Origin of the sequence: Comamonas sp. Z1, from assembly GCF_008121555.1 — a bacterium.
Lineage (GTDB): Bacteria > Pseudomonadota > Gammaproteobacteria > Burkholderiales > Burkholderiaceae_C > Comamonas > Comamonas thiooxydans.
In genome coordinates, this window is sequence record NZ_VOQT01000009.1 from 1 (window position 1) to 56,701 (window position 56,701).

54 protein-coding genes (1 of these 54 cut by a window edge) are annotated in these 56,701 nt (G+C 61.4%); 38 read left to right on the top strand and 16 right to left on the bottom strand.

Features of this window, described 5'->3' with window-relative positions; all coding sequences use genetic code 11:
* The first annotated feature begins 143 nt into the window (after positions 1–143).
* The 20 genes from ltrA to FSY45_RS16445 all read left to right on the top strand — a co-directional run bounded on the left by ltrA (position 144) and on the right by FSY45_RS16445 (position 22,128).
* Entirely contained in the window at positions 144–1,847 is a 1,704-nt protein-coding gene (gene ltrA / locus FSY45_RS16350) for a group II intron reverse transcriptase/maturase (RefSeq protein WP_003053311.1), read from the top strand.
* A gap of 244 nt (positions 1,848–2,091) precedes the next feature.
* A complete protein-coding gene (gene scpB, locus FSY45_RS16355) occupies positions 2,092–3,261 on the top strand; it encodes an SMC-Scp complex subunit ScpB (RefSeq protein ID WP_046460367.1) in 1,170 nt (389 codons plus the stop codon).
* Complete coding sequence (locus FSY45_RS16360) at positions 3,258–4,847, top strand: pseudouridine synthase (protein WP_003063829.1); 1,590 nt, start codon at positions 3,258–3,260, stop codon at positions 4,845–4,847. The genes scpB and FSY45_RS16360 overlap by 4 nt, the downstream gene beginning before the upstream one ends.
* 122 nt (positions 4,848–4,969) lie before the next feature.
* Positions 4,970–5,395, top strand: coding sequence for a nucleoside-diphosphate kinase (ndk, locus tag FSY45_RS16365; protein ID WP_003053316.1), 426 nt, complete (start codon positions 4,970–4,972; stop codon positions 5,393–5,395).
* A gap of 132 nt (positions 5,396–5,527) precedes the next feature.
* Entirely contained in the window at positions 5,528–6,649 is a 1,122-nt protein-coding gene (rlmN, locus tag FSY45_RS16370; RefSeq protein ID WP_034376389.1) for a 23S rRNA (adenine(2503)-C(2))-methyltransferase RlmN, read from the top strand.
* Positions 6,650–6,674: 25 nt separating this feature from the next.
* Positions 6,675–7,526, top strand: a complete 852-nt coding sequence (gene pilW, locus FSY45_RS16375) for a type IV pilus biogenesis/stability protein PilW (protein WP_223305607.1) — start codon at positions 6,675–6,677, stop codon at positions 7,524–7,526.
* On the top strand, positions 7,519–8,505 hold the full coding sequence (locus FSY45_RS16380) for a helix-turn-helix domain-containing protein (RefSeq protein ID WP_046460366.1): 987 nt from the start codon (positions 7,519–7,521) through the stop codon (positions 8,503–8,505). Before pilW ends, FSY45_RS16380 begins: the two co-directional genes overlap by 8 nt.
* Positions 8,506–8,524: 19 nt before the next feature.
* The gene (ispG, locus tag FSY45_RS16385; RefSeq protein WP_046460365.1) at positions 8,525–9,805 is read left to right on the top strand and encodes a flavodoxin-dependent (E)-4-hydroxy-3-methylbut-2-enyl-diphosphate synthase; all 1,281 of its coding nucleotides are present in this window, start codon (positions 8,525–8,527) and stop codon (positions 9,803–9,805) included.
* A gap of 199 nt (positions 9,806–10,004) precedes the next feature.
* Positions 10,005–11,321 (top strand): histidine--tRNA ligase, encoded by a 1,317-nt coding sequence (gene hisS, locus FSY45_RS16390; protein ID WP_003063815.1) that lies wholly within the window; start codon positions 10,005–10,007, stop codon positions 11,319–11,321.
* 49 nt (positions 11,322–11,370) lie between these two features.
* On the top strand, positions 11,371–12,048 hold the full coding sequence (locus FSY45_RS16395) for a tetratricopeptide repeat protein (protein WP_046460364.1): 678 nt from the start codon (positions 11,371–11,373) through the stop codon (positions 12,046–12,048).
* Between the two features lie 2 nt (positions 12,049–12,050).
* On the top strand, positions 12,051–13,226 hold the full coding sequence (bamB, locus tag FSY45_RS16400; protein WP_012839172.1) for an outer membrane protein assembly factor BamB: 1,176 nt from the start codon (positions 12,051–12,053) through the stop codon (positions 13,224–13,226).
* A gap of 15 nt (positions 13,227–13,241) precedes the next feature.
* Positions 13,242–14,582, top strand: coding sequence for a ribosome biogenesis GTPase Der (gene der / locus FSY45_RS16405; RefSeq protein WP_003063809.1), 1,341 nt, complete (start codon positions 13,242–13,244; stop codon positions 14,580–14,582).
* Positions 14,583–14,686: 104 nt separating this feature from the next.
* Positions 14,687–14,941, top strand: a complete 255-nt coding sequence (gene hfq / locus FSY45_RS16410; protein ID WP_012839170.1) for an RNA chaperone Hfq — start codon at positions 14,687–14,689, stop codon at positions 14,939–14,941.
* Between the two features lie 101 nt (positions 14,942–15,042).
* Complete coding sequence (hflX, locus tag FSY45_RS16415) at positions 15,043–16,206, top strand: GTPase HflX (RefSeq protein ID WP_003063804.1); 1,164 nt, start codon at positions 15,043–15,045, stop codon at positions 16,204–16,206.
* Between the two features lie 71 nt (positions 16,207–16,277).
* Complete coding sequence (gene hflK, locus FSY45_RS16420) at positions 16,278–17,669, top strand: FtsH protease activity modulator HflK (RefSeq protein WP_003063802.1); 1,392 nt, start codon at positions 16,278–16,280, stop codon at positions 17,667–17,669.
* Between the two features lie 11 nt (positions 17,670–17,680).
* Positions 17,681–18,571 (top strand): protease modulator HflC, encoded by an 891-nt coding sequence (gene hflC, locus FSY45_RS16425; RefSeq protein WP_003063801.1) that lies wholly within the window; start codon positions 17,681–17,683, stop codon positions 18,569–18,571.
* Positions 18,572–18,718: 147 nt separating this feature from the next.
* Complete coding sequence (locus FSY45_RS16430; protein WP_046460363.1) at positions 18,719–18,907, top strand: DUF2065 family protein; 189 nt, start codon at positions 18,719–18,721, stop codon at positions 18,905–18,907.
* A gap of 93 nt (positions 18,908–19,000) precedes the next feature.
* Entirely contained in the window at positions 19,001–20,149 is a 1,149-nt protein-coding gene (locus FSY45_RS16435) for an ATP phosphoribosyltransferase regulatory subunit (RefSeq protein WP_003063798.1), read from the top strand.
* A gap of 37 nt (positions 20,150–20,186) precedes the next feature.
* Positions 20,187–21,563 (top strand): adenylosuccinate synthase, encoded by a 1,377-nt coding sequence (locus FSY45_RS16440; protein ID WP_003063796.1) that lies wholly within the window; start codon positions 20,187–20,189, stop codon positions 21,561–21,563.
* A 40-nt stretch (positions 21,564–21,603) separates the two neighbouring features.
* Positions 21,604–22,128 (top strand): phosphoribosyltransferase, encoded by a 525-nt coding sequence (locus FSY45_RS16445; RefSeq protein WP_003063794.1) that lies wholly within the window; start codon positions 21,604–21,606, stop codon positions 22,126–22,128.
* Between the two features lie 116 nt (positions 22,129–22,244).
* On the opposite strand, the gene FSY45_RS27850 is transcribed toward FSY45_RS16445, so the two are convergent.
* Entirely contained in the window at positions 22,245–22,391 is a 147-nt protein-coding gene (locus FSY45_RS27850) for a hypothetical protein (RefSeq protein WP_187427564.1), read from the bottom strand.
* Between the two features lie 17 nt (positions 22,392–22,408).
* Between FSY45_RS27850 and FSY45_RS16450 the strand changes: the two genes are divergently transcribed.
* From FSY45_RS16450 to FSY45_RS16490, 9 genes are all read left to right on the top strand, one after another.
* Positions 22,409–23,575 carry a YncE family protein gene (locus FSY45_RS16450; protein ID WP_046460362.1) on the top strand — a complete coding sequence of 389 codons (1,167 nt, stop codon included), beginning with the start codon at positions 22,409–22,411 and terminating at the stop codon, positions 23,573–23,575.
* 72 nt (positions 23,576–23,647) lie between these two features.
* Positions 23,648–24,475, top strand: a complete 828-nt coding sequence (locus tag FSY45_RS16455; protein ID WP_080944375.1) for a polysaccharide deacetylase family protein — start codon at positions 23,648–23,650, stop codon at positions 24,473–24,475.
* 21 nt (positions 24,476–24,496) lie between these two features.
* Entirely contained in the window at positions 24,497–25,477 is a 981-nt protein-coding gene (locus FSY45_RS16460; RefSeq protein ID WP_046460361.1) for a sterol desaturase family protein, read from the top strand.
* Positions 25,478–25,491: 14 nt separating this feature from the next.
* A complete protein-coding gene (locus FSY45_RS16465) occupies positions 25,492–26,379 on the top strand; it encodes an EI24 domain-containing protein (RefSeq protein ID WP_046460360.1) in 888 nt (295 codons plus the stop codon).
* A 322-nt stretch (positions 26,380–26,701) separates the two neighbouring features.
* Positions 26,702–28,117: a type I glutamate--ammonia ligase gene (glnA, locus tag FSY45_RS16470; RefSeq protein WP_003063782.1), complete on the top strand. Its 1,416-nt coding sequence runs from the start codon at positions 26,702–26,704 to the stop codon at positions 28,115–28,117.
* A gap of 179 nt (positions 28,118–28,296) precedes the next feature.
* Positions 28,297–28,809: a hypothetical protein gene (locus FSY45_RS16475; RefSeq protein WP_003063780.1), complete on the top strand. Its 513-nt coding sequence runs from the start codon at positions 28,297–28,299 to the stop codon at positions 28,807–28,809.
* Between the two features lie 36 nt (positions 28,810–28,845).
* Positions 28,846–29,955: a nitrogen regulation protein NR(II) gene (gene glnL, locus FSY45_RS16480; RefSeq protein WP_003063778.1), complete on the top strand. Its 1,110-nt coding sequence runs from the start codon at positions 28,846–28,848 to the stop codon at positions 29,953–29,955.
* Between the two features lie 46 nt (positions 29,956–30,001).
* Positions 30,002–31,555 (top strand): nitrogen regulation protein NR(I), encoded by a 1,554-nt coding sequence (gene ntrC, locus FSY45_RS16485; protein ID WP_046460359.1) that lies wholly within the window; start codon positions 30,002–30,004, stop codon positions 31,553–31,555.
* A gap of 200 nt (positions 31,556–31,755) precedes the next feature.
* Complete coding sequence (locus FSY45_RS16490; protein ID WP_223305606.1) at positions 31,756–32,523, top strand: hypothetical protein; 768 nt, start codon at positions 31,756–31,758, stop codon at positions 32,521–32,523.
* Positions 32,524–32,536: 13 nt separating this feature from the next.
* Here the strand turns inward: FSY45_RS16490 and xth are convergent, their stop codons facing one another.
* From xth to FSY45_RS16510, 4 genes are all read right to left on the bottom strand, one after another.
* Positions 32,537–33,313, bottom strand: a complete 777-nt coding sequence (gene xth, locus FSY45_RS16495) for an exodeoxyribonuclease III (RefSeq protein ID WP_046460358.1) — start codon at positions 33,311–33,313, stop codon at positions 32,537–32,539.
* 407 nt (positions 33,314–33,720) lie between these two features.
* Positions 33,721–34,815 (bottom strand): porin, encoded by a 1,095-nt coding sequence (locus tag FSY45_RS16500; RefSeq protein WP_046460357.1) that lies wholly within the window; start codon positions 34,813–34,815, stop codon positions 33,721–33,723.
* A gap of 42 nt (positions 34,816–34,857) precedes the next feature.
* Positions 34,858–36,459, bottom strand: coding sequence for a sulfatase (locus FSY45_RS16505; RefSeq protein ID WP_003063768.1), 1,602 nt, complete (start codon positions 36,457–36,459; stop codon positions 34,858–34,860).
* 10 nt (positions 36,460–36,469) lie between these two features.
* Positions 36,470–37,375 carry a tripartite tricarboxylate transporter substrate binding protein gene (locus FSY45_RS16510; RefSeq protein WP_223305605.1) on the bottom strand — a complete coding sequence of 302 codons (906 nt, stop codon included), beginning with the start codon at positions 37,373–37,375 and terminating at the stop codon, positions 36,470–36,472.
* 191 nt (positions 37,376–37,566) lie between these two features.
* Between FSY45_RS16510 and FSY45_RS16515 the strand changes: the two genes are divergently transcribed.
* The gene (locus FSY45_RS16515) at positions 37,567–38,469 is read left to right on the top strand and encodes a LysR family transcriptional regulator (RefSeq protein WP_046460355.1); all 903 of its coding nucleotides are present in this window, start codon (positions 37,567–37,569) and stop codon (positions 38,467–38,469) included.
* Positions 38,470–38,513: 44 nt separating this feature from the next.
* Entirely contained in the window at positions 38,514–39,095 is a 582-nt protein-coding gene (locus FSY45_RS28270) for a DUF333 domain-containing protein (protein ID WP_223305603.1), read from the top strand.
* A 95-nt stretch (positions 39,096–39,190) separates the two neighbouring features.
* On the opposite strand, the gene FSY45_RS16525 is transcribed toward FSY45_RS28270, so the two are convergent.
* From FSY45_RS16525 to FSY45_RS16535, 3 genes are all read right to left on the bottom strand, one after another.
* A complete protein-coding gene (locus FSY45_RS16525) occupies positions 39,191–40,273 on the bottom strand; it encodes a metallophosphoesterase (RefSeq protein WP_003063763.1) in 1,083 nt (360 codons plus the stop codon).
* Positions 40,274–40,466: 193 nt separating this feature from the next.
* Complete coding sequence (locus tag FSY45_RS16530) at positions 40,467–40,970, bottom strand: dihydrofolate reductase (protein ID WP_034359311.1); 504 nt, start codon at positions 40,968–40,970, stop codon at positions 40,467–40,469.
* 123 nt (positions 40,971–41,093) lie between these two features.
* Positions 41,094–41,924: a thymidylate synthase gene (locus FSY45_RS16535; protein ID WP_046460353.1), complete on the bottom strand. Its 831-nt coding sequence runs from the start codon at positions 41,922–41,924 to the stop codon at positions 41,094–41,096.
* A 241-nt stretch (positions 41,925–42,165) separates the two neighbouring features.
* Between FSY45_RS16535 and FSY45_RS16540 the strand changes: the two genes are divergently transcribed.
* Positions 42,166–42,792 carry a hypothetical protein gene (locus FSY45_RS16540; protein ID WP_003063760.1) on the top strand — a complete coding sequence of 209 codons (627 nt, stop codon included), beginning with the start codon at positions 42,166–42,168 and terminating at the stop codon, positions 42,790–42,792.
* A 64-nt stretch (positions 42,793–42,856) separates the two neighbouring features.
* Here the strand turns inward: FSY45_RS16540 and FSY45_RS16545 are convergent, their stop codons facing one another.
* On the bottom strand, positions 42,857–44,287 hold the full coding sequence (locus FSY45_RS16545) for an FAD-binding oxidoreductase (protein ID WP_046460352.1): 1,431 nt from the start codon (positions 44,285–44,287) through the stop codon (positions 42,857–42,859).
* 143 nt (positions 44,288–44,430) lie between these two features.
* Between FSY45_RS16545 and FSY45_RS16550 the strand changes: the two genes are divergently transcribed.
* A complete protein-coding gene (locus tag FSY45_RS16550) occupies positions 44,431–45,384 on the top strand; it encodes a LysR family transcriptional regulator (RefSeq protein ID WP_003063758.1) in 954 nt (317 codons plus the stop codon).
* On the opposite strand, the gene FSY45_RS16555 is transcribed toward FSY45_RS16550, so the two are convergent.
* Complete coding sequence (locus tag FSY45_RS16555) at positions 45,371–45,886, bottom strand: DUF2069 domain-containing protein (protein ID WP_003063757.1); 516 nt, start codon at positions 45,884–45,886, stop codon at positions 45,371–45,373. The two genes, FSY45_RS16550 and FSY45_RS16555, sit on opposite strands and share 14 nt — an antisense overlap.
* Before the next feature lie 542 nt (positions 45,887–46,428).
* Between FSY45_RS16555 and FSY45_RS16560 the strand changes: the two genes are divergently transcribed.
* Positions 46,429–47,712, top strand: coding sequence for a YhjD/YihY/BrkB family envelope integrity protein (locus FSY45_RS16560; RefSeq protein WP_223305608.1), 1,284 nt, complete (start codon positions 46,429–46,431; stop codon positions 47,710–47,712).
* 123 nt (positions 47,713–47,835) lie between these two features.
* Here the strand turns inward: FSY45_RS16560 and FSY45_RS16565 are convergent, their stop codons facing one another.
* On the bottom strand, positions 47,836–48,192 hold the full coding sequence (locus FSY45_RS16565; RefSeq protein ID WP_046460350.1) for a DUF962 domain-containing protein: 357 nt from the start codon (positions 48,190–48,192) through the stop codon (positions 47,836–47,838).
* A gap of 251 nt (positions 48,193–48,443) precedes the next feature.
* Between FSY45_RS16565 and FSY45_RS16570 the strand changes: the two genes are divergently transcribed.
* Positions 48,444–49,256, top strand: coding sequence for an alpha/beta fold hydrolase (locus FSY45_RS16570; protein ID WP_046460349.1), 813 nt, complete (start codon positions 48,444–48,446; stop codon positions 49,254–49,256).
* Here FSY45_RS16570 and FSY45_RS16575 read toward each other — a convergent pair.
* Genes FSY45_RS16575 through FSY45_RS16590 form a run of 4 tightly spaced genes read right to left on the bottom strand, consistent with a single transcriptional unit; the run spans position 49,242 to position 53,798 of the window.
* Positions 49,242–50,129: a PoNe immunity protein domain-containing protein gene (locus tag FSY45_RS16575; protein WP_046460348.1), complete on the bottom strand. Its 888-nt coding sequence runs from the start codon at positions 50,127–50,129 to the stop codon at positions 49,242–49,244. The genes FSY45_RS16570 and FSY45_RS16575 overlap by 15 nt on opposite strands.
* A gap of 17 nt (positions 50,130–50,146) precedes the next feature.
* Entirely contained in the window at positions 50,147–50,956 is an 810-nt protein-coding gene (locus FSY45_RS16580; RefSeq protein WP_046460347.1) for an alpha/beta fold hydrolase, read from the bottom strand.
* A gap of 28 nt (positions 50,957–50,984) precedes the next feature.
* Positions 50,985–52,484, bottom strand: a complete 1,500-nt coding sequence (locus tag FSY45_RS16585; RefSeq protein ID WP_046460346.1) for a DUF4303 domain-containing protein — start codon at positions 52,482–52,484, stop codon at positions 50,985–50,987.
* A gap of 15 nt (positions 52,485–52,499) precedes the next feature.
* Positions 52,500–53,798, bottom strand: a complete 1,299-nt coding sequence (locus tag FSY45_RS16590) for an O-acetylhomoserine aminocarboxypropyltransferase (protein ID WP_003076227.1) — start codon at positions 53,796–53,798, stop codon at positions 52,500–52,502.
* Between the two features lie 253 nt (positions 53,799–54,051).
* On the opposite strand from FSY45_RS16590, the gene FSY45_RS16595 reads away from it, so the two are divergent.
* On the top strand, positions 54,052–54,504 hold the full coding sequence (locus tag FSY45_RS16595; RefSeq protein ID WP_003053381.1) for a CBS domain-containing protein: 453 nt from the start codon (positions 54,052–54,054) through the stop codon (positions 54,502–54,504).
* An 81-nt stretch (positions 54,505–54,585) separates the two neighbouring features.
* Here FSY45_RS16595 and FSY45_RS16600 read toward each other — a convergent pair whose 3' ends face one another.
* Complete coding sequence (locus FSY45_RS16600; RefSeq protein ID WP_046460345.1) at positions 54,586–54,852, bottom strand: hypothetical protein; 267 nt, start codon at positions 54,850–54,852, stop codon at positions 54,586–54,588.
* A gap of 67 nt (positions 54,853–54,919) precedes the next feature.
* On the opposite strand from FSY45_RS16600, the gene aroC reads away from it, so the two are divergent.
* Positions 54,920–56,017: a chorismate synthase gene (gene aroC, locus FSY45_RS16605; RefSeq protein WP_003063745.1), complete on the top strand. Its 1,098-nt coding sequence runs from the start codon at positions 54,920–54,922 to the stop codon at positions 56,015–56,017.
* A 50-nt stretch (positions 56,018–56,067) separates the two neighbouring features.
* Positions 56,068–56,701: the 5' portion of a bifunctional UDP-sugar hydrolase/5'-nucleotidase gene (locus tag FSY45_RS16610; RefSeq protein WP_046460344.1), read on the top strand. 1,202 nt of this gene lie beyond the right edge of the window; 634 of the gene's 1,836 nt are visible here — the first part of the coding sequence; the start codon lies at positions 56,068–56,070; its stop codon lies beyond the right edge, outside the window.

The window sequence follows — 56,701 nt, forward strand, 5'->3', positions numbered from 1 at the left end:
CCCTGACGCGAAAGCGTGCCCACTTCCACTTGGTGCAACCGTCGCTCGCGACTGCATTTGTTTAAACCTAGCCCGAAGGGATTGTGCGTATCCCTTCGGGGAGACGTGCGTCCTCTGAGGGTTCAACTCGGTAGGAGGAAAGCATGAGAAAACTCACCGGCGACGGCGAATCTGCGTCCTCACGCGAACCGCAAGACTGGCATGCCATCGATTGGCATCGTGTCGAGCAGTTTGTGAGAACGACGCAGCAACGCATAGCGAAGGCAACGCTGGACAAGGACTGGCGCAGGGTGAAAGCTCTGCAACGGTCTTTATTCCACTCGTTTTCCGCCAGGGCTTTGGCGGTAAGACGTGTAACTGAAAACCAAGGCAAACGAACGGCGGGAGTCGATCGTCAGCTTTGGGATTCTCCTGCCTTGAAACGGGCGGCGATTGGAAGGTTGAAACAGCAGAGGGGATACAGACCCAAGCCATTGCGGCGGGTCTACATCCCCAAAGCCAACGGGAAGGAGCGTCCTCTGGGCATTCCAACCATGTTGGATCGGGCCATGCAGGCGCTACACCTGCTTGGACTGGAACCGGTGGCGGAAACCACGAGCGATCCGAATAGCTACGGCTTCAGGAGGAATCGTTCAACGGCAGACGCTATGGGTCAGATATTCGTTTGTACATCCAAAAAGGCTTCGGCTCAATGGGTGCTGGAGGCGGATATTCGAGGCTGTTTCGACCATATCAACCACGAGTGGCTGGCGCGTCATGTTCCCATGAACAAGGCAATCCTGCGCAAATGGTTGAAAGCCGGGGTGGTCCACCAGGGACGCCTCTCGCCGACTGAGGAAGGGACGCCGCAAGGCGGCATCATCTCGCCAACTTTGGCGAACATGTGTTTGAACGGGCTGGAAACAGGTCTGATCGCGCACCTTCGGGGGCATGTCGGAGCTAGGAAAGCTCAGAAGCTGAAAGTGAATGTGATCCGGTACGCCGACGATTTCGTAATCACTGGCAACTCGCGAGAGTTGTTGGAAACCGAAATCAGGCCGTGGATAGAGGCATTTCTCGCACAACGAGGTCTGCAACTGTCGCCGGAAAAGACCAAGGTCGTTCACATAGACGAGGGTTTCGATTTTCTGGGGTGGAACTTCCGCAAGTACAAAGGGAAGTTGCTCATCAAGCCGAGCAAGAAGAACGTGCAAGCGTTCTATCGCAAGGTCAGTGAAACCGTGAAAACACACCTGTCGATGAAGCAGGAGGATCTCATTGCCAAACTAAACCCAATCCTTCGGGGTTGGGCAAGGTACCACCAGCCGGTGGTGGCGAAAGAAACCTTCAGTCGGATGGACAACCTGATCTACTGGCGCATAGTGCGCTGGACGAGAAGGCGACATCCGAATAAATCCCGACCCTGGTGCAAAAGCCGTTACTGGCAGCGCATCAAGGATAGGGAGGAATTTGCTGCAACCGTGAAAACGGCAGATGGTCCGCTTACGACCAGACTGTTGAAGCTTGCGGATACAGAGATCGTGAGGCACGAAAAGATCAAGGGGGACTACAACCCCTTTGACCCGGCCTGGGAAGTGTATGGCGAGACATTGCGAACGAAACGCATGTTGAAAAACATGGCGTACCAGTACGAAACGTCGATGCTTTACATCAATCAGAATGGGCGTTGCGCTCTTTGCGCAGAACCATTGGAAGAGGGCGAGCGCTGGCACGACCACCACATTGTTCACAAGGTGGCGGGCGGGTCGGACAAGCTCTCCAATCGGGTGCTATTGCATCCGGTCTGTCATAGACGACTGCACGCTCTTGGTTTGCAGGTAGCGAAACCGGCCTCTCAAAGGCTTTGAGTTCAGTTCAAAAGGTTTTCCGTCTTAAAATGGAAACCTAGCGAAACTGAACGTGTTGTGCTTGAGCCGGATGCGGTGAAAGTCGCAAGTCCGGTTCTTAGGGGGGGATGGTTCAGCAATGAACTGTTCCTACCCTACCCTCTGACCATCACTCGCATGGCATCTTTGGGGCGCTTCCCTCTCTTCTTAGAATCAGGCGTCCCACCGCAGTCGGTGCGACAGCCGCTCCCGAAACGCTGCGCCCATGAATACGGTAGATGCCAAGCGGGTTCTTGAAACAGCATTGATTTGTGCCCCGCAGCCTGTAACGCTGCGGGAATTGCGCTCACTTTTTGATGATGTGCTGGGCTCGGACACGGTTAAGGATTTGCTGCTGGACCTGCAAAAGGACTGGGCCCTCAAGGGCGTGGAACTGGTGCAGGTGGCTTCTGGCTGGCGTTTCCAGAGCCGGCCCGAGATGCGCGTCTACCTGGACAAGCTTCACCCCGAGAAGCCGCCCAAGTACACGCGGGCGACGCTGGAGACGCTGGCCATCATTGCCTACCGTCAGCCGGTCACGCGGGGTGATATCGAGGATATTCGCGGCGTGACCGTGAACAGCCTGATCATCAAGCAGCTGGAAGACCGAGGCTGGATCGAGGTCATCGGCCACCGTGAAACCGTGGGGCGGCCTGCGCTGTTTGCCACCACGCGCCAGTTTCTCGATGATCTGGGTCTGCAGTCGCTGGATCAGCTGCCCATGCTGGAGGAAACCCAGGCCCAGCAAAGTCTGTTCAAGGCGCTGGATGGGGAGGAGGGCGACCAGACCGCCCCGCAGGCCGATGCGGAGGATGCCCAGCCCCAGGAGGGTGTGGAAGTCTCAGAGCCGGTCGAAGTCGCAGAGGGTGCGGATGTCGCTACAGAGTCCGATGCTGCCGAGAGTGAAATCCTGGGTGCCCCGGACGAGGAAGATGGCGCCGAGGAGCTGCTGGATACCGATGTTGACCCAGTGGCGCAAGCGCCTGCAGAGCTTGTGTCGGAGCTTCAGTCCGAGGTGGATGCGCCAGAGTTGGAGTCATATCCGGACCAGGCGCAGAGTGATATTGAGCAAGATGCTACTGAAGAGATAGTGATTGAGCTACCGGATTCGGAGCCAGGGCCGACTGAGGAGCCGCCATCCGTGAGCAAGCCCAAAGCGGCCAGGCCCGCCAGGACTGCCAAGGCGGCAGAGCCGGAGCCCAAACCGGCGGCCAAGAAAGCCGGACGTACCGAGTGGGTGGGCCTGAAGGCGTTTCTCGAGGATGACTACGGCAGCGACGACGACGAGGCCGAGGACGCAAAGACGAAAGCGCGGGCCGACGATGCCGTCGGGTCAGCAGAACAAGGAATTGTGGAGGGTGACGATGGCGTCATCCCCGAAGGAAAACTGGAATGAACAACGAGACATCGAACCCGATGCCCGAGTCCGCAGCCGCTTCGCCCGAAGCCGAACCGGTCAAGAAGACTCGCAAGCCCCGCGCAGCCAAGGCCGATGGGGCCAAGGATGCCGCCGAGGCCAAAAAGCCTGCCGCACCGCGCAAGCGCGCCGGCGTCAAGAAGGACGCTGCTGGCGAGGTCAAGCCTGCGCGCAAGCGCGTGACCAAGCCGCGTACCGAAGAAGCTGTGGCCGTCGAGGAGCCGGTTCAGCCCGTGGCCGAGCAGGAGCTGCAGTCCCAGGACCAAGACCAGGGTCATGATGCAGTGGATGCCGTCGTTGCCGAAGTGCCTGTGCAGAGCGTTGCTGCTCCTCATGGGCCCAAGGGACGCAAGGGTCAGAACATCGACTTTGCCGATGTGATCTCGGGCGACTTCGACGACGAGGAAGAGAACGGCAGCGCCATGCCCGCCAAGCGCGTGCTTGCGCCCCAGGTCGATTCTCCCAAGCTGCACAAGGTGCTGGCCCAGGCCGGCATGGGCTCGCGCCTGGAGATGGAGCAGCTGATACTGGAAGGGCGCATCTCGGTCAACAACGAGCCTGCCCACGTCGGCCAGCGCATTCAGTTCGGCGATATCGTCAAGGTCAACGGCCAGCCCATCCGCTTCCGTATCGACCCCCCTCCTGCACGCGTGATTGCCTATCACAAGCCCGTGGGCGAAGTGGTGACGCATGACGATCCGCAAAACCGCCCCACGGTGTTCCGCAAGCTGCCCAAGCTGCAGCATGGCAAGTGGCAGTCGGTGGGTCGTCTGGACTTGAATACCGAAGGTCTGCTGCTGTTCACCAGTTCGGGCGAGCTGGCGAACTCGCTGATGCACCCCCGCTTCGGCCTGGAGCGTGAATACGCGGCCCGCGTGCTGGGCGCGCTGAGCAAGGAAGAAAAGCAGCGTCTGCTGGACGGCGTGCAGCTCGAAGACGGCGAAGCCAGCTTCGGTGCCGTGGAAGATGGCGGTGGCGAAGGTGCCAACTGCTGGTACCGCGTGACCATCTCCGAAGGCCGCAACCGCGAAGTGCGACGCATGTTCGAGGCCGTGGGCCATGCCGTCAGCCGTCTGATCCGTATCCGCTACGGCGCCATGATGCTGCCGCGTGGCCTCAAGCGCGGCGCCTGGGTGGAGCTTGATCAGGCCGATATCCAGGCGCTGATGTCGGCAGCCGGTGTCAAGGAGCGCGCTCCCGTCGAGCGCAGCAGCGGCGGTGCCCGTGGCGCCAACAACCGTGGCGGTCGCAACAACCGCAGCGGCGGCCGTGGCAATGGCATGAATGCCGATCGCGCACCCCAGGGGCGTCGTGAAGGCGGCGGCCAGCGCCGTGGCGAGTGGGACGGCAATCGTCCGGCACCCAGCGGCATGCTGGGTGACAACCCGCGCAACAAGTCCGGCGGCCGCTCCGGTGGCTCGGGCCGCTCGCAGGGAGGCGGTCAGCCCGATCCCATGCGCACCTCGGTGGGCTATATCGGCAGCGACAGCCTCTCGCGTGCCCGTCAGAACGCCAAGCGTCGCCCTGGTGGCGGCGGTGGTGGCGGTCGCCGCGGCGGTCGCTAAAAAGGCATCCGTAAGGATTTGAGTGCTGCCCGGACTTCAAGGTCTATGGCGGCACCGCTAAAATCAACTGTTTTGCTTTTTCGGCAAAAACCCATAGTAACCCTGATTAGGAAATAATCATCATGGCTATCGAACGTACCCTCTCCATCATCAAGCCCGACGCAGTTGCCAAGAACGTGATCGGCCAAATCTACGCCCGCTTCGAAGCTGCTGGCCTGAAGATCGTGGCTGCCAAGCTGGTGCACCTGTCGCGCGGCGAAGCCGAGCAGTTCTACGCTGTGCACGCTGCCCGTCCTTTCTTCAAGGATCTGGTGGACTTCATGGTCTCCGGCCCCGTGATGATTCAAGCTCTGGAAGGCGAGAACGCCATCCTGAAGAACCGTGAACTGATGGGTGCCACCGACCCCAAGAAGGCCGAAAAGGGCACCATCCGCGCCGACTTCGCCGACAGCATCGATGCCAACGCCGTGCACGGCTCCGACGCTGCTGAAACTGCTGCTGTGGAAGTTGCCTTCTTCTTCCCCGGCATGAACGTGTACTCGCGTTAATCCACGCTAGCTTTACAGCATGCTCTCGCTGACGCCAGCGCTTTGCATTCGTGCAAGGCGGGTGTCAGCACTTGAAGATGCTGGCCACGGCGTGGCAAACACCGTTCGCAAGACGCCTCGCCACATGCCGATATGACTACTAATTTGCTTGATTTTGACCTCGAAGGACTGACCGCTTATTGCGAGCAGCTCGGGGAGAAGCGTTTCCGTGCGACGCAGCTGTTCCGCTGGATTCACCAGCGTGGCGCATCCGATTTCGACCAGATGACAGATCTGGCCAAGTCTTTGCGCGAAAAGCTCAAAAGCCGGGCCCACATTACCGCTTTGCCTGTGGTGACGGAGCATGTCTCTGCCGATGGCACCGTGAAGTGGCTGTTCGATGTGGGCGACGGCAATGCCGTTGAATCCGTTTTCATTCCAGAGGACGACCGCGGCACGCTGTGTGTATCGTCCCAGGCCGGTTGCGCCGTGGGCTGCCGCTTTTGCTCGACGGGGCATCAGGGCTTCAGCCGCAACCTCAATACCGGCGAAATCCTTGCCCAGCTCTGGTATGCCGAGCATTCGCTGCGCAAGCGCTTCGGCACCGAAGATCGCATCATCTCCAACGTGGTGATGATGGGCATGGGCGAGCCTTTGCAGAACTACAGTGCGCTGGTGCCTGCCTTGCGCGTGATGCTGGACGACCATGGCTATGGCCTGTCGCGTCGTCGCGTGACGGTATCCACCTCGGGCGTGGTGCCCATGATGGATCGACTGTCGCAGGACTGCGCCGTGGCGCTTGCGGTGTCGCTGCACGCGCCCAATGATCCGCTGCGTGACAACCTGGTGCCGCTGAACAAGAAGTACCCGATTGCCGAGCTGCTGGACGCCTGCGAGCGCTATCTGGAGTTCGCGCCGCGTGACTTCATCACCTTTGAATATTGCATGCTCGACGGCGTTAACGATCAGCCTGAGCATGCGCGCCAGCTGATAGAGTTGGTGCGCGCGCGCGGCGATGGCAAGAGCTGGTGCAAGTTCAATCTGATCCCGTTCAATCCCTTCCCCGCTTCGGGTCTGCTGCGCTCGCCTTCGGCCCGTGTGACCGAGTTCGCTACGTTGCTGAGCAATGCCGGCATCGTGACCACAGTGCGCAAGACCCGCGGTGACGATATCGATGCGGCCTGTGGTCAGCTCGCGGGCGACGTGAAGGACAGAACTCGCGCTGCCGAGCGTATGGCCAAGCAGCGTACTATCCCGCTCAAGCAGGTGTCTTGACGGAGTTTTGAATAAAGGACAATCAATGAGGGCAGTGGTACAGCGACCGGTTTGGCAACATTGGGGCTTGTTGGCCCGGTGGGGGGTACCGGTTGCGGTCGCGGCACTTGTGGGTTGTACTTCGACAACGACCACCACCACTTCCTCTACGTCGGTACCCCAGGCTTCCGTGGTTGGCACGGGCGGGGCCCAGATCGCCGATGCCAATCGCCGTGCCCAGATTCGCCTGGAATTGGCTGCCAATTACTTTCAGGCCGGGCGCCTGGATGTGGCCATGGACGAGGTAGGGCAGGCCTTGGCTGCCAAGCCCGATTACGCCGATGCATACGGCCTGCTGGGCCTGATCCTCATGCAGAACCAGGACTGGACGCAGGCCGAGATCGCCATGCGCAAGGCCGTGGATCTCAATCCGCGCGACGGCAACCAGATTCACAATTACGGCTGGATGCAATGCCAGCAAAAGCATTTCGACGTAGCCCAGCAGTGGTTTGATAGAGCCTTGCAGGCTCCGGGCTACCGTGAACAGCCCAGGACCCTGCTGGCCAAGGGCATGTGCTACCAGCAGGCAGGACAGTTGGAGCAGGCCTACCAGAACATGTTTCGTGCCTACGAGATGGATGTGGGCAACCCCGCTGCAGGCTACAACCTGGCAAATGTGCTTTGGCTCAAAGGTGATCTGAAGAAGGCGCAGTTCTACATCCGGCGCTTGAATAACAATAGCAATCAGGCCAGTGCGGAAAGCCTCTGGCTGGGGATCAAAATAGACAGGGCACTGCACGACGATATTGGAGTGCGTCAACAGGCCGATCAACTGCGCGAGCGTTTTCCTCAATCGCGTCAGTGGCTGGCCTATGAACGTGGAGCTTTCAATGAATGAGGCTGCGGTGGAAGAGGAAACTATGCAAAGCGAAGAGCAGGTGCCAACTCAGGGTCAGGCCACGGCCGGAGTCTTGTTGCGTCAGGCACGGGAAGCAGCCCGGATGCAGTTGCCCGTGATGGCTGCGACATTGAAGGTGCCGCAGCACAAGCTGGAGGCGCTGGAGGCCGATGACTATGCGGCCTTTCCCGATCATGTGTTCATGCGTGCTCTGGCCATGGGAATGTGCCGGACCTTGCATATCGATGCCGAATCGGTGCTGGCCAAGCTGCCACGCAGCGAGATTAAAAGCCTTGCCAATGCGGGTCCAGGCATCAACGAGACCGTCAAGGTGCGCAGCAGCTTCAAGGTCACGGGTACACCGCTGGACTCTGGCAACAGCAGCTCTCGCAAGATTGCGGCAGGCGTGCTGATTCTGCTGGCAGCTGCCGCTGCCGTGTACTTTGTGCCATTCCATCAGATGGTTGACGGCGCCGATGGGGCAGGCGCGCCAGCGCCGGCTCAGGCCCAGTCTGACCAGACGGCTGCGGTGAGCGCTTCGGTTGCAGAACCGCTTGCCCAGGCCGAGGGCGGTGCACAGGGCAGTTCTGCCACACCCGCGGCGCCGGTGACAGAGTCTGTGTCGGTTGCTGCTGCGGCCGGCATGCCTGGCGATGGTGCTGCAGCAAGCGCTCCCGCACCTGTGGCGGCTGCCCAAACCGCAGCCCCGGCAACCGAGGCGGCTGTGCCCGTGACCGGCGCTGCCGGCCTGCTGGTGCTGAAGGTGAATACCGGCCAGTCCTGGGTCAAGGTCAGGGATGGAGCCGGCAAGGTGGTGCTGGAGAAGACCCTGTCCAAGGATGAAACTGCGACTGCCGAAGGCCAGTTGCCCCTGTCGGTGATTGTGGGCAATGCCAAGGGCACGCAGGTGACGGTACGTGGTGAACCCTTCGATATCTCGAGCACACGCGACAATGTGGCTCGCTTCGAGGTGAAGTAACCGTTCGAGGTAAACAAGAGTGCAAGATTCTCAAAGCTCGCAGCAGCTCAGCCAGGCGATAGCCATCGCCAGCCCGCTGCCGCGCAAATCGCGCCAGGCCCGGGTGGTGTGGCGCAACAACGTGGTCACCGTGGGGGGCGATGCGCCCGTGCGCGTGCAGTCCATGACCAATACCGACACCGTGGATGCGGTTGAAACCGCCATCCAGGTGCGCCAGCTGGCCCAGGCTGGCTCGGAGATGGTGCGCATCACGGTGAACACGCCCGAGGCGGCGGCGGCCGTGCCCTATATCCGTGAGCAACTCGACCGCATGGGCGAGTACGTGCCGCTGGTGGGCGACTTCCACTACAACGGCCATCGCCTGCTGACCGACTATCCCGATTGCGCCCAGGCGCTGTCCAAGTACCGCATCAACCCCGGCAACGTGGGCAAGGGCGACAAGAAGGACAAGCAGTTCGGCCAGATGATCGAGATCGCCGCCAAGTACGACAAGGCCGTGCGCATCGGCGTGAACTGGGGCTCGCTCGACCAGGAAATCATGGCCGAGCTGATGGACCAGAACAGCAAGCGTGCCCAGCCCTGGGAAACGCGCCAGGTCATGTACGAGGCGCTGATCACTTCGGCCATCACCTCGGCCGAGCTGGCCAGGAACATGGGGCTGAATCCCGACAACATCATCCTGTCCTGCAAGGTCAGCGGTGTACAGGACCTGATTTCGGTCTATCGAGAGCTGGCGCGCCGCTGCGACTATGCACTGCATCTGGGCCTGACCGAGGCCGGCATGGGCACCAAGGGCACGGTGGCATCCACTGCTGCGCTGTCGGTGCTGCTGCAAGAGGGCATTGGTGACACGATTCGCGTCTCGCTCACGCCCCAGCCGGGTGAAGCGCGCACGCAGGAGGTCGTGGTGGCCTCCGAGATTCTGCAGGCCCTGGGTCTGCGCGTGTTCGTGCCCAGCGTCACCGCCTGCCCGGGCTGCGGCCGCACCACCAGCACCACTTTCCAGGAACTGGCCAAGAAGATTGACGATTTCCTGCGCGGTGAAATGCCGGTCTGGCGTACCCAGTTCCCTGGCGTGGAAGCCATGAAGGTGGCCGTGATGGGTTGCATCGTCAACGGCCCCGGCGAGAGCAAGCATGCCGATATCGGTATCAGTCTGCCCGGCAATGGCGAAGCGCCAGCGGCGCCCGTTTTCATTGATGGCGAGAAGGCCTTGACGCTACGCGGCGAGCATATCGCCGAGGAGTTCCAGACCCTGGTGCTGGAATATGTGCAGAGCCGCTACGGCCAGAAGGCCTGAGCGAGTCGAGCGCTTGCAGCGGCCCGGCATGCGGGTGGTGATTGCGCTTGCTGGCACAATGCCAGCGAGCCAAGACTTTGGAATTGATAGCTGCTTGTGCACTATCTGTATGGATTTGAATTAGGTTTCTAGTTGAAGGACATGGTTGCCGTGCGCAATATGCTCTTGTTTTGCTAGTAGCCCAAGTGTGAGACTTCACGTGGCCAAGAACGAAAAACTGACCGCCGTCAAAGGCATGAACGACATTCTCCCACCCGATTCGGCGCGTTGGGAGTGGTTTGAAGCCAAGGTGCGCGATCTGATGGGCCGCTTTGCCTATCGCAATATGCGCACCCCCATCGTCGAGCCCACGGCCCTGTTTGTGCGCGGCCTGGGCGAGGTGACCGATATCGTCGAAAAGGAGATGTACTCCTTTGAGGACCGGGCGGATAAGCATGGCCAGGCCGAGCATCTGACCCTGCGTCCTGAAGGTACGGCCGGCGTGGTGCGTTCGGTGGTGGAAAACAATCTGCTGTATGAAGGCGGCAAGCGTCTGTTCTACATCGGTCAGATGTTTCGGCGCGAAAAGCCCCAGCGCGGTCGCTATCGCCAGTTCCACCAGGTCGGTGTGGAAGCCCTGGGTTTTGCCGGTCCCGAGCTGGATGCAGAAGTGATTCTGCTGGCCGCTCAACTTTGGAAAGAACTAGGCATTGAAGGCGTGCGTCTGGAGCTCAACAGCCTGGGTCAGCCCGAGGAGCGCAAGACCCACCGCGAGGCGTTGATTGCCTACTTCGAGCAGCACACCGAGGTGATGGACGAGGAAGCCAAGCGCCGCATGTACAGCAATCCGCTGCGCGTTCTGGACACCAAGAATCCTGCCATGCAGGAAATGGTCAACGCAGCTCCCAGGCTGATGGACTATCTGGGCGATGCATCCAAGGCGCATCTGAAGGCTGTGCAGGACATTCTGGATGCCAACGACGTGGCGTGGAGCCTGAACCCGCGTCTGGTGCGCGGCATGGATTACTACAACCTCACGGTGTTCGAGTTCATTACCGACAAGCTGGGTTCGCAGAGCACGATCTGCGGCGGCGGTCGTTACGACTATCTGATCGAGGAAATCGGCGGCAAGCCCGCTCCGGCAGTGGGCTGGGGCATGGGCGTGGAGCGCGTGCTCGAAGTGCTCAAGGAGGTGGGGGTGGAGATTCCCCAGCCCGCAGCCGATGTCTACGCCATCATTCCCGACGCCTCGGTGCTGCCTCAGGTCTTCAAGACCGTGCAGCAGTTGCGTACAGCCGGTGTGGCGGTTCAGATGCATGCCGCGGCCGGCGGCTCGGCCGAGGGCATGGGCTCGATGAAGTCCCAGTTCAAGAAGGCCGATGGCTCGGGTGCACGCTTTGCCCTGATCTTCGGCTCCGACGAGCTGGCCCAGGGCAAGGTGACTGTGAAGTCGCTGCGCGACGGCGAAGGCCAGCAGGTGCAGCAAGCTCTGGCGGACGTGGCCCTGTGGGCCGGCAGCCTAAAATCGGCGGTTTGATTTTCCGCACCTCGTTTTCCGACCAGCGTTCCATCCAATCTAAGTAGCCATGGCAAATCATCTCGATCTTGAAGAACAAGAGCAAATTGAGCAGCTCAAGCATTTCTGGAATTCCTGGGGAACTCTGATCACCAGCGTGCTGGTCGTGGTCTTTCTCGGACTGGCCGGCTGGAACGGCTGGCAGTACTGGCAAAAGCGTCAGGCCACCCAGGCCTCGGCCCTGGAGTTCGCCGTGGACGAAGCGCTGACGGCCAAGGATGCGGCGCGCGCCGACCAGGCTTTCAGCGAGTTGCGGGACAAGTACGCGGGCACGGCACAGGCCGCTCAGACGGCTTTGCTGATGGCCAAGGCCTCGGTGGATGCCGGCAAGCTCGATGATGCCAAGGCTCAACTGAGCTGGGTGGCCGAAAAGGGCGATGAAAGCTTCAAGGCCCTCGCTCGCATTCGTCTGTCTTCCGTGCTGGAGCAGCAAAAAAGCTATGACGAAGGTCTGAAGGTGCTTGAGGCGGCCATGCCCGAGTCCTATGCCGGTCTGCAGGCTGATCGCCGTGGCGATCTGTATGTGGCGCTGGGCAAGCAGACTGAGGCGGTTGCCCAGTACCAGGCTGCCTACAAGGCGCTGGACAAGGATCTGGACTACCGCCATCTGGTGGAATTCAAGCTGAATGCGCTGGGCGTGGCTCCTGAAGCCGCGACCCTGGTCAAGACAACGCCGTCGGAGAAATAATCTTGAAGACTTTTGCCCATCAAGTGAAGTTCGCTGCCCCCGCAGCGCAATCCGCAGCCCGTGTGCTGGTGCTGACTGCTGTGGCCGCGTCGCTGGCTGCTTGTTCCATGTTTGGCGGCAAGGACAAGCCCAAGCCCCTGGACCTGGGGCCCAATCCAGGCAAGATCGCGGTGCATCAGGCTTGGTCGGCCAAGCTGGGCAGCGAAGTGCCTCTGGCCATGCCTGCGCTGGTGCAGGGCAATACCGTCACCGTGGTCACCAAGGATGGCAGCGTTACGACGCTTGATGGCAATACCGGCAGCCAGTTGGGCAAGTTCAGTGCGGGCGAGCCGCTGACCACCGGCGTGGGCAGCGACGGACAGCGTACAGCGGTGGTTACACGCAGCAACCAGCTCATGGTGTTTGCCGAAGGCAAGCAGCTGTGGAAGAACAATCTGACTGCCGCAGTCTATACGCCGCCTCTGGTGGCTGGCGGCCGCGTGTTCGTGATGGCGGCTGACCGTTCTCTGGCAGCCTTCGATGCCAATACGGGTCGTGAGCTGTGGTCGGTTGAAGGCCCCAGCAATGAACCGCTTATTTTGCGCCAGCCAGGCGTTTTGCAGGCCGTTGGTAATAATCTGGTGGTAGGCGTGTCCGGACGTCTGGCAGGTGTTGATCCTGACAATGGCTCGGTGCGCTGGATGGCTCCTCTGGCCGCACCGCGCGGGACCAACGATGTGGAGCGACTGGTGGATCTGGTTGGTCCCGTCAGCCGTGTGGGCAGCAGTGTCTGCGCACGTGCGTTCCAGGCCTCGGTGGGGTGCGTGGATGTGAGCACGGCCAATGTGCGCTGGACGCAGACCTCCAAGGGTAGCGATGGCGTGGCGGGCGACGAGCAGGCCGTGTTTGGCGCCGAAAGCAACGGCACGGTACAGGCCTGGAATCGTGCAGACGGTCAGCGTCTGTGGTCCATCGACAAGCTGCAGTACCGCAAGCTAACGGCACCTCTGGTGCTGGGCCGCTCCGTGGTGCTGGCCGATGATTTGGGGACAGTGCACATGCTCTCGCGTGAAGACGGCTCTGCACTGGCCCGTTTGGAAACTGACAAGGCAGGAGTTGCCACTTCCCCGGTTGTCGCCGCCAATACTCTGGTGATCGTCAGCCGAAGCGGAACTGTGTATGGCTTCAAGCCGGATTGATAGGTTGTTTTTGGAATGAAGCCAGTTATTGCCCTGGTAGGGCGCCCCAATGTGGGCAAGTCGACGCTGTTCAATCGACTCACGAAGTCGAGGGATGCCATCGTCGCCGACTTTGCAGGGCTGACGCGTGACCGCCATTACGGCCAGGGCCGTCAGGGGAAGCATGAGTACATCGTCATCGATACGGGCGGCTTCGAGCCGGACGCATCGCGCGGCATCTTCAAGGAGATGGCCAAGCAGACGCAGCAAGCCGTGGCGGAAGCCGATGTCGTGATCTTCGTGCTGGATGCGCGTGCCGGTCTGTCCGGTCAGGATCACGAGATCGGCAACTACCTGCGCCGTCTGGGCAAGCCCACCATTCTGGTGGCCAACAAGGCCGAAGGCATGAAGGATGGCGTGCAGCTGTCCGAGTTCTATGAGCTGGGTCTTGGCGAGGTCGTGCCCGTGTCTGCCGCCCACGGTCAGGGTGTGCGCAGCCTGGTCGATGCAGCCCTGGGTCTGTTGAATCTGCCCGAGCCTGAAGAAGAGGTTTTTGGCGAGGAAGATCAGAAGCCCGTACGTCTGGCGGTGGCAGGTCGTCCCAATGCCGGCAAGTCCACGCTGATCAATACCTGGCTGGGTGAAGAGCGTCTGGTGGCTTTTGACATGCCCGGCACCACGCGCGATGCGATCACCGTGCCTTTCGAGCGCAATGGTCAGAAGTTCGAGCTGATCGATACAGCCGGTCTGCGCCGCAAGGGCAAGGTGTTCGAAGCCATCGAGAAATTCTCGGTGGTCAAGACGCTGCAGGCCATCGAAGGCGCCAACGTCGTGTTGCTGCTGATCGATGCCACGCAAGGCGTGACCGACCAGGACGCTCATATTGCGGGCTATATCCTGGAAAGCGGCCGCTCGGTCGTGCTGGGCATCAACAAATGGGATGCCGTGGATGACTACCAGCGTCAGATGCTGGAGCGCTCCATCGAGACGCGCCTGTCCTTCCTGAAGTTTGCGCCGCTGCACTTCATCTCGGCACAAAAGCGTCAGGGTCTCGAGCCGCTGTGGAAATCCATCATCCAGGCCCATCGTGCAGCCACCTGCAAGATGCCTACTCCTGTGCTGACGCGCATCCTGATGGAGTCGATCCAGTTCCAGACGCCCAAGAAGGTGGGAGCCTATCGTCCCAAGATGCGCTATGCCCACCAGGGCGGCATGAACCCGCCCATCATCGTGATCCATGGCAACTCGCTGGAACTGGTCACCGATGCGTACAAGCGCTTTCTGGAAGGTCGTTTCCGCAAGGAGTTCAATCTTGTCGGCACCCCGTTGCGCATCGACTTGAAAACCTCCCATAATCCTTACGCCGACAAGGATTAATAGCTATCTGCTGGTGCCTACGGGAAAACCCTTTTTGCTGTTTTTCCCGGGCCCTGTGGTAATGTGTCGGTTTACAACAACACTCTTCGAACACGGAGAATATCGTGAGCAATAAAGGTCAACTCCTCCAAGATCCGTTCCTGAACGCACTGCGTCGTGAACATGTGCCGGTCTCCATCTATCTGGTCAACGGCATCAAGCTGCAGGGCCAAATCGAGTCGTTCGACCAATATGTGGTGCTTCTGCGCAACACTGTGACCCAGATGGTATACAAGCACGCCATCTCCACCATCGTTCCCGGTCGCGCCGTGAACTTCTCGGCCGCTACTCCGGCTGACAACGACGCCGCTGCTGCCTAAGCTTTCTTGCGTCAACGCCCGCCGGCTAGTCCGGCGCGGCTCTTACCCTACGGGACAGGTATTTGAGTTCTGAATCCTTTGAACGTTCCGCGTCTGCGCCAGTGCTGCTGGTGGGCGTGGATTTTGGTGTTCCCCATTTCGATGACGAGCTGGAAGAGCTGGGCCTGCTGGCACAGACCGCTGGCTTGCAACCCGTGGCGCGCTTGACCTGCAAGCGCAAAGCTCCCGATCCCGCGTTGTTCGTGGGCAGTGGCAAGGCGGATGAGATCCGCATGCTGGCCCAGATGCACGGGGCCAAGGAAGTCTGGTTCGACCAGGCTCTGAGCCCGGCGCAGCAGCGCAATCTGGAGCGCCATATCCAGATGCCGGTCAACGACCGGACCATGCTGATTCTGGAAATCTTCGCCCAGCGTGCACGCAGCCATGAAGGCAAGCTGCAGGTGGAGCTGGCTCGCCTGCAATACATCAGCACGCGCCTGGTGCGCCGCTGGAGTCACCTGGAGCGTCAGGCTGGCGGTATCGGCGGCCGTGGCGGCCCCGGTGAAAAGCAGATCGAGCTTGACCGCCGCATGATTGACGATGCCATCAAGCGCACCAAGGAGCGCCTGAAAAAGGTCAAGAAGCAGCGTTCCACGCAGAGGCGTCAGCGCTCGCGTCGCGAAGTTTTCAATATTTCCCTGGTTGGCTATACCAATGCCGGCAAATCCACGCTGTTCAATGCCATGGTGAAGGCTCGCGCCTATGCCGCAGATCAGCTGTTTGCCACGCTGGATACCACCACCCGGCAGATGTATCTGGCGGAGGCCGAGGAGTCGGTTTCCCTTTCGGATACCGTCGGTTTTATTCGTGACTTGCCGCACGGTCTGGTGGATGCTTTCCAGGCCACCTTGCAGGAGGCGATTGACGCCGATCTGCTGCTGCATGTCGTGGATGCATCGAACCCCGGATTCCCCGAACAAATACAACAAGTCCAAAAAGTTCTGGGTGAAATCGGGGCCGATGATGTGCCCCAGATTCTGGTTTTCAACAAGCTGGATGCCATTGAGCCCGAGCGTCAGCCTGCCCTGCTGCAGGATATGTATGAGCTCGATGGCACGCCGGTGCCGCGTGTGTTTGTCAGTGCTCGCTCGGGGCAGGGGCTGGCGCAGCTGCGGCAGATGTTGGCTGACCGGGTTTTGCAGGTACGTGAAGAGGCGGCACGCGAAGAAGTCGAGGGGCAGGACGATACGTACTGGATGTCCCCTGATGACGACGCGCAATACTAGGGGCTTGCGTTCCTATTGGGCACAATGCTTGCCATGGTCCATGTCTTTTTGAAAACACAGAGACGTCTCGCATGAATTTTTCACAACGCGTCCATCGCCTGGCGGTGCTGCCGCAACGCATTCGCGGGATGTTCAATTTGAACGATCCGCGCTGGGGTCGTGGCGACAACAATAACGAAGATGGCTCCAAGCCAGACAGCTCGGCACCCGAAGGGGAGCGTCCTCCGATGCCGCCCGCACCCGAGCAGCGACCCCGTCCTTCCTCTCCTCAGCAAGGCCAGCCGCCTGATCTGGAGGAGGTGTGGCGTGATCTCAATCGCAAGCTTTCCGGTCTGTTCGGTGGTGGCTCCGGCAACGGCCGTGGTGTGCCACCCAGCCGCAGCGGCGGTCAGCCTGGCGAGCCTTTCAACCCCGGCAAAGGAATTTTCCTGATTGCCGGCGTGGCCGTGCTGATCTGGCTGGGTACGGGCTTTTTCATCGTGCAGGAAGGCCAGCAGGCCGTCATCACGCAGTTTGGCAAGTACAAGAGCACCGTGGGAGCGGGCTTCAACTGGCGCCTGCCTTATCCCGTTCAAAAGCATGAGCTGGTCTATGTTTCGCAGATCCGCTCTGCGGAGGTGGGGAGCGACAACATCGTGCGCAGCACGGGGCTGCGTGAATCGGCAATGCTGACCGAGGACGAGAACATCGTCGAGATCAAGTTTGCCGTGCAGTACCGTTTGAGCGATGCGCGAGCCTGGCTGTTCGAAAGCCGCAGTCCTTCCGAGGCCGTGATCCAGGTGGCAGAGTCCGCCGTGCGTGAAGTCGTCGGCAAAATGAAGATGGACGCGGCTCTGGCTGAGGAGCGTGACCAGATCGCGCCGCGAGTACGCGATCTGATGCAGTCCATTCTGGATCGCTACAAGGTAGGCGTTGAGGTGGTGGGCATCAATATGCAGCAAGGCGGCGTGCGGCCGCCCGAGCAGGTGCAGGCCTCGTTTGACGATGTGCTTAAGGCTGGTCAGGAGCGTGAGCGTGCCAAGAATGAGGCCCAAGCTTATGCCAACGATGTGGTGCCTCGTGCTGCGGGTGCGGCGGCGCGTCTGGGTGAGGAGGCTGCGGCCTACAAGTCCAAGATCGTGGCCCAGGCTCAGGGTGATGCCGGACGCTTCAGTTCGCTGTATTCCGAGTACCAGAAGGCCCCTCAGGTCACACGTGACCGTCTTTACATCGATGCGATGCAGCAGGTCTACACCAACGTGACCAAGGTTTTGGTGGAGTCGCGCCAGGGCTCCAATCTGCTGTATCTGCCTCTGGACAAGATCATGCAGAACGTGGGTGGCAGCGCCGCTGCTCCCGCTGCGTCGGGTGATGCAGCTGCCGGCGGCGCAGCTTCGGCTCCAGCCAACGTACGTGTAGTACCCAATCCCGCCGGTGATGCCCGCAGCCGCGATGCGCGCAGCCGTGACCGTGACGCACGCTAGGAGAGAATGCAGTGAATCGAATCGGATTTTTTGTCACCAGCATTCTCGTGGTGCTGGCCTTGCTGAGCTCGACCCTGTTTGTCGTGGATCAGCGTCAGTTCGGTGTGGTCTATGCGCTGGGTCAGATCAAGGAAGTGATCACCGAGCCCGGGCTTAACTTCAAGCTGCCGCCACCGCTGCAGAACGTGCGTTACATCGACAAGCGTCTGCTGACGCTCGACAGCACCGATACCGAGCCCATGCTCACGGCTGAAAAGCAGCGCGTGGTCATCGACTGGTATGTGCGTTGGCGTATCTCCGAGCCTTCGGAATACATCCGTAACGTGGGTCTGGATGAGTCTGCCGGTGCCATGCAGCTCAACCGTGTGGTGCGCAATGCCTTTCAGGAAGAGATCAACCGCCGTACCGTGCGTGAGCTGCTGTCTTCCAAGCGTGAAACGCTGATGGCCGACGTCAAGCGTGAAGTGCTGGAAACCGTGCGCGGCTCCAAGCCCTGGGGTGTCGACATCGTCGATGTGCGCATCACTCGCGTGGACTATGCCGAGACCATCACCGAGTCCGTCTATCGCCGTATGGAGGCCGAACGCAAGCGCGTGGCCAACGAGCTGCGCTCCACGGGCGCGGCTGAGGGTGAAAAGATTCGCGCCGAGGCCGACCGTCAACGTGACATCACCATTGCCAATGCCTACCGCGATGCACAGAAGATCAAGGGTGAGGGCGATGCTGAAGCGGCACGGGTCTATGCAGAAGCCTTTGGCAAGGATCCGCAGTTTGCGCAGTTCTATCGCAGTCTGGATGCTTACAAGGAGAGCTTCTCCAAGAAGAGCGATGTGCTGGTGCTAGATCCTTCGCAAAGCGACTTCTTCAAGGCTTATCGCAGTGGCGGCTCCGCTGGCAAATAGGCCTAGGCTTGCGCAAATTCGAATCAGGCATGGTGTTTTGCCGATAGAAATGCCTGTTGTGCACCCTTGTTTGCGCAAGTTCGGAAAGCTTTGACAACGATACAAGCAATGGCCCCTTGAGGGCCATTGTCTATTGGGGGGATGGCAATGGGTTGGTGGGAGATCCTGGGACTGGCGATCGCCATGCTGCTGGTGCTGGAGGGGTTGCTGCCCCTGTTCGCGCCCAGGCTGTGGCGCCAGCTGTTTTCCCAGTTGCTGCAACTCAGGGATGGGCAGCTGCGCTTTTGCGGATTGCTCTGTATCGCAGCAGGCGCCATCATGCTGGTGCTGCTTTAAATACTGCCGATACTGGCTAGGCCTTAGCGGTCAAATTGGGCAGGGCTGGCAAAGCCGGTAGAATCGCATTTTTAACAGCCTCCCCATTTCTCCATGTCTGCTTGGGTCCTGCCGGATCACATTGCCGATGTTTTGCCCTCCGAGGCACGGCACATCGAAGAATTGCGTCGAGGATTGCTCGATACTGCGCGCAGCTATGGCTATGAGCTTGTCATGCCACCCATGCTGGAGTATCTGGAGTCCTTGCTGACGGGTACAGGCGAAGCTCTTGCCCTTCAAACCTCCAAACTGATTGACCAGCTCTCCGGTCGCACCATGGGCCTGCGTGCAGACATGACGCAGCAGGTGGCGCGCATTGATGCACATTTGCTCAATCGCAAGGGCGTAACCCGTCTGTGCTACTGCGGTCCTGTCGTTCATGCGCGCCCCGATCGTCCGCGTGCCACGCGTGAGCCGTTCCAGTTCGGTGCTGAAATCTACGGCCATGAAGGCCTGGAAGCCGACCTCGAAGCCCTGCATCTGGCTCTCGACTGCCTCAAGGGAGCGGGCGTCAAGGACGTCATCGTGGATCTGGCCGATGTGCGCATCGTGCGCAGCCTGCTGGCTGGCGTGATGGTGGACGAGCAGGTGCTGCGCGGCGTGCATGCGGCCCTGGCCTCCAAGGATGCAACCGAGCTGGCTCAGCTGACCCGCGATTTCCCCGAAGCCTCGCGTGAAGGCCTGATGGCGTTGCTGCAGTTGTACGGCGGCATGGAAGTGCTCGATCAAGCTGAAAAGCTGCTGGAGCGCACTGCCGGCGTGCGCAATGTGCTGTCGCATTTGCGCTGGCTGGTGCAGCATCTGGATGGCGTCAAGGTCAGCTTCGACCTGGCCGATCTGCGTGGCTACTCCTACTACAGCGGCACGCGCTTTGCGATCTATGTGCCCGGCGGCAGCGATGCCCTGGTGCGCGGTGGCCGTTACGACGAAGTCGGTGCAGTGTTCGGGCGCAACCGTCCCGCTGCCGGCTTCAGTCTCGATATCAAACAACTGGTGGCTGTCGTGCCCGAGCGTCCGCTCAAGGCTGCCATTCGCGCCCCCTGGGGTGATGACGCGCAAGTGGCTGCCGCCATTGCCGCATTGCGCCAGCAGGGCGAGACGGTGGTCTGCGTGCTGCCAGGGCATGAAAGCGAAGTGGATGAGTTCCACTGCGACCGTGAGCTTGCCAATGTCGGCGGGCAATGGGTCGTGCAAGCCATTTAAGGCATTTGACTAATTCTTCGATTTATCGGATTGGAATATGAATACATCCAAAGGTCGCAATGTGGTCGTCGTCGGCACCCAGTGGGGTGATGAGGGCAAGGGCAAGCTGGTTGACTGGCTGACCGAAAGCGCCAACGGCGTCGTGCGTTTCCAGGGCGGTCACAACGCCGGTCACACACTGGTCATCAACGGCGTGAAGACGGCTCTGCACCTGATTCCCAGCGGCATCATGCGTCCCGGCGTGAAGTGCTACATCGGCAACGGTGTGGTGCTCTCCGTGGGCAAGCTGTTTGAAGAAATCGAAGGTCTGGAAAAGGCCGGCGTGCAGGTGCGTGAGCGTCTGCGCGTGTCCGAAGCCTGCCCGCTGATCCTGCCTTTCCACCAGGCTCTGGACGTGGCCCGTGAAGCGGCCCGTGAAAAGGGTGGCGTGCAGAAGATCGGTACCACCGGCAAGGGCATCGGCCCCTCCTACGAAGACAAGATCGCCCGCCGTGCCCTGCGTGTGCAGGACCTGAAGCACCCCGAGCGCTTCGCCACCAAGCTGCGCGAGCTGCTGAGCCTGCACAACCACATTCTGGTGAACGTGCTGGGTTCCAAGAACTTCGACTTCGGCGCCGGCCTGGCTCCCTACATGAAGGACGGCGAAGTTCAGTTCGACGCCGTGTACGAAGAAGCCATGCGTCATGCCGAGCTGATCAAGCCCATGATTGCCGATGTTTCGCGCGAGCTCAATGCCGTTCACGCCGAAGGCGGCAACCTGCTGTTCGAAGGCGCGCAAGGCACGCTGCTGGACGTGGATCACGGCACCTACCCCTATGTCACATCGTCCAACTGCGTGGCCGGCAATGCCGCCGCAGGCGCTGGCGTGGGCCCAGGTCTGCTGCACTACATCTTGGGCATCACCAAGGCTTACTGCACCCGCGTGGGCGGCGGTCCCTTCCCCACCGAGCTGGAATGGGAAAAGGAAGGCACTCCCGGCTGGGTCATGTCCACCGTGGGCGCTGAGAAGGGCGTGACCACCGGTCGTTCGCGCCGCTGCGGCTGGTTCGATGCTGCGCTGCTCAAGCGCTCGGCCCAGATCAACGGTCTGTCCGGTCTGTGCATCACCAAGCTGGACGTGCTGGACGGCATCGAAGAGCTGCAACTGTGCGTGGGCTACGAGCTGGACGGCGAGAAGATCGACCTGCTGCCTCTGGGCGCGGACGATATCGAGCGCTGCAAGCCCATCTACGAATCCATCCCTGGCTGGACAGACTCCACCGTGGGTGTGACCGAGTACGACAAGCTGCCCGTGAACGCTCGCCGCTATCTGGACCGTATCGCCGAAGTGACCGGTGTGCCCATTGCCATGGTGTCCACCAGCCCCGACCGCGACCACACCATCCTGATGCACAACCCGTACAGCGCCGCCTGATCGGGCCGGGTTTTACTGAACTTTCAAAGGAACTGTGCCCATGCTGACAGAAGACGGTAAGCACCTGTATGTGAGCTACGACGAGTACCACGGTCTCATCGAAAAGCTCGCCATCAAGATCCACCAGTCCGGCTGGGAATTCGACACCATCCTGTGCCTGGCACGCGGTGGTCTGCGTCCCGGCGACATCCTGAGCCGCATTTTCGACAAGCCCCTGGCCATCATGTCCACCAGCTCCTACCGCGCCGAAGCCGGCACGGTGCAGGGCCACCTGGACATCGGCCGCTTCATCGCCACGCCCAAGGGCGATATTTCCGGCCGCGTGCTGCTGGTGGACGATCTGGCGGACTCGGGCGCCACGCTCAAGGCCGTGATCGCCATGCTCAAGACCAACTATGCACCTATTACGGAGCTGCGCAGCGCCGTGATCTGGACCAAGGGCGTGTCGACCTTCGAGCCTGACTACTCGGTGGACTTCCTGGCCACCAACCCCTGGATTCACCAGCCTTTCGAAGGCTATGACACGCTGAATCCCGAAAAGCTGGCGGAGAAGTGGAAGGTCTGAGGACCCGTCACCGACGTTGGCAAAGGAGCCCTTTTGGGGCTCCTTTTTTTATAGAGCAATGATGTTCATCAATAGATGAGCGTCATGTGCCTTTATTCCAACGGTTTCAAGCTTTTTTAAAGCTGTACCGTAATAAAAGCAGGAGCTAGCTGCTCCTGTTTTTGAATTGTTGTCATGATGCGGCCTGCGCCGATCGGGCAAGCTTGGCGCGGCATTTCAACAAGCTTTGTAAACCAGAAGGCTTGTGTTGGCAGCGGCTGCATTGGCGCAGCTACACTGCATGGATTCTGAGAAGGTGGTGGTTGTGGGACGTCTTTCTATTGGGCGCACTGGCGCTGCTGTGGCATTGGTCGTGGGCGTGGGCGCCGCGGCATGGTTGGGGGCTTCGGCCTTGCCCGGTTTCAAGTCTGCCAAGGCAGCCGCTCCGGCGGTCGCTGCCACTCCTGTGGTCGCGCCCGCGGCGGCAGTTGCAACCGGTGCACCTGTGTCGCCCGCCGCTGTCAAGCCCGCGCAGGCAGCGCGTGCAGTGCAAGGCCCAACGCCCATCTTTGTGCTCAATTCCCTGGATGCATCCATCAGCGTGATCGATCCGCAGACCTGGAAGGAGCAGTCGCGCATTCCCACGGGCAAGGAGCCTCATCACCTGTATCTGACGCCAGACGAGAAGTCGCTGGTGGTGGCCAATGCGCTGGGCGATTCGCTGACTCTGGTGGATCCGCGCACGGGTGCCGTGCAGCGCGTGATCCGCGATATCGTGGACCCATACCACCTGCGCTTTTCGCCGGATATGAAGTGGTTCGTCACGGCAGCCAACCGCCTCAACCACATCGATTTTTACCGCTGGGATGCGGCCACGCAGACGCCGACCCTGGTCAAGCGCGTCTCCACCGGCAAGACGCCCAGCCATTTGTTCATCGACGCGCAGAGCAAGACGCTGTACTCCACCATGCAGGACAGCGACGCCCTGGTGGCCATCGATATCGCCACCCAGACCATCAAGGCCCGAGTGCCCACCGGCCCCATGCCTGCGGACGTCTATGGCAGCCCTGACGGCAAAAAGCTGTTTGTCGGCCTGACGGGCGGCGATGGTGTCGAAGTGTTCGACATCACCGGTCCCGAACCACGCAGCCTGGGTCAGATCAAGACGGCAGCCGGCGCCCATGCCTTCCGCGCTGCTGGCGATGACCGCCATCTGTACGTGAGCAATCGCGTGGCTAATACCATCAGCAAGATCGATATGGTCAGCAGCCAGGTCATTGCCAATTACCCGGCGCCTGGCGGCCCCGACTGCATGGATGTCTCGGCCGACGGCCGCTACATCTTCGTGGCCTCGCGCTGGGCGCGCAAGCTGTCGGTGATCGACACGGTGGAGAAGAAGGTGGTCAATCAGGTCAATGTGGGCAAGTCGCCTCACGGTGTCTGGACGCTGTCCCACGCCGCGCGCTAAGGTGCTTGTCCCTGCTGCATCGAAACGGCAGGGATGGCTTGGTCTCCGTGTTGACCACCTCAAGGAGGGTGGATGCAAAGACGTTGTTTCATGCTCGGCTCGCTGGTCGGCGGCCTGTCTGCCGTTCCAGCCTTTGCTGCCGAAGCTGCAAAGAAGATGGCTTCAGGCGTTTGCTCCAAGGCGGTCTACCTGACCTTCGACACCGGGCATATGGGCATAGCCCAGCTTGTCGCCCAGGTGCTGCAAAAGCACAAGGTTCCCGTCACATTCTTTGCGGCCAATGAGGCCACGAAGGAGGGGAGCAGCAGTCTGGGCGACTTCTGGGCGCCCTGGTGGAAGGCGCGTGCCGATGAAGGTCACCAGCTCGCATCCCATACCTTCGACCATATGTACTGGCTGGCCGATATCCGCGACAAGGCCTCGGGTCAGGTCACGCACTTCAAGGTCAAGCCCTCGGCCGGGCCCAGAGCCGGTCAGAGCTTTGTGGTATCTGCCGATGAATACCGCCAGGAGATTGCCCGCTCCGCTCAGAGGCTGGCGCAGATCACGGGTCGCAAGACCTTGCCGCTGTATCGGGCGCCGGGCGGCAAGACATCGCCCGCGCTGATTGCCGCAGCGCAGCAGGGTGGCTTTCAGCATGTGGGCTGGGCGCCGGCAGGCTTTCTGGGCGACGAGCTGCCCAGCGACAAATATCCGAATGAACGCTTGCTGGCCCAGGCACTCAAAAACATAGGTGGCGGCGATATCTTGCTGGCCCACCTCGGCATCTGGTCGCGCCAGGATCCCTGGGCCCCGGCGGTGCTGGAGCCTCTGATCGTCGGTCTGCTGGATAAGGGTTTTTGCTTTCGTACGCTGGCCGAGCATCCGGCGTACCAGGGCTGGATTGCGCAGCACCGCTGAGTGCTGCAAGAGGAGTGAGTTGTGGATTGGTTGGTTCAGATGTTTGGAGAGGCGCAGCAACGCTTGTTTGAAGGCGTGGTTCAGCCGTTTCTGTTCCATTTCGGCATGGCGAACCTGCTTGAAGATGGCTACACGGCCACAGGCTGGCTGCTGGTGGGCTTGCTACAGATAGCGGTCATGGTCGCGGTGATCGTGCCGCTGCAGCGCTGGAGGCCGGTCGAGCCCGTGATGGACCGTCAGGCGATTCGTGTGGACATCCTCTATACGCTGATTCATCGGTTGGGACTGTTCAGGCTGGCCTTGTTCTTCACGACGGAGCCGCTGTGGAATTCGCTCATGGGCCAGCTTCATGTCTGGGGCTTGCCGGGCTTTCACCTTGACGACCTTTGGCCGGGCGTGACGGACAATGCCTGGGTCAGCCTGTTGATGTATCTGGTCGTCTTCGATCTGGTCGAGTACTGGATTCATCGAGGCCAACACGGTTTTACCTGGTGGTGGAAGCTGCATGCCGTGCACCACTCGCAGCGCCAGATGACGGTGTGGAGCGACAACCGCAATCACCTGCTAGACGACGTGATCCATGACGCCATCATCGTGCTGGTGGCACAGCTGATTGGCGTGGCTCCGGGGCAGTTCGTGGCCATCGTGGCCCTGACCCAGCTCAGCGAGAGCTTTCAGCATGCCAACGTGCGCATCTGGTTTGGCCAGCTGGGCGAGCGCCTGTGGATCAGTCCACGCTTTCACCGCCGCCACCACGCCATCGGTATCGGCCACGAACCCATGGCGCCCGTGCGCAACAAGAAGGTGCATGGCAACAATTTCGGCGTATTGCTGCCTTGGTGGGACATATTGTTTGGCACGGCCAACTTTGATCTGCGCTATGACCCCACGGGTATTCGCGATCAGGTGCAAGCGAATGCAAAAGGTCAATTGCGCGACTATGGCCGTGGCTTCTGGGCGCAGCAGTGGCTGGCTGTCCTGCGATTGATGGGTCGCGCATAAGTCAATCCTTGAGTATGCTTGCCAGCATGAGCTTGCTACTCGACTCTTTTTGGCGTGCCATGGCGTATTGCCTGCATAAGCGGGTCATTGTCTGGTCACTCTTGCCGCTGCTGGCCATGGCCTTGATGGCCTGGCTTCTTGGTTACTTCTTCTGGGCCGATGCGGTCCTCAAGGTGCAAAGCCTGCTTGATGGGGTGGGCTGGCTGCATTCCTTGTGGCTATGGCTGCAAGGGCTGGGCCTTGGGTATGCCTCGGAGGTGGTGGCTTCCATTTTTGTTGTGTTGGGAGCAATGCCTGTACTCGTGGTGCTGGTTTTGCTGCTGGTGGGCCTGTTCATGGCGCCTGTGCTGACGCAGCTGGTGGCCGAGAAACGCTTTGTCGGGCTGGAGAAAAAGCATGGCGGCTCTACCGTGGCCAGCCTAGTCTGGTCGGGCGGCTCCACGTTGATTGCGCTGCTGGCCTTGTTTGTCACTCTGCCGCTATGGGTGTTCCCGCCGCTGATGCTGGTGGTGGCGCCTTTGATCTGGGGCTGGCTTACCTATAGGGTCATGGCATTTGACGCCTTGTCCGAGCATGCCAGCAAGGACGAGCGCCGGGCCCTGTTTGCCCGTCACCGCATGTCGCTCATTCTGATGGGGGTGATCTGCGGCTATCTGGGCGCAGCACCTGGTGTGGTCTGGATTTCCGGGCTGCTGTTCCTGGCCGCTTTCTGGATTCTGGTTCCGATTGCGATCTGGATTTATGCGCTGGTGTTTGCCTTCTCTGCACTGTGGTTCGCTCACTTCTGCCTGGCGGCGCTGGAGCAAATGAGGGCGCAGACCATCCCAAGTGCTGCCGACCCGCAGGTCCCGTTTGCACCTGGTGCAGGTGATTCGGATGGTGCAGCTTCGGTGGCTCGCTGATAAGCGTCTGTAGCAGGGCGAATCAGGCGTCATGCACCAAAAACAATCTTATTTCAAAAATGCACCATCTTGGTGCATTTTTATTCACCAAGATGGTGCAGTTGTGAGGCTTGCTCTGGCAGTGAGACAATGCGCGTCTGTTTGGTGCAGTTTGCAGATACAGCTCTGGTAAGTGCTTATGTCTTGTGCCGAATATCTTTACACCAAGGCTCGGTTTCGGTGCGCAGATGTTGTTGTGAGGCGCCGAGTTCGAGTTGGCACGCAAACTGCTAGATACTATTCATTCTTTATTTGATCAGCCAAAGTTGGCAGGAGAGATCTAATGGCGAAGACCGTTGCAGACGTGATGCAGATGGTGCAGGATAACGAGGTCAAGTTCGTGGACCTGCGCTTTACCGATACCCGCGGCAAGGAACAGCACGTGACCGTGCCCGTGTCGCACTTCGACGAGGACAAGTTCGCCTCGGGCCATGCTTTCGACGGTTCTTCCGTTGCCGGCTGGAAGGGTATCGAAGCCTCGGACATGCAGCTGGTTCCCGATCCCAACACTGCCAATATCGATCCCTTCTTCGAAGAAACCACACTGATTCTGCAGTGCGATGTGATCGAACCCGGTGATGGCAAGGCCTACGACCGCGATCCCCGCTCCATCGCCAAGCGTGCCGAAGCCTATCTGAAGGCTTCCGGCCTGGGCGATACCGCTTACTTCGGTCCCGAACCCGAATTCTTCATCTTCGACGGCGTGCGCTGGGGGACAGAGCCTCACAACCCCTTCTTCGAAATCGAAGAATACGAGGCTCCCTGGAACACCGGCACCAAGTTCGAAACCGGTAACCGTGGTCACCGTCCTCGCGTCAAGGGTGGCTACTTCCCCGTTCCTCCTGTCGACAGCACTCAGGACATGCGTGCAGAGATGTCGCTGCTGCTGGAAGCGGTCGGCATCCCTGTCGAAGTGTTCCACCATGAAGTGGCCGGCGCCGGTCAGAACGAAATCGGCACACGCTTCTCGACCCTGGTCGAGCGTGCCGACTGGACACAGCTGCAGAAGTACATCATCTGGAACGTGGCCAACACCTACGGCAAGACGGCAACCTTCATGCCCAAGCCCTACGCTGGCGATAACGGCTCCGGCATGCACGTGCACCAGTCCGTGTGGAAGGATGGCAAGAACCTGTTTGCCGGCGACGGCTATGCCGGCCTGTCCGACTTCGCCCTGTACTACATCGGCGGCATCATCAAGCATGCTCGTGCGCTGAACGCCATCACCAACCCCGGCACCAACAGCTACAAGCGTCTGGTTCCCGGCTTCGAAGCGCCCGTGAAGCTGGCCTACTCGGCCAAGAATCGCTCGGCCTCCATCCGTATTCCTTACGTCAGCAATCCAAAGGCTCGTCGCGTGGAAGCCCGCTTCCCCGATCCTCTGATGAACCCCTACCTGGGTTTCGCAGCTCTGCTGATGGCCGGCCTGGACGGCGTGGAAAACAAGATCCATCCCGGCGAAGCCGCGACCAAGGATCTCTACCACCTGCCTCCCGAGGAAGACAAGCTGGTGCCTACCGTCTGCCACAGCCTGGATCAGGCTCTGGAAGCCCTGGACGCCGACCGTGCGTTCCTGACCAAGGGCGGTGTGTTCTCCGACAGCATGCTGGATGCCTACATCGAGCTGAAGATGGGCGAAGTGACTCGCTATCGCCAGTCGGTGCACCCTGTCGAATACGATATGTACTTCTCGCTGTAAAGCAGAGGTCAAAAAAGGCGGCGCAAGCCGCCTTTTTTATTGAGCGCCCGCTGCGGCGGGCATGGCAGCAAAGGAACCAAACGGGTTGGTGGCGGTCAAGTAGTCAATAAAAGCCGCGGGCTTGGAGCGATACTCAGGGTATTGCGGACTTGCGGCCGCCGTCTGCCTGAGAGGACCGAATGAAGAAGTTTTATGTGTTGTCGTTGCTGTGTCTTGCATCCGGGCTGGTTTCTGCCCAGGATGTGATCTACCGCTGCGGCAATGAGTACACCAACAATGTTTCGCAGGCCAAGGCCAAAGGGTGCAAGCCGGTCGATGGCAGTGGCGTGACGGTGATTCACGGCACCAGGCCCTCGGGTGGAAATGCCGCTGCGGCTGCGGCCAAGCCCAAGCCGGCAAGTAGCTCTGCATCGAGCGCGCCGGCCCCGGCCCGCAGCGACAGTGCCGCGCAGAAAGCGCGTGACTCCGATGCACGAGCCATCCTACAAGGCGAGCTGAACAAGGCCCAGGCCAGACTGGCCGAGCTGAAGGCGGAGTACAACGATGGCAACCCCGTGCGCACGGCGCTGGAGTTGCGCAACCCTCAGGGCTACCCGGAGCGGGTGGCCAAGCTCAAGGCCGATATCACACGCCAGGAAAGTGATATCGCAGGCATCAGGCGAGAGCTGGACCGGCTGCCTGCGGTCAATTAATCCGGCCCCTGGGGCTGGTCATTTTTGGTCTATCGAATGAGTTCCACTGCAGCCCCGCTCCCCGATATCTCCAGGCCTGATCCGGATCAGGCCAATGCTCACGGCTACCAGTCGCTGGACTGGCTTTGCACCCTGATTGCCGTGCTTGACGAGTACGGCATGGTGCGCTTCGTCAACGCGGCGCTGGAAAACGCCCTGGGCCAGTCGCGCCGCATCATGGTGGGCAGTGACTTCGCCACCTGCTTTGCCGAGCCAGCCTTGCTGGACAAGGCGCTCAGCGGCGCCCGTTCCAACGACTTTGCTGCGCTGCGCTTCGAGGCCAGCCTGCTGCGCCTGGGGCAGGAGCCCTTGCCGATTCACGCAGCAGTTTCGCTGGCCGAGAAGGCCGGTCATGTCATGGTGGAGATGTGGCCGCTGGAGCAGCAGGCCCGTCAGGATCGCGAGGAGCGCATCCGAGAGCAGGCGCTGGCGAACAAGGAACTGATCCGCAATCTGGCGCACGAGATCAAGAATCCGCTGGGCGGCATTCGCGGCGCGGCCCAGTTGCTGCAGATGGATCTGGTCACGCCCGAGTTGTTGGAATACACCACGGTCATCATTCACGAGGCCGATCGCCTGCAGGCGCTGGTGGACAGATTGCTGGCTCCGCATCGCCACCCGCATGAGGTGGGCGACGTCAACATCCACGAGGTCTGCGAGCGCGTGCGTTCGCTGGTGCTGGTCGAGCATCCTCAGGGGCTCAAGATCACGCGCGACTATGACATTTCCATTCCCGAGTTCAGAGGCGACAGCGCACAGCTGATACAGGCTCTGCTCAATATCGTTCAGAACGCGGCACAGGCGCTGGGGCGGCGCATTGCAGAGGGCGATGCCGAGATCATTCTGAAGACGCGTGTGGCCAGACAGGTCACTCTGGGGCGCGAGCGCTACAGATTGGCACTGGAATTGCATGTAATCGACAACGGGTCAGGCGTGCCAGATGCCATCAAGGAGCGGATTTTCTATCCTTTGGTCTCCGGCAGAGACGGCGGATCCGGCCTGGGGCTGACGCTGGCTCAGACCTTTGTGCAGCGTCACCATGGCCTGATCGAGTGCGAGAGCCAGCCGGGGAGGACGGATTTCCGAATCCTGATACCGCTGCCATAAAGCCTGACATTATCAATATGCAGAAGAAGGGAAGGATGTTGCACGAATGAAGCCAATCTGGATTGTGGACGACGACCCTTCCATCCGCTTTGTGCTTGAAAAGGCATTAGGGCGTGAAGGCTGGCCCATTCGCAGCTTTACCCAGCCGCGTGATGTGCTCAAGGCCCTGGCTGATGTGGACAACAGCGATCCCGAGCGTCAGGCTCCACAGGTGCTGGTCAGCGATATACGCATGCCCGGCGGCTCGGGCCTTGAGCTGCTGGAGCAGGTCAGGGCGCAGCAGCCCGGACTGCCCATGATCATCATGACGGCCTATTCCGATCTGGACAGTGCCGTCTCGGCGTTCCAGCGTGGGGCCTTCGAGTATCTGCCCAAGCCCTTCGACGTACCCAAGGCCGTGGAGTTGATCCGGCGCGCAGTCGAGGAAAGCCAGCGCGAGGAGGTGGCCGATGTGCAGGCTCCGGTGCAGGCGGAAATGCTGGGTCAGGCACCTGCCATGCAGGACGTGTTTCGCGCCATCGGCAGACTGAGCCAGAGTCATGTCACGGTGCTGATCACCGGGGAGTCCGGTGCCGGCAAGGAGCTGGTGGCACGGGCACTGCACAAGCATTCTCCGGTTGCCGGCGGACCGTTTGTGGCCATCAATACCGCAGCCATTCCGAAAGATCTGCTGGAGTCCGAGCTGTTCGGCCACGAGCGCGGCGCCTTTACCGGCGCGCAGACCCAGCGCAGGGGGCGTTTCGAGCAGGCCGAAGGCGGTACGCTGTTTCTCGATGAAATCGGAGACATGCCGTTCGAGCTGCAGACGCGTCTGCTGCGGGTGCTCTCCGACGGTCATTTCTACCGGGTTGGCGGACATCAGGCCGTCAAGGCCCATGTGCGTGTGATTGCGGCGACGCACCAGGATCTGGAGCTGCGCGTCAAGGACGGAGCTTTCCGCGAGGACTTGTTCCATCGCCTGAATGTGATCCGTCTGCGCCTGCCTGCATTGCGCGAGCGCAAGGAAGACGTGCCCATGCTGACCCAGCATTTCCTGCAGCAAAGCGCGCGTCAGCTGGGGGTTGAGCCCAAACGCATGAGCACGGCCGCCATGAGCCGCCTGCAGGCCTTCAACTTCCCGGGCAATGTGCGCCAGCTGGAAAACATCTGCCACTGGTTGACCGTCATGGCTCCGGCCCAGCAGATTGCACTCAAGGACTTGCCGCCCGAAGTGCTGGGCAGCTCTGCACCGGTGAGCACAGCAGTCTTTGCCGGCGCATTGAGCAGTGGTGTGGGCCTGGACCAGTCTAGGGCAAATCTGCCTGAGGCGGCATCCATGTCCGTGCCAGGCACTGCGGCAACGCCTTTGACCGAAGCTCCGGCATTGACCGATGGCGGCTGGCTGGAAGGGTTGGGCAAGCAGGCCGAGGAGCTTTTGTCGCAAGGCCACCACGATGTATGGGATCAGCTGTCCCATCAGTTCGAGGCTCAGTTGCTGCGAACGGCCCTGGCAGCCACGCATGGTCGTAGAGTCGAGGCTGCCAGCCGGCTGGGGATTGGCCGCAACACCATCACCCGGAAGCTGCAGGAGCTGGGGCTGGAAAACGAGAATTTCGACTGAAGCAGTGCAGTGGTCACTCGCTTTCGCGGTGGGTTTTATCCGTCCTACATGGTGCAATCACGGTTGACGACATGAGGCAGATGGCGCAGGGATAAAAATCAACAGGCCTCTTGTTGATTGGACTGTTTGCGTTGTCTGCCTTGCCTTTACCCATCTCTTTCCCGCCTGCACCGGAGTCTTTCCCGCGGGATGCGAACGCCTTGTCGCCATTGCTGCAGATGCCGGAGGCCGAGGAGGCCTTCTGGCACGAGCGCTATATGTGCGAGCCTTACTTTGTCCCGGGGCGTAGCTTTGATCAGTATTACCCCGCCTATCTGCTGGGCTGGCAGGCCGGCAGATATCGGGCTCGGCAGACGGCTTCGGGGAGGAGCAGGAGTTTCGAATCCCTGGAGGCCGAGTTGCGCCAGCATTGGTCGCGGCATTGCGGGGGCAGTCTGCTGGACTGGTCTCAGGTCAGAGCTGCCGTCAAGGCAGCCTGGCGCCGTGCGATTGTTCCACCCCTGTCCAAGCCTTGCGCGGAGGCTGTACTGGGCCAGATGGCGAAGAACAGTCTTGCTCTGGCATTACAGGCAGGACGGCGTTTTGCGCAAAGCTCCAGACTGTTCTTGACGACTGCGGACTCCAGCATGGCTGTCGATGCCCTGCGCCGCTTCTCGCAGGATTCGCACAAGCTGGTTTCCGAACTGGAGGAGCTGCTTGATGGTGTTCCGGTAGCCCCGCTATCCATGGCCTTGGATGAGGGCGGTCTGCTGGAGCGAGTGCGCAAGACCTGGCTTGACTACTTGGGGGAGACGGCGGCCGAAACCTGGCTGGATGTGCTGCGGCGCTTGCAGACCTGGCTGGAGCGCACGGAGCACACTGTTCAGCTGGATTTGCCGGTCAAAGTCGCCAAGCTGCTCAAACGCCATGTGATGCTGTTGCGTGGCCAGCTGCAGGCCTTGCAGTGGCTGAGCCATGGCGCCGCCTGATCCGCGTCCCGCCTCAGTCCAGTGTGACAACCACGGGGGCGTGGTCGCTGGGCTGTTTGTTCTTGCGTGGAGCGCGGTCCACGCTGCAGGCGCTGACCTTGCTCTTGAGAGCCTCGCTGACCAGAATATGGTCGATGCGCAGGCCGCGATTCTTCTGAAAGCCCAGCATGCGGTAATCCCACCAGGAGTAGCTTTTTTCCGGCTGCTCGAACATGCGGAAGGCATCGCTCAAGCCCAGCTGCAGCAGGCGCTGGAAATGGTCGCGTTCCTCCACCGTGTGGTGGATCGTGTCCTTGAGGCCGACGGGGTCGTAGGAGTCGCGATCTTCGGGAGCCACGTTGAAGTCCCCCACCAGCACCAGGCGCGAATGCAAGGCCATCTGCTCCTTGACCCAGTCTTGCAACGCCTGCAGCCAGCGCATCTTGTAGGCAAATTTTTCCGAGCCAGGTTCCTGGCCATTGACGAAGTAGCCGTTGATCAGACGAATTTCGCCGTTCGGCGAGTCTATGGTCGTGGCAATGATGCGGGCCTGTTCGTCGTCAAGCCCGGGAATGTTGCGCACCACATCGCGCCCCGTGTCGCGCGTGATCCAGGCCACGCCGTTATAGGTCTTCTGGCCGTGGCTGACTGCCTTGTAGCCAGCTTCCTCGAACGCCATGTGCGGGAACTTGTCGTCGGTGAGCTTGAGCTCCTGCAGTCCCAGTGCATCGACGGGGTTGGCGGCAAGCCAGTCCAGCACCTGCGGCAGTCGTACGGACAAGGAGTTCACATTCCAGGTGGCAATTTTCATTGTCATATAAGCCCACTTGATTTCAATGGGTTGCGTATCTGATTTTCAGGTTCCTAGCTCTAGCTACCCAGCTAGCTACCTAAAAAAGGTGTTCAAAAGATGGTCGTGCTTTCAGCTCCTTCTATCGTATCAGCCACATAGTTCCCGCTGAGCGAGCGCGTTTTGGAATAAGGCGGCCAAGTTGCAGTCGCAAGCCTATGAGTGATGAACATGCCTTTGAGCCGTCGCACATGTGGCATCACATGCACACGCACGTGCCGTGCCGGTGTAACAGCCAGAGTGCGATCAGGCTACGCACACGCTCCAGGGCCTTGACGGCTTGCACCAGAGAGGTGATTGCGCCATGTCACAGCAACAAGGCTGGTTCGGCATCTCCGTCAGGCTCGTATTTGGGCGAGTGCCATTGGCTAAAACATATGACGGATACCGACGCCGAAGCCTGTCTGGTTGATTCCGGCGACCGGCAGGCTGCCAGCCTGGCCGCTGCTAGCGCTGAATGTGGCATTGCCGCTGTTCTTCATGTGTCCCAGTGACGCGTAGGCGGCGGATCGTTTGGAGAAGTGGTAGATGCCACGCAGCACCATGAACTGGCCTTTGTCGCTATTGGACTTGTACTGGAGCCGGTAGTACTGGGTGTCGAAAGTCCATGCCCCTGCGGGATATGAAAGGCCGACGAACCACAGGTCGCTGCGGGGGGAGACCTTGTAGCCATCGTTGTCGCGGCGCAGAAATCCCGCTCCAACCTTGATTCTGTGGAATTTCACATAACCGTTGAGCATGGTGCGCTTGTCGCTCATGCTGCTTTGGCTTAGACCACCAAATGCACCTGAGCCCCCCTTGAGCACGTCATGAGCCAGCGCAGTCCCCCAACTGGCGGAGTCGTACTTGAGCAACATCGACCATTCGCGGCAAGCATTCCTGTCGGTGCCACTCTCGCCGGCACAATTTGTGCCGGCGGGGCTAGGGCCAGCATTGACCGTATCGCGCCCAAAGCTGTAGGTCATGCCAACGGTCAGTCCTGAGAATGTGCCCTTGTAGGAGATGGCGTTGTCGGCGCGTGCATTCGGAAAATAGCTGTCGAAGTTCGCAATGCTGTGCATACCCGGCCCGATGACATCGGCGTCATGCATCGACCAAAACAGCATCGTGTACTGCCGGCCAAGGCCAACCTGACCCCAGGGGCCGTTCAGGCCAACAAACGACTGTCGCCCAAACCCGCGCCCACCTTGGTTCAAGACGCCCGAATCAGGTGCGATGCCCATTTCGAGAACGAACTGGGCACTTATTCCTCCCCCCAAATCTTCACGGCCACGAAATCCCAGCCTGGATGGAATGTTGCCCGCATTGCTGGGGATGCGCGTGAGCCCAGAACCAGTGGCACCCACATGGTTGATGTGCTCGACAGCGGTGTCGAGCAGCCCATAGATTGTGATGCTTGCTTGGGCATGACAGGTGCCTCCCACCCACAGGAATGCAGCGGCACAGAAAAATTGCTTGTTCATCGGGGTCTCCTCCAGCATTGCGGTCCAGCGTTCGCATGCACCTCAGGCGATAGCCGTCGGCAGTGGCGAGCAATCAGCCTGTTCGCTGAGCTCCATCAGCAGCTGCATACACAACTGTCCGCGCTCGGCAGCGCGCTCATGCCACAGGTTGTGTTGCTCGAGCGGATCGGCGTGCAGGTCGTAGAGCTCGCACAGCTCGGGCAAGTTGCTCAAGGTCAGGCGCCATTCTTCGTTGACGAGGCTGCGAAGGCGGTAGCGGTGCGTTCTTCCGTGCGGCAGCACCACGGGCTCGCTTTCGACAATGACACCAGGGCGCGATGGGACTGTTTGCGACTGCCCGTCCAGCCAGGGCAGCAGATTGAGTCCCTGAATCCCGTTGTAGGGGGCGAGCCCGCAGCGCGCCAGCACGGTCTTGGCAATGTCGATGGTTCCGGATGGCAGATCCAGGACTGGAGGAGCGGCCCGGCTGCATGGGTCCTTCCAGATGAAGGGTACGCGCGTGAGCCCACTGAAATGCATGGCACCCTTGAGCACGATGCCGTGGTCGCCCATCATGTCGCCGTGGTCGCTGGTGAAGATGATGACGGTGTCGTCCTCTATGCCCAACTCCTGAAGAGTATGGAGTAACTGCCCGACCTGCTCGTCGATCATGCTCACCATGCCGTAGGTCAGGGCCAGCGTTTCCTGGCATTCACGGCTGGTTACGGCGTAGGCGCCGTAACCCTCGCGGGAGCCTCCCTCTCTGGTGTAGCGATGAACGTCGACCAGCAGTTGAGAGTTGCCGGGCTTGCCGAAGCTGGGTGGCAATGGCATGTCCTCAGGCTGGTACATATCCCAGAACCGTCCCGGAGGGGTGAACGGATGGTGCGGATCGGGAAAGGACAGGTTGAGAAAGAACGGCTTGCCGGGTGAACCCTGCACATGCTTTCTGAGCCAATCGCAGCCGCGCTCCCCCACCCAGGCCGAGGGGTACAGTGCCTCGGGCATGGCCGTGCGCCATGCCTGCGGCGCGCTGTAGCCTGGCGAAGGCAGGGCGTTGGCACGGCCGCGCAGACTGTCGGGTGCGGGGTGGCGTTGGGCCAGCCAGCGGGCATAGTCACCGTCGACCTGGTCGCCGTGGAACGTAGCCAGCTCCACATGTTCGAAGCCGTAGTAAGGGGTGGTCACCGCCATGCGCTTGCCACTGCGCCAATCGGGCGTCCATTCGTTCAAATACCCGTCGCCGTCACGCTGGCGCTTTCGTGCGTCCAGTAGCTCGAGCGGCGGCGCGACACCTTGGTCAGCATGGCTCCAGCGACGGCGTGCCGGGCCGTCATAGCCAAAAGACTGCAGGTGAGACTTGCCTATGAGTGCCGTGGCATAGCCTCCTGCACGCAGCAGTTCCACAAAGGTAGTGTGATCGCGCGAGAGGCTGATGCCGTTGTGCACCACGCCATGCAGCGACGGCAGCCGTCCGGTCATCAGCGTGGCGCGATTGGACATGCAGGTGGTGCTGGCAGCGTGAAAGTTACTGGCGCGTACGCCGGTGCGGGCCAGGCGGTCAATGTTTGGTGTCTGCAGCAGCGCGTTGCCCGCGCAGCCCAGGTGGTCGGCACGCTGCTGGTCGGTGACGATCAGCAGCACGTTGGGAGTCTTGTTCGTCATGGGCCGGCTTTCAGTCGGCAGTGATGCCAAGTTCTTTCACAAGCTTGCCGTAGCGCTTGTAGTCGGCGCGGGTCTTTTCGGCGAAAGCGCTGCGTGACTGGTTTTCCACGCTCTGGTACAGGTTTTTGAACTGGGCTGCGACCTCGGGTTTGGCCAGAATCTCGCGCAAGGTCTTGTTGATGTCGTCAGCCAGCGTGGGGTCCATGTTGCGGGGGCCATAGACGCCGAAGGAAATGTCGACCTCCACCCCTGCAAAGCCTTGTTCCTGCATGGTTGGCAAGCTGGGCAGAAAAGAGCTGCGGGCCTTGTCTGCCACGGCCAGCGGTACCAGGCGCCCCGCATCGATCAGGGGCTTGGCAACAGGCATGCCGAGGAAGGTCAGCATCACGTGGTTGCCCAGCACGTCGTTGATCGCCGGTGTCGTGCCTTTGTAGGGCACATGGCGCAATTGCACGCGAGCTACCTTGTTGAACAGCTCGCCCACGATATGCATGGGAGACCCATTGCCCGAGGTGGCGTAGCCCAGGTCGGGCTGTGTCTTCGCCATCCGGGCCACATCGCCCGCCGTTTTTGCACCGAGTCTGGGGTTGGCGAGCATCAGCATGGAGGCTGATGAGAGCAGAGCGATCGGAGTGTAGTCCTTGACGACATCGGCATGCTGCCCGCCCGCCGGCAACACGTGAGGGACCATGGTGAAGGTATTCGGTGTCACCAGCAGGGTGTGGCCGTCGGCCTCGGCGCGGGCTACGGAGTCGTTGCCCAGGTTGCCCGACGCTCCCGCCCTGTTCACCACGATGACGGGATTTTTCCAGCGCGCTTGAAGCTGGGGCGCCAACAGGCGTGCTATCTGGTCGGGAGCCCCTCCTGGCGGGAACGAGACGACCAAGGTAATGGGCCTGTCCGGATGTGTGGGCATGCCGGTTTGCGCGGCCGCGCCCCAAGCTGCCCCGCCGAGGCCGAGGCAAAGGGGGAGTAATAGTTGTCCAAGCAGGTGGGGCATCTGTGTGTCTCCGGCGATTTTGAATGTTTGCCGAACTTTACTTAGCGCTCGCGTGCTGTCACAGTGGGTGCAAGATTGAAACAGCTTCAAGCAGAATTTGTAAATCCATGGACAGGCTTAGACTCATCACCACATTCATGAACGTGGCTGAGGCAGAGAATTTCAGCCGTGCCGCGCAATCGCTGCACCTGACGCCTCAGGCTGTGAGTCTGCAAATATCACAGCTCGAATCGTGGTTGGGCGTGCGCCTGTTCCACCGCTCCACGCGCCGCATGGCATTGACGGAAGACGGTCGTGTGTTCTATGAGCGTTGCCGCGTCGGTCTTCAGTCGATCGACCAGGGCGAGCGCGAATTGCGCGACCGCGCAAGCGGCATCACCGGCTCGATCAAGGTGGCCTCAAGCCTGAGTCTCGGGCAATTGCTGGTGGCGCCACTGCTGGCACAGTTCAATGAAAGCTATCCCGATATCCGCATCGAACTCGTGACACAGAACCCCTGGCCCGACACGGTGGACCTGGGCATGGACATCGGTGTGATCGGCGGACCACTGCTCAACGTATCGCTGGTCGCGCGCAGAGTCGGGCGCTTCACTCACATGCTCTGCGCCGCGCCTGCTTATCTGGCCGCCAAGGGGACACCCAAGAGCCCGCAGGAACTGCTGCAGCACTGCTGCATCGGCCTGAGGCACCCACGCACCAACCGCATCTGGCCCTGGACCTTTCAATCGGCCCGCCGGCAGACGATGCTGGAGCCGCCGTTCTCCTTCATCACGCAGGACCCTGCCGTACAGCGGCAGCTCGTGCTGCAGGGGGCAGGCATCGGCCAACTGACAGATTACTTTGCGCGACCTCTCATAGCCAGCGGAGCGCTGGTAGAGCTCCCCCTCGGCTACAGCGGCCCTCGTCTGAACGTGCATGTTTTCATTCCCCAGCGCGAACACACCCCCCGGCGCATCAAGTTGCTCAATGATTTCCTCTATGAAAGGCTCAAGCAGTTCTTTCACAGCTAAAAGACTAAGAATAGAAGGGCCCTGGTCGATAGCGAGGGCTGCAGATGGAGGAGTGGGAGTACACCAGAATAGGCACCTGGCGCATCAATGCTGTGCACGCAAATGGTGAGTTCGGGCATGTTTCCTCGCTGCGAAACTCACGCGAGCTGGACACCTCTCCAACCACCCGACAGGCGAGCCTGCCAGCTGTCCACGGGGGCTTTGACGATCCAAATCTGGTTCAGCCTGTGGGCTGGCAGCAGATCAAGATCTGGTGCAGACAAGGTTGTCTGCAGCGATCCCATTCAGGGCTTCGAGAGGCTGGACTTTCTGGAGGGACATGGTCTTTCTTGATGCCTTCGAAAAGCAAATTGCTCACAAGCGGGTGTGCAGGTCTTTGCTACATTGAGCCCATGAAACATGCTTCAAGCCTGGCAGGGATGATGATCGTCGTGGCGGCAGCCGGTGGCTGCGCGCAGTCGGTCTCGGTCAATTTTGGCAACCCCTCGGAAGCCAACTGCAAAAAGCAAGGCGGCGTGCTGCGCACCGAGAAGGGGGCGGATGCTGATCGAAATACCTGCGTGCTGCCTGACGGCTCTGCTTTTGAGGAGTGGGTGCAGCACGCGCGGCAGCCGTCCGCGAAATAGGTCGAGGCCCAGACCTGGCTTCAGGCAGTGGCAGGACGCTGCTTAGGCCAGAGCTGTCTTGATGCCGCGAGGGCTGGCAGGCGTGGAAGATGGCTTCAATCGCGCAGCACCACGGAGTGCTCGAAATTTTCCGATATGGCCTGTGTGCCGTCGTCAAAGACCAGTACGCGCTCGGGCCAGCGCATGGCGGCAAGCTTGCTGCGCTGCACGGGGTTGTCGCCGCGCAGGCGGTCTAGCCAGCGGGCACCCACCGAATAGTCCACGCAGAACACATTGCCGCGCAGGCCGTGCCATGACAGCGGGGGCGTGCCGCCAAACAGGTTTTCAAACTGCGAGCCATGCGCCGGTGCGTCGGCCGGGCGCAGGCGGCGCCAGTAGTGGCCGACGATGACGGCGGGCGCTTCTTCATATTCATTCCACCAGCCCACGCGTTCGACAAAACGCCATTTGCCGCCTGCGTAAAAGGGGTTGCGGCATTCGCGCTCCACGCCGGCCGTCAGCACCTTCAAAGGGTTGACCATGGCCTTGTTGAGTTCGTTTTCGCTGTGCGCTTGCAAAAAGGGGGGCTCGTGGCGATAGTCTTCCAGGCTGTAGGGCCAGCTCAGTTCTTCCTGGCGCATGCGTTCGGCCACGCACTGGGCAACGGACTGCTCTTCGGCAATTGTCTCGAAGTGGTCGTAGGCGGCGCGTGCGCTGCCGCTGGGCAGCTGGCGAATCATGGCGATCTGTTCGGGCCTCCAGGCGGCGTGAACAATGCGCAGATCCTCACGCTCCAGTGCGATCGGCAACTGGCCGAGCCGCTCGAGCATGGCGGGAGTCTGCTCGGCCGGCATGCGTGCAAAAGGCGCGTACTTGGGCTGGTCGGAGTCGATGCGGCTGTCGAAGAACCAGCCCGAGCCATCCTTGGCATCTTCGCGCAGCAGATTGATTTCGTGGTTGCCCAGCACCGCATGGGCCGTGCCCGAGGCCAGCATGGCGCCGACCAGCGCGAGCACGGAAGGGCTGTCCGGCCCGCGGTCGCAGAAGTCGCCGACAAACACCAGTCGCCGTCCTTCGGGGTGATTGCCCTGCAGGTCGTAGCCCAGATGGCCCAGCAATTGCACCAGCGCGGCGTATTCGCCGTGGATATCGCCAACGATATCGAGGGCGCCAGGAGGCAGGGGCTGGACTAGGCTCATGATGAAGGGCGATAGGCTTGCGGGTTTTGAGGGCTCAGGCTGCAGCAGGCTGCCTTGCCATTGTCATACGGCAGTCATGCAATGAAGCTGACAATTGTTGCAACGCAACACCGCTAAGGCAAGAGAGTTTTGTCTCTTGCCGGACTGCTGGCCGCCCCGTGCCGATACGATCCCGCACGGCACGAGACAAGGGTCAGCCCCGGCGCTCGAAGCGCACAAAGCAGTAGGGAAGGCCATTGGCGGAGACATGCTCGCTGCGGCTCACGGCTTGCCACTGCTCGCCCAGTTCGGGGGCAAAGGCATCGCCTTCGAAGTCGCGGCCGATTTCGGTCACTTCCACGGCATCGGCCAGCGGCAGAGCCTGGGCATAGATCTGCGCGCCGCCGATGACCCAGACGTCTTGCGAGAGCTTGTGGCCCAGTTCCAGCGCTTCTGGCAGGCTGGCGGCGCGCAGGACCTGATCGGACGCCGGTTCGGCTTGCCAGTCGGCCTGGCGGGTGACGACGATATTGCTGCGGCCCGGCAGGGGACGAAAGCGCGGCGGCAGCGAGTCCCAGGTCTTGCGGCCCATGATGACGGCGCAGCCCCGGGTCAGTTCCTTGAAATGCGCCATGTCTTCGGGCAGATGCCAGGGCATGGTGTTGTCCTTGCCGATGACGCCGTTGGCTGCGCGGGCGTAAATGAGTTGAATGGCCATAGCTATCAATAAAGAAGCTGCTGGCGCTTGCTATTCATTGACTTCAGATATGAAAGTATTTGAAATCGCAGGATGGCAAGCGCAAGCAGCTTTGATTTTTATAGTGATCCGGAGGGGTGCAGCTCAGACCGCCACAGGCGCCTTGATGCCGGCATGGTGCTGATAGTCCAGCACTTCGAAGTCTTCGTACTCGTAGCCGAAGATGGAGTCGGGCTTGCGCCTGATGTTCAGCGTCGGATAGGCGAAGGGCTGTCGCGACAGCTGGGTCTGCACCTGTTCGAAGTGATTGTTGTAGATGTGGCAGTCGCCGCCGGTCCAGATGAAGTCGCCCACCTCCAGGCCGCATTGCTGGGCCAGCATATGGGTCAGCAGCGCGTAGCTGGCGATGTTGAAGGGCACGCCCAGGAAGATGTCGGCGCTGCGCTGGTAGAGCTGGCAGCTGAGCTTGCCGTCGGCCACGTAGAACTGGAAGAAGGAGTGGCAGGGCATGAGCGCCATCTGGTCCAGCTCGGCCACGTTCCAGGCGCTGACGATGATGCGGCGGCTGTCGGGATTGCTCTTGAGCTGCTTGACGACTTCGGCAATCTGGTCGACATGCGTGCCGTCGGCCTTGGGCCAGCTGCGCCATTGCACGCCATACACCGGGCCCAGGTCGCCAGTTTGCTTGTCGGCCCACTCGTCCCAGATGGTGCAGCCGCGTTCCTGCAGCCACTTCACATTGCTGTCGCCGCGCAGAAACCACAGCAGCTCCAGAATGATGGATTTCAGGTGCACCTTCTTGGTGGTGACCAGGGGGAAGCCTTCATTGAGGTTGAAGCGCATCTGATAGCCGAAAACGCTGCGCGTGCCCGTGCCCGTGCGGTCGGTCTTGGACGCGCCGTGCTCGTACACATGGCGCATAAAGGTTTCGTACTGGCAGCGCACGGGGCGCAGGGTGCTGGTGCTGGAGTTCATGGTGCAAAAAGCGGTCAAAGACTGGCAAAGACTGGCTGTGCTGGCAGCGTACACAAGGTGCCGCAGCTCTTGAAGAGGGTGGGCCCGCAGGGCCGCGATAGCCGAAGTGTGCCACGGGCCGGAGCATGCCGAGTTGCCCGCTGTCAATGACCCATCCTGCGGCCCTGTCAGTCTCAAATCTGCCGCAGCTGGCTTCACAATGTCATGGAAAACAACCGAGCCGAACAAGGAGAGTGAGTTCATGTCACGCAATTTTGTGAGCACTGCGGCTGTTGCGCTGGCGATTGCGGCCTTGATGGCTGCCTGCGACAAGACCAAGGCACCATCTCCCACCGCCGCTGCAGCGGATGCCCGGGCAGCGGCTGCTGCGGCTGCAGCCGCCCCGCCCGATGCCATGCCCCAGACCCAAGAGCCCGCTGCCACGGCGCAGATCGAGGAGGCGGCCACGCTCTCCATCGAGGAAGTGCGCGTTCCCCATGTGGCCAAGGACGGCGAGCCAAGCCTGGACAGCCTCAAGCCGCTGCAGGGCAAGTACCGCTGGGACGGCGTGGACTATGTGAAGGACGGCGTGCTGGCCCAGCGGCTGAAGACGCTGATGGGCGGCAGTCAGTACGAGACGCTGCTCAAGAATCTGCAGGCCCTGGGCCCGCTGGAGCCCTCTGCAGGGCTGCTCTATGTGATGGGAAATCGCCAGCACCAAGGGGGCGAGGAAATGGCCGCCGTGGTGATTGATCCCGTGCGCAACGGCTTGCGTGTCTGGTTGCTCAGCGAGGGCAGGCAGACCGTGTTCACCGATGTGGATGGCGCAGACATCCCCTGGCCCAGCGCGGTTGAGAACATGCTGCGCAATATCGTTGCCTCTCGCTAAAGCCCCGGTCAATGCAAAAAGCCCTGCACAGCAATGCAGGGCTTTTTTGTCGGCGATGCCAGGATCAGCCGCGCGTCAGCACCACGCCGGGGTTCATGAGGCCCTGGGGGTCCAGCGCATTCTTGATGGCGCGCATCATCTGCAGCGCAACGGGGGACTGGTATTTTTCGAGCTTGTCCGTCTTGAGTGCGCCCACGCCGTGTTCGGCCGAGAACGAGCCGCCGAAGGCGGCCACGGCCTCGTAGACCAGGTGGTTGACCAGGGCCTCCTTGTCGCGCAGAAAGGCCTTGCCGTCCTCGCCCTCGGGAACCTGCACGTTGTAGTGCAGATTGCCGTCGCCCAGATGGCCGAAGTTGACCAGACGCACGCCGGGAATCTCGCGCTTGAGCACGGCGTCGGCATGCTCGACAAATGCCGGAATGCGCGAGGCTGCGACCGAGATATCGTGCTTGATGTTGAGGCCTTCCTCGGCCTGGGCCAGAGGAATGCTCTCGCGGATATGCCAGAGGTCATGGGCCTGGGTCAGGCTCTCCGCCACCACGGCGTTGACCACGCAGCCGTCCTCAAAGGCCAGCTCCAGCAAGTGCTCGAAGCGCAGGCGCGCATGCTGCTCGGACTCGCTGTCGCTGTTCTCCAGCAGCACGCAATAAGGGGCTTCGTCGCCCATGTCGGCAAAGGGCACGCGCAGCTGCGGCATGTGCTTGACGACCAGGCTCAGTGCGAACTGGCCCATGACTTCAAATCCCGTCAGTCCCGCACCCAGGTGCTGGTGCGCGAGGCCCAGCAGGCGCACGGCGGCCTCCATGGAGGGCACGGCGGCAAAGGCCGTGAGCTGGGCGGCCGGCTGCGGGAACAGCTTCATGGTGGCGGCGGTGATGATGCCCAGCGTGCCTTCGCTGCCGATGAACAGATCGCGCAGGTCATAGCCGGTGTTGTCCTTGCGCAGGCCCTTGAGGCCGTCCCAGATTTCGCCCTGGGGCGTCACCACTTCCAGGCCCAGGCACAGATCGCGGGTGTTGCCATAGCGCACCACCTGTGTGCCGCCCGCGTTGGTGCCCAGATTGCCGCCGATCGTGCAGCTGCCTTCGGCGGCCAGCGACAGGGGGAACAGCAGGCCTTGCTGGTCGGCCAGCTCCTGCAGGTTCTGCAAAATGCAGCCGGCTTCGACGGTGAAGGTCAGATTGTCCTTGTCGATATGGCGCACGGCGTTCAGGCGCGTCAGGCTGAGCACGACCTGCCGGCCGCTGTCGTCGGGGGTGGAGCCTACGGAAAGCCCGGTATTGCCGCCCTGGGGCACGATCTGCACGCCGGCTGCGGCGCAGGCCTTGACCACGCCGGCCACCTCGGCCGTGTTTCCGGGGCGCACCACGGCCAGGGACTTGCCGTGCACGCGCTTGCGCCAGTCCTGTTCGTAGGCGCTGAGGTCGCCATCGGTCAGCACATGGGGAGCGCCCACAATCTGGCGCAGGGATTCAAGCAAAGCGGTGGAAGTCATGACAAGCAGGCCGCAGCAGCGGCGGCAGAGAGGGGAGACAGTCGGAAATCCTAAGCCAGGCACAGGGCCGCAGCCGGAAAACCATGAAGCCGCAAGCGTAGAGCATGGCAGACTACGGGGCAATCGAAATAAATTGCTTGGTTATGCCAGTTTTTCCGAACAATGTCAGCCTGCGCCAGTTGCGCGCCTTTGACGAGGTGGCGCGCCAGGGCGCGTTTGCCCCGGCAGCCCGCGAGCTGTGCCTGACGCAGTCGGCCCTGTCCGAATCCATTCGCCAGCTAGAAGATGCCCTGGGCCTGCGACTGTTTGACCGCACCACGCGAACCGTGGGGTTGACGGCCGCCGGTCAGGCCTTTTTGCTCGATGTGCGCCAGGCCTTCGAGACGCTGGAGCAGGGCTTTCAGAACCTGGGCGATCTGGCCGCACTGCGCCGCGGCAAGGTGCGCATTGCTGCCGCTCCGTCGGTGCTGGCCGTGCTGCTGCTGCCGGTGCTGCCGGCCTTGAGGGTCCGGCATCCGGGCATCGAGGTGGATCTGATTGAGGACAGCGCTGAAGGCATTGCCCAGCGCGTGCAGGCCGGCAGCGTGGATTTCGGCGTGGGAGCGGCACATCCGGCCGGCGGCGATTTGCTGACCCAGCCGCTGATCAGCGATGCCATGGGGCTGGTGGCCAGGCTCGATGAGCCCTTGCTGCAGGCCAGGCGGCTGACGGCGGCCGATTTGGCCCGGCTGCCCCATCTGGCTTTTGTGGGCCTGACCACCGATACCGCCATCAGCCAACTGCTGGCTTCGGCACCGGGCATGCCGCAGAACCTGCTGCAGACACCGCTGCGCCTGTCCAATCCGCAATTGCTGTTCGAGGCCGTGAGTCTGGGCCTGGGCGTCAGCATCGTTCCGGCGCTGACGGCGCGCCACCCTTCTCTGGGTCTGCAGGGCGATCTGGGCTTTCGCCTGCTGGACGAGCCGCGCATTCTGCGCCGCACGCTGCTGATTCAGCGCCCGCGCCGTGCGCTGTCACCGGCCGCGCAGCTGCTGTTCGATGCGCTGGCGGCGCAGGTGCGGACGCTGGCGCAGTTCGAAGGCATCACGCCTGATTGAGCCGGGCCGCCTTGACGGCACGTTGGCGCAGGCGCACATGGGCTGCGCAGGCGATGAAGAGCAGCACGCACAGCGCCACCTCTGCCAGCGCCAGCCAGCGGCTGGGCGCGGCATCGCTCCAGGCCCGCACCACGCCTTCGGTGAAGTACAGCCAGACCAGCAGACTGAGCCAGCGATAGGTGTACATGCGGCGCTTGAGCAGGCCGATCACGGCGAACGCCAGCGGCAGGGCCTTGAGAAACAGCCAGGTGCCGCCCTCGCGCAGCGGTGCCAGCCACAACTCCCAGGCCACGCACAGCAGCATCAGTGCCAGCAGGCTGCCCACGGCCAGCCAGCGCGTGGCGGCCACATCGGAGCCGGGCTGCTGGATTGGTGAAGAAGTGTTTTCGGCGGCTTGGGGCGAGAGGGCGTCGGTCATAGCAGTGGCATCATATCGGTCATGCCAGCTCTGTTTGAATCCGGTCGTTTTGTTTTGCGTTCTGCGCTTGATGTTGCGCAGCACCCGTCCTCCTTTTGCGTTCGTGAAGGAGTGCCGTCATGAAGAAAAACGAGCGTGCCGGCTTTTGGGCAGCGTTGGAAGGCAAGGCGCAGCAAGCCAGGCCGGTGACGGAAGATCGGGACCGTGTGGTATCACCGGCGTCGACAGCCACAACTGCTGCCGCGAACGTTGCCGCCGAGCCCAGACAGGTCGAGCAGCGTCAGGAACCCAGCCTCGATGGTCCGGGCCTGCCGCTGGAGCCAGTGTTCGAACCCATGCCCGATCTTGGCAACGACCTGGCTCGGCCCGAACCCGTGCCAGCTCCTGCCGCGACGCCTGCGGCGGCATTCAGCACGGCAGCTCAGGGCTGGACCAGCTATTCCACGCCGAATACGACGCCAGCCCAGGACCAGAAAGCAGTGCATGCTTGCGTTTCAGGAGTGATCGACAGTCCTGACGGCGGCTCGGAGCGCGTTGCCGAGAGCCCGCGCAGCCGCAAACTCGACAAGGCCAGGGCGCTGGCGGCCAGCTGCAAGGATCTGGCCGGGCGTATCCCCAAGCCCCAGATGCCCAGCCAGCAGGAGCTCAAGACTGCCTTGCGCCGCAGGAGCCGCCGTGCGCAGCAGCGCCTGCGTACCTTCCCCTGGCACAACACGGCCCAGGTGCTGCTGGCGCGCTTCAAGGAAGACCGCCTGGGCGTGACGGCCAGCAGTCTTACTTTCACATCGCTGCTGGCGCTGGTGCCATTTTTTACCGTGGCGCTGGCCTTGTTCACGGCTTTCCCGATCTTTGGCAAGGCGCAGAAGGTGCTGGAGCGCTGGCTGATGGACAGCCTGATTCCCGAGACCATTGCGCGCCAGGTGCTGGGCTATCTCACGCAGTTTGCCTCCAAGGCCAGCCAGCTGGGCCTGGTCGGCTTTTCCATACTGATGGTCACGGCCATTGCGCTGATCCTGACCATAGACCGCACGCTCAACAACATCTGGCGCGTGCGCCAGCTCAGGCCGCTGGGCCAGCGCGTGTTGATCTACTGGGCCGCCATCACGCTGGGGCCGCTGCTGCTGGGCCTGAGCCTGGTGCTGTCGTCCTATGTGATGTCGGCCTCCAAGGGCATGGTCAATGCGCTGCCCGGCAGCCTGCGCTTTGTCTTTGATTCCATAGAGTTCGTGGTGCTGGCCGCCGGCATGGCTGGGCTCTACCACTATGTGCCCAACACGCCTGTGCGCTGGCGCCATGCCTTGGTGGGGGGCGTGTTTGTGGCCGTGTTCATGGAAGTGGCCAAGAAGGTGCTGGGCCTGTATCTGTCGTCCGTGCCGACCTACTCGGTGATCTACGGCGCGTTTGCCACGCTGCCCATCTTGCTGATCTGGATGTATGTGGCCTGGAGCATTGTGCTGCTGGGGGCTCTGGTCACGGCCTATCTGCCCACGGTGCTTGCCGGGGTGGAACGGCTGACAGGACACCGTGGCTGGCAGTTCGAGCTGGCCGTCGAGGTGCTGCAATGCCTGGCCAAGGAGCGCGAGCTGCCGCACAAGGGCCTGTATGTGCACCAGCTTTCGCGGCGCCTGCGTGTGGAAGCCTCCCAGATTCAACCCGTGCTGCAGGCGCTGGCCAAGCTGGACTGGGTAGGGGCCGTACAGCCGCCCGATGCCTATGTGTCGCTTGAGAGCACCGAGCCGCGCTATGTGCTGCTGGTCGATCCGCAGGCCACGCGGGTCGAGCCTCTGGTGCAGAGCCTGTTGCTTGAGCCGTCCGAGGCGGTGCGACCGCTGTGGCAGCGTGCCCAGCTCGATGCCATGACCGTGGCCGAACTGATTGCTGCTCCTGACGGAAATATTCATAGAGTTTGATCTCTGAAGACGGATATCTATGAATATCTGCTCTGAAGTCCGGGCCTGCCGATGGCAGGCCTCGCATGGGGCCATGGGCGGCGATTTGCTGCGCAGAAAGCAGGCCGGCGGAGGTGCGCGGCGCTACATCTTGATGCGACCCAGCAAGATGTCGCGCCACATCATCCAGTCGCCCAGAAAGCTGTAGAGCGGTCGCTTGAAGCTGGCGGGCTTGTTTTTCTCAAAGCCGAAATGCCCGACCCAGGCAAAGGCATAGCCGCAGATCAGGCCTGCGAGCAAGTACCACCAGTCGCCTGTCAAAAACAGCGTCAGCAAGAACAGCAGCGACAGGCTGGTGCCGATGAAGTGCAGCCGTCTGCAGGTGAGGTTGCTGTGCTCGCCCAGGTAGAAGGGATAGAACTCGGCGAAGCTCTTGAACTGGCGCGGATCCACGCTGGCCTTGACAGCGCCGTCCGGCTCTGAGGTCGTGGTCTGTGACATGGCAACCCCCGGTGAAGGTGATGCTGTTTTTATACTGCCGACAGCATGGTCAGACCAGCGGGTTAGCGAGTGCTGGCAGGTTGCGGTCGGAGGTCTTCGTCACCTGAACGACAGGCTATATACGGCAAGACTGCTCAAAATCGGCCAGATTCGCCATCTTTACGGCCACTCCAGATTCTGGCCGAGCTGCCATGAGCGCTCTCTTGCTAAGGTGGCAGCACATCTCATCGCCTTCAACCCAGACCCTGCCCATGTTTGACGACACCATGCCGCCTGTTGTGATCAGCTCCAGTGAAACCCGTGTTCAGACGCCCGACGGGCAGCTCCATGTCAAACGCTGGCAACCTCAGGGCGGGGCGGCCAGGGCGCCGCTGGTGCTGATGCACGATTCCCTGGGCAGCGTGGATCTGTGGCGCGAATTTCCCGCGCAGCTGGCCGCGTCCACCGGGCGTGAAGTCATTGCCTATGACCGCCTGGGCTTCGGTCATTCGGACTCCAATCCGCATCGGCTTCAACCCAGTTTTGTGGAGAGCGAGGTTGCCGCCGGCTTCACGCCGCTTCACCGGGCGCTGGGCCTGGGCGATTTCGTGATGCTGGGACACAGCGTGGGCGGCGGCATGGCGGCCATGGTGGCAGCTGCGTATGGACGGCAATGCCAGGCGTTGATTACCGAATCGGCCCAGAGCTTTGTCGAAGACCGCACCTTGCAGGGCATCAGGGCGGCGCGAGACAACTTTGCCCAGCCCGGCCAACTGGAGCGGCTTGCCCGCTACCATGGCGACAAGGCAGCCTGGGTGCTGTCAGCCTGGGTGGACACCTGGCTGAGCCCGCCTTTCGCGCATTACCGGCTGGATGCGGCCTTGAGACAGGTGCATTGCCCGGTGCTGGCGATTCACGGCGAGCTCGATGAATTCGGCTCCCTCGTGCATCCGGAGAACATCTGCACCTGGGCGCAGGGCCCTTGCGAAGCGGAAATCATTGCTGGCGGCGGCCATGTGCCGCACCGCGAGCTGCCCGAGCGCATCAGCAGCCGCATCGCCGGTTTTCTGTCAAAAATCGCCTGACTCTGTTTGAGCCAGGCGCCCGCGGGCGTAGTCGACCAGATCGGCCGGGTAGTGCGGGCTGCTGCGCAAAGCGCTGTCATCCCAGTCATAGAGCACGGCCAGGGCGGCCACCTCCAGCGCCCAGTAGCCCGTGCCCAGCCATGGACTGCCTTTCTTCTGCTGCTTGGGCGAGAGCTTGAGAAACTCCTGGTACTGGGTTTGCAGATAGGGCAGCAGCGGGTCAGGCAGGGCTTCGAGCTGTTCAAAAAAAGGCTTCATGGCGCCGTAAGGGCGTTTGTGGAAAAGCTCCTCGCTGACCTGCTGCAGCTGCAGACCGCCTGCGCACAGATAATCCAGCAACTGGTCCGTATCGAAGGCCAGCACATGCTCATCAATCGCCGGTACGTCATCCTGTGCGTCCAGCAGCGTGGCCAGCGACAGCAGGGTCACGGCAACAGCGTAGTCGTCAGCGCGCGTGTTGATGGGCGCACCTACGCCATAGTCCTCGCCAGTCTCCTGCGCCATGCTGGCGCGCGCATGCTCGGCCACCGAGGCGGCATCAATCCACAGTGCGACGACTTCCTGGTAGATGGGGCGCAGCACATCGCCGCAGAGGCCCAGATCGATGCCATAGATCAGCAGCCAGCGCGCCTGCTCGCCCACTTCCTTCCATTTCCAGTAGTTCTCCAGCGCGGCATGTGCCTGGAAATCCTGGTGAGCTTTATAGCTATCGCTGTTGGCAAAGCGCTTGAGCGCGCTCAGTGCTTCCTTCCAGTCGGCTTTTTTATCGCTCAGATTGAGAGTGCGCCGGGGCTGCAAACCGGTCAGTGAAATCTTGGCCCATTCGGCGCAGGCGGCAGCCAGTTGGCCGTGGTGCTGGAAGGTTTGGCTCATGGCCCAAGCTTAATGGCTCATGCCGCGAGAAAATCCCGAATCGCAAACAGCGTCGCGTCGGGTGACTCCGTCATCTGGTTGTGGCCGTTGGGAATGAGCTGCACGCTCACCGTTTTGCCCGCGCCTTTGGCGGCCTCTATCAAGCCTTTTGCAGCCTTGGGTGGTGTCATCTGGTCTTGCTCGCCCAGCACAAACAGAAGCGGGCAGCTGACCTGCGTCATGGCCGCTTCGCCGCCCGCATAGCTGTCACAGGCCTTGAAGCCTGCATGCAGCAGATTCGTGTGAGCGTTACTGGCCAGCACGCGGCGGCCCAGGGCCATGCCGGCGCCAAACACCCAGCTGCCTGCGCCATTGGGCGGTGCCAGCGTGGCGCGCGAGAAGGTGTTGACCATCTGGATGGCTTTCTCGGGCGTATTCAGGGCCGACTCCAGCAGCGCGGGCGAGACCTTCATGGGGAAGGCCGTGCCCACCAGCACCAGATGGCTGATGCGGTCCCCAAGCCTGGCCGCGGTCTCCATGGCAATCAGGCTGCCCCAGCTATGGCCGATCAGCGCAGCTTGCTGCAGGTTTGCCGCATCCATCAGCGCGCCTATGAAGGTCGCAGCTTCTTCGACAGTTTGCGGGGCCTGGCCGCTGCTTTTGCAATGGCCAGGCAAATCGATGGCCAGCACGTTCCAGCCGTGATTGGCCATGTAGCGGCTTTGCAGCGCCCAGACGCTGTGATCGCAGAGCACGCCGTGGATGAAAATGGCCGTGGGCTTGGCTGCGTCGAAAGCCTTGCCGCCGGTGTAGGCGTAGATGTCTGCGCCTTGCACATTGATTTGCATGTTTGTCTCCGGTTCTGTTCTTTGTGACTCAGCAGTGTTCATTCAGCCATTGCTGAGCCAGTTCGCGTATGTGGTCACTGGCATCGTGTTCAGCGGCATGCTCAATCGTGGCGCGCTGCACTGCGCTGGCTTTTTTCCAATACCGCAGGCCCAGCATGGCCTGATAACGTACGCCTTCGTTGCGGTCGTGACTCAGGGCTTGTGCCAGTACAGGAGTGATGCGCCTGCCCGCGGCGGCCCCAAGGCTTCGCTCTCCCATGATGCAAGCCGCATGAACGCGCACCAGAGCGTGAACGGACTGCAGAGCGAGCAGGGCTTGCTCCAAATCCTCAACCCGAAGGCTGCAATAACCGGTTCCGGGTGATAGCTCTTCATTCAGCGCCCGGGTCAAGGCCGGATGCTTGAGGTCCAGTGCTCGCTCCAGCGGCGCATAGTCAAGGTGCAGGGCCGTGGTTCCTGGCTTGCTGTTCCAGGCGCGGTAGGGGTAGGCAATGCCTTGCGCGATTCTGTCTACAGGCACGGCCGTGGCGCCTATTTGCTGCTGCAGCCATTCCTGGTCACCTAGCGACCCCAAGGCACTGGCGCACCAGCCTCGCTCGCTTTCTTCCCTGGGGCTGTGGACGGGGGCCTGAACCTGCTGACGCAGTGCAGTCAGTACCTGTTCGTCCCGGTAAGCCATCTGGGCCAGCAACATGGCCGCACGCCACTGTTTGCCAGGCCGAGTCAGCATGGGCAGCAGTGCATGAGCCACCTGGCTGTGATCCATGGCAAGCAGCGCAGTCTCGGCCTCTTCGCCCAGCAATTGCGCCTCTTTGCGGCTCAGTCGCAGTTCCGGGCACCCGATACCTTCAAGACAGCTCAGATGGTATTGCAGCTGTTGAGCGGGGGAGAGCGCGGCAACTCTGGCGCGTCTTTGCGCTTGCTGGTCATGGCTGGGAAACAATGCAAGAAAGCGCGCCTCCCCCATGCTCTCGCGTGCCATGGCTTCGCATTCCTGAGTGTCTTCCACATAGATCAGCACCGCAAACTCTGGAGTGAGCTGGCTGGACCAGGGCGATTTTTGGCAGGCTTTGGTCAGTTGCTTGCAGATGCGGGTCAGCGCCTTGATCAGATGCGCCTCGGTACGCAACCAGTGGGCAGGCGTGCTTTTATTGGCTTCGGCCAGCAAGGCTTGCTCCAGTCGCTCCAACTCCTGAGAGTCCGAGGCCGAATCCAGCTCCTCCCATTCCCAATCCGGCGGGTTCCAGCGCAGACTGCCCAACTGGCCGGTATCCAGGTCGAATTCGGACAAGCGACCCTGCGGCTCGGGGACATTCACCATTTGTGAATAGGCCTGCTCGCTATTGGCAGACAGCGTGGGCAGGTAAATGGGGCCGTCCTGCTCGCGATACAGGCCGTTCAGTGCCAGTGCGTAGATGCTTTCTTGAGGGTTCGCGGCAAGGAACGCCTGAGCATCTTGCCAGTAGATGCTGAATAAAGTCTGTTCAAACTGCTTCCAGTCCAGCGATGCAGAAGTTGTGGCAACCATGTTTGTTCAGGGCTTTCAGGCTGCTTTCTCGGCCGCCTTCAGCGCACGCTTGAGGTCGTCGATCAGGTCGTCGGCGTCTTCCAGGCCGATCGACAGCCGGATCGTGCCCTGGCCGATGCCGGCCTGGGCCAGAGCCTCGTCGCTCATGCGGAAATGCGTGGTGCTGGCGGGGTGGATCACCAGCGAGCGGCAGTCGCCCACATTGGCCAGATGGCTGAAGACCTTCAGCGTTTCGATGAACTTCTTGCCCTGGTTGCGGTTGCCGGCAATGTCAAAGCTGAACACCGAGCCGGCGCCGCGCGGCAGCAGCTTTCTGGCCAGAGCGTGCGAGGGGTGGGTCTCCAGCATGGGGTGACCCACGCGACTGACCAGAGGGTGGCTGGCGAGGAACTGCACCACTTTTTCGGTGTTGCGCATATGGCGCTCCATGCGCAGCGGCAGGGTTTCGATGCCTTGCAGGATCAGCCAGGCGCTGTGCGGGCTCATGCAGGCGCCGAAGTCACGCAGGCCTTCGCGGCGGGCGCGCAGCAAGAAGGCGCCGGTGGTGGACTCCTCGCTGAACACCATGTTATGAAAGCCGTCATAGGGCTGGGTCAGCTCGGGAAAGCGCCCCGATTTTTCCCAGTCGAAGCTGCCGCCATCGACGACGATGCCGCCGATCACCGTGCCGTGGCCGGACAGGAACTTGGTGGCCGAGTGGTAGACGATGTCCGCGCCATGCTCGAAAGGCTTGATCAGCCAGGGCGAGGTCAGCGTCGAGTCCACCAGCAGCGGCACGCCGGCTTCGTGGGCGATCTGGCTGACCGTGGGAATGTCCAGCACATCGAGTCCGGGGTTGCCCACGGTCTCGCCAAAGAACAGCTTGGTGTTGGGGCGCACCGCAGCCTTCCAGCCATCGATGTCGCCTGGCTTGACGAAGGTAGTCTCTATGCCGAAGCGCGCCAGCGTGTAGTGCAGCAGGTTCTGCGAGCCGCCATACAGCGCCGTGCTGGCCACGATATGGCTGCCCGCGCCCATCAGCGTGGCAATCGACAGGTGCAGCGCCGCCTGGCCGCTGGCCACGGCAATCGCGCCCACGCCGCCTTCCAGGGCCGAGACGCGCTGCTCGAGCACTGCATTGGTGGGGTTGGAGATGCGGCTGTAGACGTGACCGGGGCGCTCCAGATTGAACAGGCTTGCCGCGTGGTCGCTGGATTCGAAGACAAAGGACGTGGTCAGGTGGATGGGTACGGCACGTGCGCCGGTGGCGGGGTCGGGCTGGGCGCCTGCATGCAGGCTCAGGGTGTCAAAGCCGGGGTCAGAGTAGCCGGGCATGTTTTGTCTCCATGGCTGGTTTTGATCGACGCAATGTGTGATCGAGCACGCAATCAAATATCTATTTGGTCGGATAGACGAATGAATATGTGGAAATTCATATGTTTCGTCATTGATTTAGTTTTTCTCAATGCAAGCCATTGTGGGCTATATTTGTGCACGCACCTGCATTCTGTGCAAAGCGATGCCGCATGTGCTGACACATGCAGGACAAAAGCTGCCACAGCGTGCCAAACAGATTCGGAGAACAGCAATGAAAGTTAGTGACATCCTGCGCGTCAAAGGCAATACCCTGTACACGGTGTCGCCCGACGAAAGCCTGGCCGCGGCGGTGCAGGTGATGTCGGAGAAGGACATCGGCTCGCTGGTCGTGATGGATCACGGCGATGTGGTGGGCATGCTCACCTTCCGCGAAGTGATCCAGGGTTTTGTGAAGACCGGCGGCGTGGAGAACATCTCCGTGCGCGGCGCCATGGACGACGCGCCCATGACCTGCACCATGGAAACCGATATGGACGAGGTGCGCCGCATGATGCTGGACCGCCATGCGCGCTACATGCCCGTGATGGACAAGCGCATGCTGATGGGCGTGATCTCGCTGTATGACGTGGCCAAGGCCGTGGTGGACAGCCAGAACTTCGAGAACCGCATGCTCAAGGCCTATATCCGCGACTGGCCCGAAGGCGAGCGCCAGGGCGCCGAATAAGCCAGCCTTTGCTGCAGACCCCGCCGAGGCGGGGTTTTTCATGTCCAGCCTGATGTGCTCTGCAGGCGACGCAGCGCTGCCTTATGGCTGTCGGTCGGCTGGGCTGTGCGGGCTCTGCAATACAGTCGTTGGCGGCTTTGCCTTGTGCAGACCCTTGAGCAGAAGCCCCACAAAGCACAGCAAGGCGACACCCAGGCCCACCATCATGCCGATCGCGGCCTTGCCGTAGCCGCAGGCATACTGGCCCGCGCAGCGCGACGGTGCAAATTCGAAGAACAGCAGACCGCCGACGCCGCCGATCACCACGGACACCAGGGCCGAGGCCAGAATAAACGCAAGTTTGAGCATGGTGAAAAGACTTTAGGCAGGACAGTGTGCAGCCGTCAATCATCACTTCAACGATAATCGGCAGCCTATGAGCGGCAATACCTTCGGCACAATTTTCACGGTCACCAATTTCGGTGAGTCCCACGGTCCGGCCATTGGCTGTGTGATTGACGGCTGCCCTCCGGGCATGGCCTTGAGCGAGGCGGACATCCAGCATGATCTGGATCGACGCCGCCCCGGCACCAGCAAGTTCGTCACGCAGCGCAACGAGCCCGATGCCGTGGAGATTCTCTCCGGCGTCTACGAAGGCAAGACCACGGGCACGCCGATTGCGCTGCTGATCCGCAACACCGACCAGCGCAGCAAGGATTACTCCAATATCGCGCAGAGCTTTCGTCCCGGTCATGCCGACTATGCCTATTTCCAGAAGTACGGCATCCGTGATCCGCGCGGCGGCGGTCGCTCCTCGGCACGCCTGACGGCGCCCACCGTGGCTGCGGGTGCCGTGGCCAAGAAGTGGCTCAAGGAAAAGTTCGGCACCGAGTTCCGCGCCTGCATGACCCAGATCGGCGAGCTGCCCATAGGTTTCGAGAGCTGGGAGCATGTGCCGAACAACCCCTTTTTCGCGCCCGTGGCCGATGTGAGCCGCTTCGAGGAATACATGGAGCAGCTGCGCAAGAGCGGCGATTCCTGCGGCGCGGCGCTGCGTGTGAACGCCAGCAATATGCCGGTCGGCCTGGGCCAGCCCCTGTATGACCGCCTGGACGCCGACATCGCCTACGCCATGATGGGTCTGAACGCCGTCAAGGCCGTGGAGATCGGCGCGGGCTTTGACAGCGTGGCCCAGCGCGGCACCACGCATGGCGATTCGCTGAGCCCCGAGGGTTTCCGCAGCAATAACGCGGGCGGCATCGTGGGCGGCATCAGCACCGGCCAGGATCTGGAAGTGCGCATCGGCATCAAGCCCACCAGCTCCATCATCACGCCGCGTGAGTCCATAGACGTGCACGGCCAGAGCACCGAAGTCATCACCAAGGGGCGCCACGACCCCTGCGTGGGCATCCGCGCCGCGCCGATTGCCGAGGCGCTGCTGGCGCTGGTGGTGATGGACCATGCGCTGCGCCACCGCGCGCAGAATGCCGATGTGGATTCCGGCCTGGCTCCGATTCCTGCCTCGGCCAGCTGACATCACCTAGACCTTTTTGTGCGTTAAAACCTCTGACTCAGGAGAGTCTGATGGTTGCAACTGACAAAAAACCGGATCAACGCCAGTCTCGCGCCCTGTCGCCAGGCTGGCGTTGTGCTTTTCGCAATGCCTTCCGCCCCATGTGCGCTGGGCTGTTCGTGCTGGTTTTGAGTGCTTGCGGTGGCGGTGCGCTCAGGCCTGCCAGCATGGAGATCACCGTGCTGGGCTTCAATGACCTGCACGGCCATCTGGAGCCGCCCGGACTGGCCGTGACGGCCCAGAACGCGCAGGGACAGAACATTGCCGTGCCCGCTGGTGGCGTTGCCTACATGGCCCGGGCCATCGCCCAGCGCCGCCAGGCCAGCCGCCATGTGGCGCTGGTCACGGCCGGGGACATGATCGGGGCCTCGCCCATGGTCTCCGCGCTGTTTCTCGATGAGCCGACGATAGAGGTGCTCAACCTCATGAGGGTGGACTTCGCGGCCACCGGCAATCACGAATACGACCAGGGCGTGGCCGAGCTGCTGCGCATGCAGCATGGGGGCTGCGAGAAGTTCACCAGCAAGCAGCCATGTCAGATCAACCAGCCTTTCAGGGGTGCGCAGTTCCCGTTTCTCGCGGCCAATACGCTGCGCGGCGACGGCCGGTCGCTGTTTCCGGCGACCGGGGTGAAGTTCTTCGAGC

Bases quoted from the DNA above. Each gene is read 5' to 3' on its own strand.
- FSY45_RS27850 (WP_187427564.1), bottom strand. From the start codon at position 22,391: ATGCAGCCGCTGCCAACACAAGCCTTCTGGTTTACAAAGCTTGTTGAA.
- FSY45_RS16560 (WP_223305608.1), top strand. From the start codon at position 46,429: ATGCCCAGCCAGCAGGAGCTCAAGACTGCCTTGCGCCGCAGGAGCCGC.
- FSY45_RS16575 (WP_046460348.1), bottom strand. From the start codon at position 50,129: ATGAGCCAAACCTTCCAGCACCACGGCCAACTGGCTGCCGCCTGCGCC.
- FSY45_RS16500 (WP_046460357.1), bottom strand. From the start codon at position 34,815: ATGAACAAGCAATTTTTCTGTGCCGCTGCATTCCTGTGGGTGGGAGGC.
- FSY45_RS28270 (WP_223305603.1), top strand. From the start codon at position 38,514: ATGGAGGAGTGGGAGTACACCAGAATAGGCACCTGGCGCATCAATGCT.
- FSY45_RS16515 (WP_046460355.1), top strand. From the start codon at position 37,567: ATGGACAGGCTTAGACTCATCACCACATTCATGAACGTGGCTGAGGCA.
- FSY45_RS16430 (WP_046460363.1), top strand. From the start codon at position 18,719: ATGGGTTGGTGGGAGATCCTGGGACTGGCGATCGCCATGCTGCTGGTG.
- ntrC (WP_046460359.1), top strand. From the start codon at position 30,002: ATGAAGCCAATCTGGATTGTGGACGACGACCCTTCCATCCGCTTTGTG.
- FSY45_RS16545 (WP_046460352.1), bottom strand. From the start codon at position 44,287: ATGACTTCCACCGCTTTGCTTGAATCCCTGCGCCAGATTGTGGGCGCT.
- FSY45_RS16535 (WP_046460353.1), bottom strand. From the start codon at position 41,924: ATGAACTCCAGCACCAGCACCCTGCGCCCCGTGCGCTGCCAGTACGAA.
- FSY45_RS16465 (WP_046460360.1), top strand. From the start codon at position 25,492: ATGCTTGCCAGCATGAGCTTGCTACTCGACTCTTTTTGGCGTGCCATG.
- glnA (WP_003063782.1), top strand. From the start codon at position 26,702: ATGGCGAAGACCGTTGCAGACGTGATGCAGATGGTGCAGGATAACGAG.
- scpB (WP_046460367.1), top strand. From the start codon at position 2,092: ATGAATACGGTAGATGCCAAGCGGGTTCTTGAAACAGCATTGATTTGT.
- FSY45_RS16595 (WP_003053381.1), top strand. From the start codon at position 54,052: ATGAAAGTTAGTGACATCCTGCGCGTCAAAGGCAATACCCTGTACACG.
- FSY45_RS16585 (WP_046460346.1), bottom strand. From the start codon at position 52,484: ATGGTTGCCACAACTTCTGCATCGCTGGACTGGAAGCAGTTTGAACAG.
- FSY45_RS16550 (WP_003063758.1), top strand. From the start codon at position 44,431: ATGCCAGTTTTTCCGAACAATGTCAGCCTGCGCCAGTTGCGCGCCTTT.
- FSY45_RS16395 (WP_046460364.1), top strand. From the start codon at position 11,371: ATGGCAAATCATCTCGATCTTGAAGAACAAGAGCAAATTGAGCAGCTC.
- FSY45_RS16525 (WP_003063763.1), bottom strand. From the start codon at position 40,273: ATGAGCCTAGTCCAGCCCCTGCCTCCTGGCGCCCTCGATATCGTTGGC.
- aroC (WP_003063745.1), top strand. From the start codon at position 54,920: ATGAGCGGCAATACCTTCGGCACAATTTTCACGGTCACCAATTTCGGT.
- der (WP_003063809.1), top strand. From the start codon at position 13,242: ATGAAGCCAGTTATTGCCCTGGTAGGGCGCCCCAATGTGGGCAAGTCG.
- FSY45_RS16440 (WP_003063796.1), top strand. From the start codon at position 20,187: ATGAATACATCCAAAGGTCGCAATGTGGTCGTCGTCGGCACCCAGTGG.
- FSY45_RS16475 (WP_003063780.1), top strand. From the start codon at position 28,297: ATGAAGAAGTTTTATGTGTTGTCGTTGCTGTGTCTTGCATCCGGGCTG.
- FSY45_RS16570 (WP_046460349.1), top strand. From the start codon at position 48,444: ATGTTTGACGACACCATGCCGCCTGTTGTGATCAGCTCCAGTGAAACC.
- FSY45_RS16580 (WP_046460347.1), bottom strand. From the start codon at position 50,956: ATGCAAATCAATGTGCAAGGCGCAGACATCTACGCCTACACCGGCGGC.
- FSY45_RS16455 (WP_080944375.1), top strand. From the start codon at position 23,648: ATGCAAAGACGTTGTTTCATGCTCGGCTCGCTGGTCGGCGGCCTGTCT.
- FSY45_RS16600 (WP_046460345.1), bottom strand. From the start codon at position 54,852: ATGCTCAAACTTGCGTTTATTCTGGCCTCGGCCCTGGTGTCCGTGGTG.
- xth (WP_046460358.1), bottom strand. From the start codon at position 33,313: ATGAAAATTGCCACCTGGAATGTGAACTCCTTGTCCGTACGACTGCCG.
- FSY45_RS16590 (WP_003076227.1), bottom strand. From the start codon at position 53,798: ATGCCCGGCTACTCTGACCCCGGCTTTGACACCCTGAGCCTGCATGCA.
- FSY45_RS16445 (WP_003063794.1), top strand. From the start codon at position 21,604: ATGCTGACAGAAGACGGTAAGCACCTGTATGTGAGCTACGACGAGTAC.
- FSY45_RS16450 (WP_046460362.1), top strand. From the start codon at position 22,409: ATGGATTCTGAGAAGGTGGTGGTTGTGGGACGTCTTTCTATTGGGCGC.
- FSY45_RS16505 (WP_003063768.1), bottom strand. From the start codon at position 36,459: ATGACGAACAAGACTCCCAACGTGCTGCTGATCGTCACCGACCAGCAG.
- FSY45_RS16530 (WP_034359311.1), bottom strand. From the start codon at position 40,970: ATGGCCATTCAACTCATTTACGCCCGCGCAGCCAACGGCGTCATCGGC.
- rlmN (WP_034376389.1), top strand. From the start codon at position 5,528: ATGACTACTAATTTGCTTGATTTTGACCTCGAAGGACTGACCGCTTAT.
- FSY45_RS16360 (WP_003063829.1), top strand. From the start codon at position 3,258: ATGAACAACGAGACATCGAACCCGATGCCCGAGTCCGCAGCCGCTTCG.
- hflK (WP_003063802.1), top strand. From the start codon at position 16,278: ATGAATTTTTCACAACGCGTCCATCGCCTGGCGGTGCTGCCGCAACGC.
- glnL (WP_003063778.1), top strand. From the start codon at position 28,846: ATGAGTTCCACTGCAGCCCCGCTCCCCGATATCTCCAGGCCTGATCCG.
- ndk (WP_003053316.1), top strand. From the start codon at position 4,970: ATGGCTATCGAACGTACCCTCTCCATCATCAAGCCCGACGCAGTTGCC.
- ltrA (WP_003053311.1), top strand. From the start codon at position 144: ATGAGAAAACTCACCGGCGACGGCGAATCTGCGTCCTCACGCGAACCG.
- pilW (WP_223305607.1), top strand. From the start codon at position 6,675: ATGAGGGCAGTGGTACAGCGACCGGTTTGGCAACATTGGGGCTTGTTG.
- FSY45_RS16380 (WP_046460366.1), top strand. From the start codon at position 7,519: ATGAATGAGGCTGCGGTGGAAGAGGAAACTATGCAAAGCGAAGAGCAG.
- FSY45_RS16435 (WP_003063798.1), top strand. From the start codon at position 19,001: ATGTCTGCTTGGGTCCTGCCGGATCACATTGCCGATGTTTTGCCCTCC.
- FSY45_RS16510 (WP_223305605.1), bottom strand. From the start codon at position 37,375: ATGCCCACACATCCGGACAGGCCCATTACCTTGGTCGTCTCGTTCCCG.
- FSY45_RS16565 (WP_046460350.1), bottom strand. From the start codon at position 48,192: ATGTCACAGACCACGACCTCAGAGCCGGACGGCGCTGTCAAGGCCAGC.
- FSY45_RS16540 (WP_003063760.1), top strand. From the start codon at position 42,166: ATGTCACGCAATTTTGTGAGCACTGCGGCTGTTGCGCTGGCGATTGCG.